Source organism: Candidatus Accumulibacter contiguus, from assembly GCF_036625285.1.
In the GTDB taxonomy this organism is placed as follows: Bacteria; Pseudomonadota; Gammaproteobacteria; order Burkholderiales; family Rhodocyclaceae; genus Accumulibacter; species Accumulibacter contiguus.
Window position 1 is genome coordinate 2,446,736 of sequence record NZ_JAZKUC010000001.1, and the last position, 57,671, is coordinate 2,504,406.

A 57,671-nucleotide genomic window follows, 5' to 3' on the forward strand; every position below is an offset into this window, starting at 1 on the left:
CCTGGACGCTGTAGGAAAGCAGTTCCGTGCCACCGGCAATGCCGACGCTGGTGTCGGTCGTGTGGTAGGAGCCATAACCGGTGCTGGCGTTCACCCGCACCGGCCCCTCGCCTCTGCGGGTGAAGATCTGGATCACGCCGCCGATGGCGTCGGCCCCGTAGAGCGAAGACGCCGGGCCGCGCAGGATCTCGATGCGCTCGATCTGGTCCAGCGGAATCCGCGACAATGCCGCGCTGCCGCTCGTCGCCGAGCCGATGCGCTGGCCGTCGATCAAAACGATCGATTGATTGGTATTGGCGCCACGGATGAACACGCCGCTATTGGACCCCGCACCGCCGTTGGCGACGTACTGAATTCCCGGTTGCCGTGCCAGGAGTTGCGCCAGTGTCGTCTCCCCGGCCTGATCGATTTCCTCGCGGGTGATGACCGACACATCACTCGTCAGTTCATTGGTTCGGGTAGCTTGTCGAGTCGCCGTGACGACAATCGGGTCGAGTTGCGTGTCTGCGGCATGCAAGGCCGTCGAGACCAGTGCGGCAACAGTTGCGGTGAAAGTGGCGGCACCGGCTGCCCGCCGTGTATTGGGATGCATGATGAAATTCCCCCTCTTGCCGACCAGCGTCCCCGCAAGTCGGCGGACCAATAATGCGGAAGGGCACGAGGGAAAGGCAGGCATGCGAGCCGAGCGTTGCGTGTCCGCTTCCCCGCGACACTTCCGTCCTGTGGTGTGCGAAGGCCGGTATCCGGGCTCGCGAGTCTTGACCTGCCGCCTTCCCAGGCTTTTGCCCAGTGGCATTTCGACAGGCCCACACTCGCTTACCGTTGCGGGGGCAGCACAGGCATTCTGTTGCGCATCGAGCGTTGCGCGAAATCCACCTGTTTCCCGTTTAACCGCTGCGGCGAATCCGCGTGGCGGCACCTTGCACGATCTCTTCCGCCGTTCGAGGTCAGCGAAAAAACGGATTATAGCCTGCCCGCAGGGCAGGCGATCGACGATTGCAGCGGAAAACAGCGGCCGCATCACAAACAAGGTGCAGAAGCGGCCCTTACGCCTTGACCGAGCATGCTTTTTGAATCTATAGTCTGCTCCATGCTGAATGAACTCAACGCGCTCGAAATCAAGATTGCTCAAGTGGTTGCACTGTGCCGCACATTGCGAACCGAGAATGACGTGCTGCGCGAGCAACTCGCGTCGGTAGAAACCGACAAGGAACGCCTCACCGAACGTATGGCGGCTGCCTGCGCGCGGCTTGAACAGCTTGCCCAGCAACTGCCCGAAGCCAAGACCTGAAAACTCTGATCTGATGCCCAACGAAGCCAATTATCTCGACATCGTCCTGCTTGGCAAGGAATACCGTGTCGCCTGCCCAAGCGATCAACACGCTGCGCTACTCCAGGCGGCAGACTATGTTGACGGGAAAATGCGCGATATCGCCGGAAAAACCAAGAGCAATCTTCCCGAGCGCATTGCCGTCATGACTGCGCTCAACATCGCTCACGAGCACCTCGGCCGAAATCAGGAATTTCCGGAGCAGCATCAGAAAATTGAATCTGAAATAGAGCTGGACATGAGCGCGCTTAGGGGTAGAATCTTCGCCATGGAGGCAGAGCTTGATCTGGTGCTGAAGTCGGATTAGGGTTGTTTGTCATTCCGGCCTCCAAGAGAGTTCCCTGCGGTGTTGTCAGGTCATAGATTCCTTGAACCAATGCTAAATGGCATTGGTCGCAGACCATAGAAACCGCTGTTGTGTGCGCCCCTTGTCGGACGTGCCTGATGCGGAAGGGAAGTGACCTATCTGAACCGAGGTTCAGGATGCCGGCCTGATGGCATCCGCAGGGACAAAAGCGCGGAACCTCTGGTTTCGCGCTTTTTTGTGTCCCGCTTGTGCCCGTTTCTGGCGAAACGTCGGTTCCTGAGGTACCGTCGAGTATGCAACGCGCCGCTATCACCCCTTCGCGGGAAGGCAGTCCGCTTCCGCCTGCGAGTGATTGGCATAGGTCGGCCAGTCGGGAACGTACTCGTCAGCCTGGCTGCCCCAGGTGCTCCAGCCCTCTCGCGAGCCGCGGGCAAACATCTCCAGGAAGGGACCGGGCGAGCAGGACTCGATCAACGCATAGGCTTCGTCCGGCTTGCGGGAATGTTCCCGCTTGCGGCTCTTGATGATGTTGACCTGGCGGCGGCCGGGGGCCAGCGTGCGCGCGTCCTTCCCCCGGACGCCGAACAGGATCAGCTCGGTCGTATTGCGAAAATAGAAACCGACGCCGCGCCCGTCCGGGCCGCCATCCGCGCGGATCTTGTGCCACACAAGGTTGCTCTTGTATGCGAAGCCCCAGGCGGCGAGGACGCGCAGGCCTTCCGGCAGCAGGGCGTTCGGCACCCACAGGTAGAGGTGTGCGGTGCTTTCGACGATCTCGGCCACGGGCAGCGCCAGAATGTCGTCCAGCGTCATCGTTGAGTAGCGGTTCAGGCGCTTGTGCTCCGGTGCCATCTTGCCGGTCCGGTTCTGAAACTGCCATGGCGGATCGGCGAGAACGGTGCGAAACTTCCGCTCCCCGACGCGCTGCAGCAGGTCGGCAGCCGCCGGAAAATGATTCGTCATCGGTTTCCTTCTTCAATGGGAAAGGGCTTGGGGACTTTGCACACCCAGGTCGGGCAGTCACACTGAAAGTACCCTGCAGGTCGTCGCAGTGCGTGATGATACCCGTACTGGAAACAGCAGGCGATGGCCATGAAACGGCATATCGGGATACCATCGGGGAATTTGCGAAGGGCAGCAGATGCTCAGGCGTGAGCTTGCATACTTCTTCGGCGCGCTGCGCTTTTTCACGCGCCTGCCGGTTCCGGCCTGGGTAGGGCACAGCAGCGAGGCACTCGACCGATCGACGCGGTATTTTCCGGCAGTGGGGCTGCTGATCGGCGCAATCGCCGCGCTGGTTTTCATCCTGACTTCTTTCGTCTGGCCGACGACGCTGGCGGTGCTGGCGGCAATGGCCAGTTCGCTCTATCTGACCGGGGCGTTTCACGAAGACGGCTGGAGCGACATGGTCGACGGTTTCGGCGGCGGCTGGGAGAAGGCACAGATCCTGACCATCATGAAGGACTCGCGAATCGGCAGCTTCGGCGCGATCGCGCTGGTGATGCTGCTGCTCGCGCGCTTCTGCGCCTTGATCGAGTTCGACTGGCTGACAATTCCCCTGGCCCTGCTGGCCGGCCACACCGTTTCCCGTTTCGCTGCGACGACGCTGTTGCGCGGCCTCGACTATGTGCGCGACGAGGGGAAAGCGAAGCCGCTGGCCACCCGCATCGGCTGGGGCGAACTCGGCTTTGCCGGGCTCACCGCCGTGCTGCCGCTGCTGTTTCTGCCACCGCTGGAGGCTCTGCTCGGCTGCGTATCTGCCGCCCTGGCAACGCTGTGGCTGGCGCGCATGTTCCGGCGGCAGATCGGTGGCTATACCGGCGACTGCCTCGGCGCTACCCAGCAATGCTCGGAACTTGCCTTTTACTGCGGGCTGTTGTGCAGCTTTTCCTGATCCGCCACCCACGACCACGGCTTGCCGTCGGTGTCTGCTACGGCCAACTCGATGTCGAAGCAGAGAACCCGCAGCCGATCGCCGAGCGTCTGCGTGCGCTGTTGCCCGCAGCGACGCCGGTCATTGCCAGCCCGTTGCGGCGTGCGCGCTGCCTGGCCGAGGCCTTGCATCCGCAACCGCTGTTCGATGAACGCCTGCTGGAGATCGACTTTGGCGAATGGGAAGGCGTCGCCTGGGAGCAGATCGATCGCCAGCTGCTCGACGCCTGGGCTGCTGATCTGCTGCACTTCGTCGCGCCGGGCGGCGAATCGGCGGCGATGCTGCAGGCGCGAGTGCTTGACTGCGTCGACAGTCTGCGTGGCAGCCGCGTCGCCCTCGTCACCCACGCCGGTGTCATCCGCGCCCTGCTCGGTCACTGGCTGCAGTTGCCGATTGCCGAGTGGAGCCGGCTGGATCTCGATTTCGGGAGCATCACGCTGCTCGAAATCGATACCAGCGGGAAGGATTTGCAGCGAGCAGAGCAAGTCCAGCCGTGTGCGCCCGGCATTCTGCATTACCGCAACCGTTGACTCGCTTTCGATACCGTACCCGAGGCAGGTCAAACACTCCATCAACTGGCAAGATGCAGGAAGTACAAAGCGCGCTGAACCGGAATGCTGGAACCCGAGCAGCCGGTGGCGCACGCCAAGGTCGTCGGAGCTACCGTTCGGCCTTGGGCCAGAGGATCATCTGCGTGCAACGGAACAGAGCCAGCTTGCGTCCGCTGGCCTCATCGGTGACCACCGCATCCCAGACCTGCGTGTTGCGTCCGAGGTGTTGGGCAGTCGCCGTACAGGCGACACTACCTTCCCTGACGGTGCCGAGATGGTTGCTCTTGAGCTCGATGGTCGTAAAGGACTGTGCTCCTTCCGGAAGGTGCGCGATGGTCGCATAACCGCAGCTCGTGTCGGCCAGCGCGACGACGCTGGCTGCGTGCAGGAAATCGTTGGGTGCGACGTGCAGTTTCCGGATCGGCATCCGGCTGCTGAGCGTATTCGGCTCCAGCTTCAGAATCACGATGCCAAGGTAGCCCGGCAGGTAGTCGCTGCCTTGCTGATTGAGGAGTTCGATGGTGATGTTGCTGCGCAGTAAGCTCATGGTCGGCGATCCGGAGTGGTGAAGAGGACGTTTTTCGGAGCACATCTCAGGCCGGCGCAAGAGCCCTGCTTACAGGTGCTTCGCGGATCGGCAGGTTGATGAGTGCAGCGGCGGCGGCCAGCGCCATGTCGGCGTACCACATCCAGCCGAAGTCGCCGAAGCGGACGATGACCAGTCCGCCCAGCCAGGCGCCGAGGAAGCCGCCGATCTGGTGCGAAAGCAGGGTCATACCGAACAGCGTGGCCAGGTAGCGAACTCCGAACAGCTTGCCGACGATGGCCGCCGTCGGAGGAACGGTTGCCAGCCAGGTGAAACCGAGACCGGCAGCGAAGACGTAGAAAGTCAGCGCCGTGCGCGGCGCCATCAGGTAAGCGGCGACGAGCACGGCGCGCGAGCCGTACATGATGGCCAGCACGTACTTGCTGCGATAGCGGGAGACGCAGGCACCCGCGTAGAGGCTGCCCAGGATGTTGGCCAGGCCAATGATCGCCAGCGACCAACTGGCGACCTCGGGAGGCAGCCCGCACAGATTGACCTCACCAGGCAGGTGGGTGACCAGAAAGGCGATGTGGAAGCCGCAGGTGAAAAAGCCGGCATGCAGCAGCAGGTAGCTGCGGTCGCCGAAGGCCTCGCGCAAGGCCGCCCACAAACCCTTGTCGGTGCGTTCGACAGTACGGGCTGGCGCGGCCGGCAGCGGGCCGGCGACCCGCCGCACCAGTGGCAGCGCCGCCAGGGTCAGCACTGCCAGGAGCCACATCGCACCCATCCAGCCGAGCGCCTGGATCGCCTTCTGGAGGATCGGAGCAAAGACGAACTGCCCAAAGGAACCGCCGGCATTGATCACTCCCGACGCCGTGCCGCGCACTTCCAGCGGCAGGCGCTGCGCAGCGGCGCCGATCAGCACGGAAAAGCTCCCGGCACCGGAACCCACCGCCGCCAGCAGGCCGAGCGACACCACCAGGCCAAACCCCGAAGTGGCGTATGGTGTGATCGCGCAACCCGCCGCCAGCGTGACGATCCCGCCCATGAGTACGGCGCGTGGACCGAAGCGATCAGCCAGGGCGCCGGCCACCGGCTGAATTGCGCCCCAGGTGAATTGGCCAATGGCGAGCGCCAGGCTGATGGTGGCAATTCCCAGTCCGCTCGTGTGGTTGATCGGCGAGATGAGCAGGCCGAAGGACTGTCGCGTTCCCATCGTCACCATCAGGATGCCGGCCGCGGCCAGGGTGATGGTCATGACGCCGGGACGGTTGAGTGAGCGCAGCATGGCAGTGGCCTCTGGTAAATTGGTCGGAGCACTATCGGCTCTGGGTCAAGCGAACTATATTTGGAAACTGCATCGGCAAGCAGAGCTTGCCGACCTCCGTGGGCATCTGAGCAGTGCCTGTGAAGTATCACTACTGGTGCATGCGCATCAGTATACTTTTTCCGAACAGGCTCTCTACCAGGTCCACCGCCAGTTCCGCAGTCATGTTTCGCCGATCAAGCGCCGGGTTGAGTTCGACGATATCGAGCGAGCACAACCGTCCGGTATCAGCGATCATTTCCATGCATAGCTGCGCCTCACGATACGTCGGACCACCTCGCACCGTGGTCCCCACCCCGGGCGCGATCTCTGGATCCAGAAAATCAAGGTCGAGGCTGACATGCAGGTGCGTCTCCGGACAGATCCCGGCCAGGGCCTGCTCCATGGTTGCGCGCATTCCGACTTCGTCGACGTAGCGCATGTCGAAGACTTCGATGCCGATCTCGGCCAGGAAGCGCTTTTCCCCTGCGTCGACACAGCGAATGCCGATCTGGCGAATCTGGTGTGGCAATATCGCCGGTACAGTGCCGCCAATCCGGGTCAATTCCGCAGGGCCATGACCGCACAGGCAAGCCACCGGCATGCCATGGATGTTGCCGCTGGGCGTCAGCGTGGCGGTATTGAAATCGGCGTGCGCGTCGAACCATAATATCTGGAGCTTCTTTCCCGTCTTCCGGCAATGACACGCGATGGCGCTGATCGAACCGATGGCAAGACAGTGGTCTCCGCCCAGGATGATCGGCAAGCGCCCTTCCTCCAGTTCCACATGCACCGCAGCGTGCAGGCTACGGTTCCACGCCACGACTTCAGGCATGTGGCGGAAACCGTTGATCGCGGGCAGTTCGGGATTGCTCGGGCCGCTCAGATTGCCACAGTCCCTGACCTCGGCACCAAACCGGGCGATCGCCTTGACAATGCCGGCGACCCGCAACGCCTCCGGCCCCATTCTGGCACCACACCTTCCAGCACCCACGTCGGTAGGAACGCCGATGATGCTCACTAACGGTGTGGTCATCGAAGTGGCTGAACTCTGTTCATATTGGATGGCCGGATTATACTGCCAGCGTCATCACCTCCGGCAGAGCGATGACCCGGTTCGAACCCGACGGCGCAGCCAGGACATCTGTGGCCGGCCGGGTCGCCGGTGATGCGCTGTGTAGCCACCTCACTGCAGTGGGCACCGAGCCAGGAGAGCGCGAGCAGCGCCGTCGCATTGCGGCCTTTCAGGAGCATTGGCCGGGGCGGTGAGATTGCCGAATCTTGATCCATATCATGTCTGCCGATGTGGCTCCTGCCGTAATCTCGACCTATTGATCTACAGCTAGGGACGGGTTTCATGAACAAGCAGAGTCAAGGGCTGGCGGTGCTGATCGTCAGCACGCTGGCATTTACCGTGTGTTTCATGGTGTGGATGATGTTTGGCGTGATCGGCATCCCGATCAAAACCACGCTCGGCCTCAACGCCACCGAGTTCGGCTTGCTGACGGCGACCCCGGTACTGACCGGCTCGCTGATTCGCGTTCCCCTGGGCATGTGGACCGACAAATTCGGTGGTCGCATCGTGCTGTTCGCCCTGATGATGCTGTGTGTCGTGCCGATCTTCCTGATCTCCTACGCGACAGAGTACTGGCACTTCCTGGTATTAGGCTTGTTCGTGGGCATGGCTGGCGGCTCCTTCTCGGTCGGGACGCCGTATGTGGCGCGCTGGTTCAGCAGGGAACGGCAGGGGTTTGCCATGGGCATCTACGGTGCCGGCAATTCGGGTGCCGCGGTCAACAAATTCGTCGCCCCGGCGCTGATCATTGCCTTTGGCTGGACAGCCGTTCCCCAGGTCTATGCGGGAATCATGCTCGGCACGGCTCTCCTCTTCTGGTCTCTGAGTCATTCCGATCCGGCGCATCTGGTCGATTCGAAGATCACCTGGCGTGAGCAATTGCTGGCGCTCAAGGATCCCAAGGTCTGGAAGCTCTGCCAGTACTATTCGATCGTTTTTGGCGGTTACGTCGCGATGAGCCTGTGGATGGTCCAGTACTACGTCGGCGAATTCGGCTTGAGCATCCAGACCGCGGCCTTGCTGGCGGCCTGTTTTTCGCTGCCCGGTGGCGTGCTGCGCGCCGTCGGCGGCTGGTTTTCTGATCGTCTCGGAGCACATGCCGTGACCTGGTGGGTATTGTGGCTGAGCTGGATCTGCCTGTTCCTGCTGAGTTACCCGCAAACAGACTTCACGATCATGACGGTCAACGGCCCCAGGTCGTTTCACATCGGGCTGAACGTCTACCTCTTTACCGCACTGGTGTTCGTTCTGGGCATCGCCTGGGCCTTCGGCAAAGCGTCGGTGTTCAAGTACATCTCCGATGAGTACCCCACCAACATCGGCGTCATTTCCGGCATCGTCGGACTGGCCGGTGGCCTCGGTGGCTTCGTGCTGCCGATCATGTTCGGCGCGCTGATGGACCTGACCGGCATTCGCTCCAGTGCATTCATGTTGATGTACGGCGTGGTCTGGGTTTCGCTGATCTGGATGTACTACACCGAGGTGCGCGGCACTCGCCTGATGGGCGCCAGCAGCATCCCAGCCCCGTAAGACTGCACACGCCACACCTCTTTACATCGGAGCCCTTATGCAAAGCACCAACCCTGCCGCGCCCGTGCGCACGAGTTCGGCTGACGTCATCGACTGGCGACCCGAGGACGATACCTTCTGGGAGAGCACCGGCAAGAAGATCGCCTACCGCAACCTCTGGATTTCGGTGCCGGCACTGCTCTGTGGCTTTGCGGTCTGGGGCATGTGGGGAATCATCACCGTGCAGATGCTCAACCTCGGGTTTCCGTTCACCCAGGCCGAGCTGTTCACGCTGACCGCGATTGCGGGCATTGCCGGTGCGACGATGCGCATCCCGGCGTCGTTCCTGATCCGCCTGGCCGGCGGACGCAACACCATCTTTCTGACCACGGCGATGCTGCTGTCGCCGGCGATCGGCACCGGCATTGCCCTGCAGCACAAGGACTGGCCACTGTGGGCATTTCAGCTGATGGCGCTGTGGTCGGGCGTCGGTGGTGGCAACTTCGCAAGCTCGATGTCCAACATCAGTACCTTTTTCCCGAAGCGGCTGCAGGGTACCGCGCTGGGCCTGAACGCCGGGCTCGGCAACTTCGGTGTGACGACGATGCAGATCGTCATTCCGTTGGTGATGACCGTTGGCCTGTTCGGCGCCTTCGCTGGCGAGCCGATGACGCTGATGAAAGACAGCGGCTGGATCTTCGGCAAGATCGTTGCCGGTACGCCGACCTGGATCCAGAACGCCGGCTTCGCCTGGGTACTCTCGCTGGTCCCCTTGTCGGCGCTGTGCTGGTTCGGCATGAACAACCTGAAGACGGTTTCGCCAGACACCGGCAGCCCGATCATCGCATTCGCCAAGATCATCTACCTGTATTCGCTGGCCTTCGTGCCGGCCATCGCCATCCTGTACCTGTATCTGCCCGCGCCGACCGGCCTGGGTCTGATCAATATGTGGGTCGCCGTTCCGCTCGACGTGATCAGCGCCCTGCTGGTGATGCGGCTCGCGGCCTTCGGCACGATGAAGGAGAACGTCGCCAAGCAGTTCAAGATCTTCGGTGACAAGCACACCTGGTCGATGACCTTGCTGTACATCGTGACCTTCGGCTCGTTCATCGGCTTCTCGATGGCGCTGCCGCTGTCGATCACGGTGATCTTCGGCATCAGCCACGTCCCTGATGCCAACGGCGTGTTGCAGCACACATTGAAGAATCCGAACGCACCCTCGGCCTTCACCTATGCCTGGATCGGCCCCTTCGTAGGCGCAGCGATCCGGCCGGTCGGCGGCTGGATTTCCGACAAGCTGGGCGGTTCGATCGTCACCCAGGTCATCTCCGCGGCCATGGTCGTCGCCTCGATCGCCGTGGGCTACGTGATGATGCAGGCCTACGCCTCGGCCACGCCGGAACAGTACTTCCCGGCATTTCTCGGCCTGTTCATCGTGCTCTTCGCTGCCAGCGGCATCGGCAACGGCTCGACTTTCCGCACCATCGGGGTGATCTTCGACCGTCAGCAGGCTGGCCCTGTCCTCGGCTGGACCTCGGCCATCGCCGCCTATGGCGCCTTCATCGCGCCGGTGGTGATCGGTCAGCAGATCAAGACCGGTACGCCAGAGATTGCCATGTACGGTTTTGCTGCCTTTTACGCCTTGTGTCTGGTGCTCAACTGGTGGTTCTACCTGCGTGCGAATGCGTACGTAAAGAATCCCTGACCGCCCAGAGACCCCCCGCCCAAGTTCCCGAGGAATTCGCATGAGCCACTTTCTAGATCGACTGAGCTACTTTTCCGCACCGAAAGAAGCCTTTTCCGATGACCATGGGATGGTCACCGGCGAGGACCGCACCTGGGAAGATGCCTACCGCAATCGCTGGGCGCACGACAAGGTCGTTCGCTCCACGCACGGAGTCAATTGCACGGGTTCGTGCTCGTGGAAAATCTACGTCAAGGGCGGCATCGTCACCTGGGAAACACAGCAGACCGACTATCCGCGCACACGCTGGGACATGCCCAACCACGAGCCGCGCGGCTGTGCGCGCGGCGCAAGCTATAGCTGGTACCTGTACAGCGCCAATCGCGTCAAACATCCGATGGTACGCGGGCGCCTGCTCAAGAGCTGGCGTGCAGCGCGCCTGGAACAGGATCCAGTGGCGGCCTGGGCGTCGATTGTCGAATCCGAGAGCAGGCGCCGCGACTACCAGAGCGTGCGTGGACTCGGCGGCTTCGTTCGTTCGAGCTGGGACGAGGTCAACGAAATCGTTGCCGCAGCCAACGTCTACACGATCAAGAAATACGGTCCCGACCGGGTGATCGGCTTCTCGCCGATTCCCGCCATGTCGATGGTCAGCTACGCGGCCGGCAGTCGCTATCTGAGCCTGATCGGCGGGGTGTGCATGAGCTTCTACGACTGGTACTGCGACCTGCCGCCGTCCAGCCCGCAGGTCTGGGGCGAGCAGACCGACGTTCCCGAATCCGCCGACTGGTACAACTCCACTTTCATCATCGCCTGGGGTTCGAATGTCCCTCAGACGCGTACGCCCGACGCCCACTTCTTCACCGAGGTGCGCTACAAGGGTGCCAAGACCGTCGCCGTCACACCCGACTATTCCGAAGTCGCCAAGCTCGCCGATCTGTGGATGCACCCCAAACAGGGCACCGATGCTGCGGTGGCGATGGCGATGGGGCATGTGATCCTGAAGGAATTCTATTTCGACAAACGCAGCGAGTACTTCGACGACTACGCGCGCCGCTATACCGACCTGCCGCTGCTGGTGATGCTCAAGGAGCATACCGGCGCCGGCGGTGGGCCACTGCTGGTCCCGGATCGGTACGTGCGCGCCTCCGACTTCGACGGCAAATTCAGCCAGGACAACAATCCCGAGTGGAAAACCGTGGCGATCGACGAAACCGGCAAGGTGGTGCTGCCAAATGGTTCGATCGGTTTTCGCTGGGGCGCTGAAGGGCGTGCCGACCAAGGCAAGTGGAACCTCGAAGCCCGCGAGGCCGTCGCCGGCGACCAGGTCAGGCTCAAGCTATCGCTGCTCGAAGGAGCCACCTCGGCGGCGCAGACGGCGCGGGTCGGTTTCCCGTATTTCGGCGGCATCGAGAGCGAGCATTTCCCGAACAATGCGCAAAGCGACGTGCTGGTACGCACGGTGCCGGTACAGCGCCTCACGCTGGCCGGCGATGCTGGCCCGCGCGAGGTACTGGTGGCGACGGTATTCGACCTGCAGGTCGCCAACTATGGCGTTGCGCGTGGCCTGCCCGGTGAACAGGCGGCGTCGAGCTTCGATGACAACACGCCCTACACACCAGCATGGCAGGAGCGCATCACCGGCGTGCCGCGCGAGCAGATCATCACCGTCGCCCGCCAGTTCGCGGACAACGCCGACAAGACGCACGGCAAGTCGATGGTGATCATCGGCGCGGCGATGAACCACTGGTACCACAGCGACATGAACTACCGCGGGGTCATCAACATGCTGATGATGTGTGGCTGTATCGGCCAGAGCGGTGGCGGCTGGGCGCACTACGTCGGTCAGGAGAAGCTGCGTCCGCAGACCGGCTGGACGGCACTGGCCTTCGCGCTCGACTGGATTCGTCCACCTCGCCAGATGAACTCCACCAGCTTCTTCTACGCGCATACCGATCAGTGGCGTTACGAAAAGCTCGGCATGGAAGAGGTGCTCTCGCCCTTGGCCGACAGGGCCCAATACGCCGGCAGCATGATCGACTACAACGTGCGCGCCGAACGCATGGGCTGGCTGCCTTCGGCGCCGCAACTGCAGACGCATCCGATGCAGGTGGCGCGCGACGCGCAGGCGGCCGGACTGGAGGCCAGGGACTACGTCGCCAGGTCGCTCAAGGATGGCTCGCTGAAAATGAGCTGCAGCGATCCCGATCACCCCAGCAACTGGCCACGCAACCTGTTCGTCTGGCGATCCAACTTGCTGGGTTCCTCGGGCAAGGGGCATGAGTACTTCCTCAAGCACCTGCTCGGGACCAGCAACGGCGTGCAGGGCAAGGATCTGGGCGCTGAAATCGACGACCCCCAGGCGCTGCGCGCCGCCCCCCAAGGGGGTCCGGCCGCCTTGGGGCAGCCCGGCGCCGGCCGGAACGCCAAGCCGAGCGAAGTCGTCTGGCACGAAAAAGGTCCGGAAGGCAAGCTCGACCTGCTGGTGACGCTCGATTTTCGCATGAGCACCACCTGCCTCTACTCGGACATCGTTCTGCCGACGGCCACCTGGTACGAGAAGAACGATCTCAACACCAGCGACATGCACCCCTTCATCCATCCGTTGTCGGCGGCAGTAGACCCGGCCTGGCAATCGCGCAGCGACTGGGAAATCTACAAGGGCTTCGCCAGAAAGTTCAGTGAAGTGTGTGTCGGCCACCTCGGAGTCGAAAGGGAAGTCGTGCTCACCCCGATGATGCACGATACGGCCGGAGAACTGGCGCAGCCGCTGGACGTGAAGGACTGGAAACGCGGCGAGACCGACCTGATTCCCGGCAAGACCGCGCCGCAGGTGCAGGTCGTCGAACGTGACTACCCGAACGTCTACAAGCGCTTTACCGCCCTCGGTCCACTGATGGGCAAGCTCGGCAATGGCGGCAAGGGAATCGGCTGGAACACACAGGACGAGGTGAAGCAACTCGGCGAACTCAGCGGCCTGGTTCAGTCCGAAGGCGCTTCCTGCGGCATGCCGAACATCGACACGGATATCGACGCCTGCGAAGTGATTCTGCAGCTCGCACCGGAAACCAACGGCCATGTGGCAGTCAAGGCCTGGAAAGCACTTGGCAAGCAGACCGGGCTCGATCATACGCATCTCGCGCTGTACCGCGAGGACGAGAAGATTCGCTATCGCGACATCCAGGCGCAACCGCGCAAGATCATCAGCTCTCCGACCTGGAGCGGCATCGAGAGCGAGACGGTTTCCTACAACGCCGGCTACACCAACGTGCATGAGCTGATCCCCTGGCGCACGCTGACCGGGCGCCAGCAGTTTTACCTGGACCACCCCTGGATGATCGCTTTCGGAGAAGGCTTCTCGAGCTATCGCCCACCGGTCGATCTGAAGACCACCGCCGGCATTCATGGCCGCAGGCGCAATGGCAACCCGGAGATCCTGCTCAACTTCATTACTCCGCACCAGAAATGGGGGATTCACTCGACCTATACCGACAATCTGATGATGCTGACCCTGAGCCGTGGCGGCCCGATCATCTGGTTGAGCGAAGACGACGCCAGGAGCGCCGGCATCGTCGATAACGACTGGGTCGAACTCTTCAACGTCAATGGCGCCATCGCCGCGCGGGCGGTGGTCAGTCAGCGGGTCAAGCCGGGCATGGTGATGATGTACCACGCACAGGAAAAGATCGTGAACACCCCCGGCGCCGAGATCACCGGCGTACGTGGCGGCATTCACAACTCGGTGACGCGCATCGTTCTCAAACCGACGCACATGATCGGTGGTTACGCTCAGTTCTCGTACGGCTTCAACTATTACGGGACCATCGGCACCAACCGTGACGAGTTCGTCGTGGTGCGCAAGATGAACAAGATCGACTGGCTCGACACACCGGTTGGCAGCGAACGTATCGCGCTCGTACAGGCACAAGGAGAAAACGCATGAAAGTCCGCGCACAAATCGGCATGGTGCTCAACCTCGACAAGTGCATCGGTTGTCACACCTGTTCTGTCACCTGCAAGAACGTCTGGACGAGTCGCCCGGGAATGGAATACGCCTGGTTCAACAACGTCGAAACCAAGCCCGGCATCGGTTACCCCAAGGAATGGGAGAACCAGGACAAGTGGAACGGCGGCTGGATGCGCAAGGCGAACGGCTCGATCGAGCCGCGCCAGGGCGGCAAGTGGAAGCTCTTGATGAAGATCTTCGCCAATCCCAACCTGCCGGAGATCGACGACTACTACGAGCCCTTCACTTTTGACTACGACCACCTGCAAAGTGCACCGGAGATGAAGGCCAGTCCGACGGCGCGGCCGCGCAGCCTGATCACCGGCATGCAGATGGACAAGATCGTCTGGGGACCGAACTGGGAAGAGATCCTCGGCGGCGAGTTCAGCAAGCGCAGCGTCGACAAGAACTTCGACGGCTTCGAGGCCGCGCAGAAAGCGATGGTGGGTGAATTCGAGAACACCTTCATGATGTATCTGCCGCGGCTTTGCGAGCACTGCCTGAACCCGGCGTGTGTGGCGAGTTGCCCGTCGGGTTCGATCTACAAGCGCGAGGAAGACGGCATCGTCCTGATCGACCAGGACAAGTGCCGCGGCTGGCGCATGTGCGTCAGCGGCTGCCCGTACAAGAAAATCTACTACAACTGGAAGAGCGGCAAGGCGGAGAAGTGCATTTTCTGCTATCCCCGTATCGAATCCGGGCAACCGACGGTCTGTTCGGAGACCTGCGTCGGCCGCATTCGCTATCTGGGCGTCCTGCTGTATGACGCCGACCGGATCGAGGAAGCCGCCGCAGTCGAACACGATCGCAACCTCTACCCGGCGCAACTGCAGGTCTTCCTCGACCCGAACGATCCCAAGATCATCGAACAGGCGCGCCGCGACGGCATTCCCGATGCCTGGATGGACGCTGCGCGCAAGAGTCCGGTCTATAAAATGGCCATCGACTGGAAGGTCGCCCTGCCGCTGCATCCCGAATACCGCACGCTGCCCATGGTCTGGTACGTGCCGCCGCTGTCGCCAATCACTGCTGCCGCCCATGCCGGTCAATTGGGAAGCAACGGCGAGATCCCCGACGTCAAGCAACTGCGTATCCCGGTCAAGTACCTGGCCAACCTGCTGACCGCCGGCGATACTACGCCAGTGGTGCGGGCGCTTGAGCGGATGCTGGCGATGCGTGCGTATCAGCGCGCAAAGCATGTCGAAGGCCGCACCGACCTGGACGTTCTCAAGCAGGTTCAGATGACCCAGGCGGAAGTCGAAGAGATGTATCAGGTGATGGCCATCGCCAACTACGAAGACCGCTTCGTGATCCCGACCAGCCACCGCGAGTATGCCGAGAACACTTTCAACGTGCGCGGCGGCTGTGGCTTCTCGTTCGGCAACGGCTGCTCCGAAGGAATCGGCGAGATGAGCCTGTTCGGCAGCGAGAAGAAGCGAACGATTCCCATCAAGGCGGAGGTCTGAGCGATGTTTTCGCCGAAAATCCCGACCATGGCGATGACCCTGCGCATTCTGGCGCGGCTGCTGAGCTATCCCGATGCCGACCTGCGCCAGCACCTGCGCGTCATGCGCGACGTGCTGCATGATGAACGGGCGCTCACTTCGACGCGCCTGGCCGAACTCGACGCCCTGATCGCCAGCATTGATCGCCAGACCGACATCGATGCCGAAGCCGATTACGTGCAGCTCTTCGACAGCGGGCGCCGCACCTCGCTGCATCTCTTTGAACATGTGCATGGCGATTCGCGCGAGCGCGGCCCGGCGATGATCGACCTGGCGCAGACCTTTGAGCAGGCCGGCCTGTACCTGACGGAAGGAACGCTGCCCGATTACCTGCCGGTGGTGCTGGAGTACGCCTCGACACAACCGCCACGCGAAGCGCGCGCCTTCCTCAACGAGATGGAGGAGATTCTGAACGTCATCTTCAATGCCCTGCTCAAGCGCAACAGCCGCTACGCCAGCGCCCTGGGCGCCCTGCTCGAACTGGCGGGCGGCAAGGCAAGACCGGTCCGCATTCCCGACGACGAGCCGATCGACGACACCTGGGCCGAGCCCGCCGCCTTCGACGGTTGCGTCGCACGCGGCCAGCAACGGACCCACACGACGCAGCCGATCCATATCGTCCGCCCCACCTCCACCCAAGGAGTGCGCACATGAACACCCTGCAAGCCTACGCCCACAACTTCTTCTTCAACGTCTATCCGTATCTGTGCCTGGCGGTCTTCCTGATGGGCAGCCTGGCGCGCTTCGACCGCGACCAGTACACCTGGAAGAGCGATTCATCGCAAATGCTGCGCGCCGGCACACTGCGCTGGGGCAGCAACCTCTTCCACATCGGCATCCTGTTCCTGCTGATGGGCCATACCGTCGGCCTGCTGACGCCGCATTGGCTCTACGAGCCGTTCATTTCGCCGGAGCGCAAGCAGGTGGTGGCGGTAGTGGCTGGCGGCATCGCCGGCGTGGTCTGCTTCATCGGGCTGACCCTGCTCTTGCATCGGCGCCTGTCCGACCCGCGCATCCGCCTCACCAGCCACCGCACCGACCTCGCGATCCTGATCATCCTGTGGGTGCAACTGACCATCGGACTGATCACCCTGCCCTACTCTTTCGGGCACGAGGACGCCAGCGTGATGCTCGCGCTGTCCGACTGGGCACAGCGCATCGTCACCTTCCGACCCGACGCCACCGGTCTCGTCGCACTGGCCTGGCCGTACAAGATCCACCTGGTGCTCGGGATGACGATTTTCCTGCTGTTGCCGTTCAGCCGGCTGGTGCATGTATGGAGCGGCTTTGCGTCACTTGCGTACGTCTTCCGCCCCTATCAATTGGTACGATCCCGCCGCCTGAATCTGCCAGGCGGTCACAACACGCCGCCAGCCCGCAATTAGAGGAGAGTGGAAATGGCCATTGCCACGACCCCTTTCGAGGTTTCCGACACGGTGGCCGCCAGCGCGCGCGTCAACGGTGTAGCGCTGCATGCGGACGGTGAGTTGCTCGATGCCGAAACCCTGCGCCAGCGCGCTTGCACCGAGCTGTTGCGACAGGCGGCGCAGGCAGCGGGACTGCTGGACCCTGGCGATCAGGCCACGCCCGACGGCGTGCTCAGCGAAGCCGCTGCGAACGCCATCGAAGCGCTGCTCGAAGGTACCCTGAAGGTGCCTGATCCGTCCGAAGACGAGTGTCGTCGCCACTACGCAGCGCACGAGAGCGCTTACCGGACCGGCGAACGGGTTCGCCTTCGCCACATCCTCTTTGCCGTGACGCCGGGCGTGCATGTCCCTGCCCTGCGCCAGCGCGCAGAAACGGCCCTGCTCGACGTCCGCAGCCACGATGATCAGGAAGTTGACCGTTTCACCGAAGCTGCCCGGACCCTCTCCAACTGTCCAAGTGCTGCCGAGGGGGGAGATCTCGGGTGGCTGACCGCGGCCGATTGCGCTCCCGAGGTCGCCCGCGAAGTATTTGGCCATGCCGAGGTGGGCGTCCTGCCTCGCCTGGTGCACAGCCGCTTCGGCCTGCACGTGATCGAGGTGGTCGAACGGATGCCTGGTGTCATACAGCCCTTTGCAACGGTACGCGCAACGGTGGCCCAGTCATTGCGTCAACGCAGCTACGTGACCGCGCTGCGCCAGTACCTGAACGGACTGGCCAGGGCAGCCGTGCTGGCGGGGGTTGACCTGGATTAGCGGCTTGATCTGCATCAAGGACAGCGCACACTAGAAATCTGAGACTATCGACTTCCGACAACTATCTAGAAGGGGAGGAAATGAGAACGATTGAATCGATTGCCGGGCTATTTGCCGCCACCGCCTTGACCTTGACCATGAGCAGCGCATTTGCCGAAGAAGGCAAGAAGAGCGTTACCCCGGCTGAAGTCAAATACCAGGCCGCCGGCTCGCCGCTGGCCAGCGAGCCGATGCATCAGAGCATCGATCCCAAGGCCCCAGCGATGACCAAAGCCGAGTTCGACAAGGCGCGGCAGATCTACTTCGAGCGTTGTGCCGGTTGCCATGGCGTTCTGCGCAAAGGCGCCACCGGCAAGGCATTGACGCCGGACAAGACGCTGGCCAGCGGCACCGACTACCTGAAGGTATTCATCAAATACGGTTCGCCGGCCGGCATGCCGAACTGGGGGACCTCGGGCGAACTCACCGACGACGAAGTCGACCTGATGGCCCGCTATATCCAGCAGGAGCCACCGACTCCACCCGAGTTCTCGATGGCCGACATGAAGAAGACCTGGAAGGTCCTCGTACCGCCCGAGAAGCGCCCAACCAGGAAGATGAACAACTACAACCTCGACAACATCTTCTCGACGACATTGCGTGATTCCGGAGAAGTGGCACTGATCGACGGCGACACCAAGAAGATCATCAACATTGTCAAGACCGGTTACGCCGTGCACATTTCGCGCATGTCAGCCTCCGGCCGCTACCTCTACGTCATTGGCCGTGATGCTCGCCTCAACCTCATCGACCTCTGGATGGAGAAACCGGACAACGTCGCCGAACTCAAGATCGGTCTCGAGGCCCGCTCGGTAGATACGTCCAAATTCAAGGGCTTCGAGGACAAGCTGGCGATTGCCGGTTCGTATTGGCCGCCGCAGTACGTGATCATGAAGGGGGACACCCTCGAACCGCTGAGAATCGCCGCCACGCGCGGGATGACTGTGGACACCCAGGAGTTCCACCCTGAGCCACGCGTCGCATCCATCGTCGCCTCGCACTACAAGCCCGAGTTCATCGTCAATGTCAAGGAAACCGGCAAGATCCTGCTGGTCGACTACAGCGACCTCAAGGCATTGAAGACGACCGAGATCGATGCTGCCCGCTTCCTGCACGACGGCGGCTGGGACATGTCGAAGCGCTACTTCATGGTCGCCGCCAACCAGTCGAACAAGATCGCGGCAGTCGATGCCAAGGAAGGCAAGCTCGCAGCGCTGATCGAGGTCGGCAAGATTCCGCACCCAGGTCGCGGCGCCACCTTCGTCGATCCAAAATTCGGTCCAGTCTGGGCGACCAGCCACCTCGGCGACGAGACCATCAGCCTGATCGGCACTGATCCGGTCAAACATCCGAAGGAAGCCTGGAAAGTCGTGCGCACGCTGAAGGGACAGGGCGGCGGTTCACTCTTCCTGAAGACGCATCCGAAGTCGACCAACCTCTATGTCGACACGCCGCTCAATCCGGATACAGCGGTCAGCCAGTCGGTGGCCGTCTTCGACATCAAGAACCTCGACAAACCCTACAAGGTTCTGCCGATCGCCGAATGGGCTGGCCTTGGTGAGGGGGCCAAGCGCGTCGTGCAACCGGAGTACAACAAGGCTGGCGACGAAGTCTGGTTCTCGGTGTGGAGTGCGAAGAACCAGGAGTCAGCGCTGGTCGTGGTCGACGACAAGACCTTGAAGCTCAAGGCGGTAATCAAGGACAAGCGGCTGATCACGCCAACGGGACACTTCAACGTGTACAACACGCAGCACGACGTCTACTGAGAATGGGATAGGCGACCGGGCACGCCTCTGCGCGCCGCCCGGTCTTCCAGAACGAGCGGGCTGTCCAGGCCCGCCTCATTGACCATCCGAGCGTTTCAAACTCTAAACGGAGTACAAGCATGAAAGCGATCCACCTGTGCCTGCTGGCTGCTGCCGGCGTGATGTCTGCTGGTGCTGTCCAGGCTGATGAAGCCTTGGCGAAAGCCAAGAATTGCCTCGCTTGCCACGCCGTGGACAAGAAGGTTGTCGGCCCGTCCTACAAGGATGTGGCGAAGAAGTACACGGCCAAGGACGAAGCCATGCTCGCCGAGAAGGTGATCAAGGGCGGCAAGGGCGTCTGGGGCCCGGTGCCGATGCCGCCGAATGCTGCCGTCACGCCCGACGAGGCGAACAAACTGGTCAAGTGGATCCTCAGCCTGAAGTGATCGCCGCATCCACGAGAAAACCGGTCGAGTACCGGTTTTCTGTTCTTTACGAGGTCGACGGCCGCAAACTCGTCGAGGTAAAGTATTCTTCCATACGATCAGGTCAGCGCCAACTGCATCACGAATTGCTCGGCGGTCACGATGGGACAGCCAAATGAATCACCAAGACTCAGCAGATCCTGATCCCCGGTGACCAGAGCATCCGCCCGACCTGCCACAGCCAGTTGCAGGAAGGGCAGATCGAAAATGTCGCGACAAGCGGGGACTTCGGGAGCAGGGTCAGGAATGCACACAGTGATGCAGTACGGCAAGACAAGATCGATGTCGATCACGACGCGCGGCGGGTGCACGCCGGGCTTCATGTGCTGGGCAAGGTCTGCTTATCAGCATCTTGCCGAACCCAGGCCACGGCGTCGGCGACATCTTGCTCGTCCAGGTTCAGCTCCGCGAGCTTGGCTCGCACCGCATCCGCACGCTGAATACGCATCGGCGTCAGCATGATCTGGCCATCGCGAGCCTCCACTTCGAAGTATTCCGCAGGGCCGACCGCCGCCGTGATGCTCTTCGGCAAAGTGAGCTGGTTCTTTGACGTAATTTTTGCAAGCATGACGACCCTCTCTCGCTATGGTAAGGAATTCTTACTGTACGCCACATGCCGAGGCCCGCTCAAGTCATCGTCTGGGCGTTGCAGCGAACCAGCGATCTGTCCGTAGTTGCGACGACTGCGCCGTAGAGTTGGTCATTGCTATTACGCCTTCACCTCCTGAAATGGATCGATCAATGTCCTCCGCTGGTCGATCGATTGCCCATGCTGCATGTCCTCCGTATAGAGGATCAAGCAGCCTGCCGAGATCGCGGTCGCGACGATCAGGCTGTCGTAGCAGGGCCTTGCACACCCCCAATGCTGCTTGATGGCGGTGGTGGGGCCTACCCCCCAGCGATCGCCTTCCTGGCCTGAACCATTCCCGCCTGCCGCTGACGTTTGAGCCGGTAGCTTTCCCCGGCGATCGGTACGATCTGCGCGTGGTGCAGCAACCGATCCAGCAAGGCCGCCGTCAGCGTGGCATCCTGGGCAAAGGTGGCATCCCATTGGCCGAACGACAGGTTGCTGGTGACGATCAGGCTGCCCTTCTCGTAGCGCGCGGCAATGACCTGGAAGAACAGGTTGGCCTGCTCGCGGCTCATCGGCAGATAGCCGATTTCGTCGATGATCAGCAGGCGGTAAGGTGATTTCCGCAAAACGCCATACCAAGAGTCATCGCGTTAGGCCGGGCTCAGGGCCAGAAAAACAAGCCAATGCGGTAGTTGTTCGGGATCTTGATTCCCGGAAATCGCCTAATGCCTTTAATTCTACTTTGCCACATTTCTAAAATGGTTGAAATACAGGCTATTGAGCTACATATCTAATGCTCTACCACATAAGGAGTATGACGATGAAATCGCCAAATTTATTTATTTGGGATCGGGCGTGCGGTGGCCAGCTGCTGCGAGAATCTGACCAGCCATTTTCAGTCGTTCCGGGAGTGTTTCCGCAGTAAAACGCGAAGCACGGCCGAGCAAGCTGAACAGTACTTGCGGGGCCTTTTTCAAAGCCCTCGTGCGAACCTGGAACAGATGAGCGAGACGGTGGCGGAGACCGAGTATTACAGCCTCCACCACCTGTTGAGCGATGCTGCATGGGACTTTGAGAATGTGCGTCGGGAGACGGCGCGACAAGCGGACGAGTGGATCGGTGGGCCAGAGACGGGACTGTTGCTCGATGAGTCTGGGGTCCAAAAGAAGGGCGACCATTCAGCGGGCGTCGCCAGGCAGTACAACGGTCGCCTGGGTAAGGTCGAGAACTCGCAGGTTGGAGTGTATGCCGCCTTGGCACGAGGGTCGCAGGCGGCGATCATCGACTTCGAATTGTTCCTTCCAGAGCGTTGGGTTGAAGACGCCAAGCGTTGCCAGGAAGCGGGGATTCCGGAATCGGCACGGGTCTTTCGGACTAAGCCGCAGATGGCTGCCGAGATGGTCAAGCGGGCACGAGCCGCCGGGGTGCGCTTTGGCTTCATCGGTGCCGACGGCCTCTATGGCCACGCGACTTGGCTGCTGTTTGATTGGGACGATGCAGGTGAGGTATTCGCCACCGAGGTGCACAGCGACCAGCAGTTTTACTTTACCGATCCGGGAAAGGCGTGGGTACCGGCCTGGGAAGCCCGCGAATGGGCCGCGCGCCTGAAACGAAAGGAGTGGCACCCGGTGATCCTGCGCGACGGGGAGAAGGGTGAAGTGCGCGCGATGTTTGCCCATACCCGCGTGTGGATCAGTCATCCGAACAGCGCACAGGCCCGCCAATGGCATCTCCTGGCACGCCGCGATGGCAAGGAGGTGAAGTTCATGCTCTCCAACGCGGCGCCCGACACGCCACTTCGCGAGCTGGCACGCATGCAGGCACAGCGCCACTTCATCGAGCGCGCCTTCGAGAATGCGAAAGGTTGCTGTGGGATGGCCGACTACCAGGTACGCAAGTGGCGGGCTTGGTACAACCACATGGCGCTCGTCTGCGTTGCACTACTCTTTCTCGTCAAGGAGCGGCGGCAACACTCACCCTACGCCGAGTTACTGTCCTGTGCCGATGTCGTCGACATGCTCGTGGCGCAGCTCCCGGTGAAGATTCACGGTCGCGAAGACCTCGTGCGAATCATCGCCGAGCGTCATGCACGGCGACAAAGCGCCCGCGACAGCGCCTACCGAAGGCAGCCGCCAGCACCCAAAAATGCCATTAGAATCTGTTAATGTAGAATTAATGCCTTTATGGCTCCGCCGGTAGCTTCTTCAGCCACCCGATTACCCACAACTCATCCGTCATTGAAATAGGCGGCACGGCCAGCCTCCAGGGCAATGGCAAATGCCCTGACCTTCTGCATCCCTTCCCAGATCGCCTTGGGGCCGGGATGCCCGTCGTGTTTTCGCCCGAGAAAGCCGCCAAAGCCGGCAATCAGCCGCACCATCTGACCCAGGGGCGGGGGAGCATCCGGCGGTGGTGAGCGATGGGCGACGATCCAGGCGGCTTGCCATTCCTCGATATCAAACACCACGTCACAGGGCAAATCGGGGCAGTCCCGGCCCCAGGTAACCAAGGACAGGATGCGCCAGGCGATAATCAGGTAAATGACCAAGGCGCGTTCCAGTCGCTCCATGCTGCCCAACTGCAGGGATTCTATCTTGCAGCCTGATTTCCAAATGCGGAAAAGAATTTCTATCAGCCAGCGGCGGCGATACCAATCAATGAGTTGTACGATGTCTTCGAGCGTTTCCGCCGTCCGATTGGTCAGCAATTTCCATTCAATGGGCTCCTCCCCAACCGGCGGGTTTTCTTCTCGCGCCAGGATCGCGGTCACGGTCACGACCGGCGCACCCTTGCGTACGGGCAAGGTGACCCGCTCCCGGTAAAGCGTTTGCCGCACCAGTCGGGCCGGGCGGTCTGGCGCTGCGGGCATGGTGAATTCCAGTTCTCCTTCCGCTTCGCCACCGCCCACACGGTCCCACAGCTTGTCGCCCATGCTCGTCTTGCGGTTATGCTTGGACCGGATCAGGTAGTCCGCCGGATAGTCCCGCTCGGCGGCCGTGTTCATCACCGCTCGAATGTCGCCTTCCCTATCCGTTATGTATACCAGCCGGCTACCAGGCACGGTCTCGGCCAGATCGGCCACGATGGTATAGCCTTCCACCCAGCGGATACTTTCCTTGATGTCGGGCTGACCTTTTGGCTTTCGCGCCCACATCCAGCAGTCGGTCGCGCCCAACACCAACCCGCTCGGCGTCATCGCCAGGGTCGGATGCGCAAACATCCCATGCTGGGCGTCGTAGCTCAACCGTCCCAGCCCGGCAATCCCCGGCTGCGAGGTAAAATCCGCTTCGGTGGTATCCTGAACACACAAGACAACCGGCTGGCCCTGCATCCGCTTTATCGTTTGCTGGGTATGAACCTCCAGGATTTCACGCCAGTCCGTCGCGGGATTGTCCAGCAGCCGGTAGGCCGCTTTGGTTTCCGCCCAACCCCCGCAAGCCACCGGGATGCTTCCGGTCGGTTGTGCCGACAGATCATCCACCAGCTTGATCAAGCGCCGCGTCCGCCGCGCATCCCCCAAATCCAGATCCTTGAACTCCTCCGCTGCCCAACCCATGCCATACCTCCGCAAGATTACGAAATATACGTTTTAACAACAGCTTGAAAACTGTTGCCGTTTGCATATATGGGGTGGGTAAGCGGAAATGCAACAGCGTTTGCTATCGCGTTGGAGTCAAGCCACGCCGCGCGCTCCTATGTCAAGTGAGTTGTGGGTAATCGGGTGCTTCTTCAGCCACTCGTCGTCCATTTGGAAAAGGTCATGCTTGCTCAGGCGCATCCTGGCAGGTCTGTCGTAACCGTTTAGCCCCCCTGCCCCGCAAGCGCAATCCTCGCAACTTAGCACATAGTCATGCGGGTTTGTACGCATGAGAGAGATGAGGTTTGGGTTGAGGGTGATGGGGATTCGTTCGCTCGGGGACGAGCTTCTGCAGGTCCCTGGCGATCTCTTTCATCAGGGATTTGAGTTGGCGGGTAGTAGCCGCGCCGGCCAGCAGCCAGCGGCCGACTTTTTCCTTGATCTTTTGGATCGCCTGGGTACGGTTGATTCTGTAGGGGGAGTCGGGGTCGAGGTGGGCATCCGTCGCGACATAGGCGGCCAGGGCATTGAGGTTGTCGAAGCTCAGCTTGGCCCCAAAGTCCTGATTGGCGGCGTGCCAGGACAGGCCGGAAGTGTGCTCGAGGCCGAGGCGATGCTTGATCCGTTTGAAAGCCTCCTCAATTCTCCAGCGAGAATGATCGAGCCCCGCGAAAGCGGCAGTGGGAAAAGCGATCGCATCCAATAGAGAGGTCATCACCACATGGATCCGCCCATTTGGGGTCACTACCCGCACCAGGCGAACCGTCGTGGACGTCCACGGGCAGTCGTAGTCTTCGGCATCCCGCCGGTTCGGTGCGCGCAGCGTGACCACCCGTTCGCTTTCGCCGGAGCGCAGGAATTCACGCACCACCTTGAATCCACGGGAAAGATCGCAACGGATACAGAAATGAATGGGGCGCGCGAGGAGGACTGCGGGCAGTCACCGGCAGGGAAAGCCCCGGTCAAGGAGCAGCAGATCCTGCGGGCACAGCTCATCAATCGATTCGAAGAGCATCTGTCGTTCGTTACCACTGCCCATCTGCAACTTGAAGCTGAGAAACCGTTCGATTCCCGGCAAGTAAAGGCCGAACGCCACGCCACTGACGATCGAACGTATCCCCTTCTTCCGCATCGTCAGCTGAACCGTCGTGCCATCGCCGGCAACCACCCGCAGCCCCTGCCATCGAGGAATCGATATCTCCTTCTCCACGTGGGCGATCAACTCCCGGCTCACCTCGTCGAAGACCCGCGAACTGATCTTGTAGCGCGCGGCGGAAAACGCTTGTGCGCTCACTTTCCGGATCGACTCCGCCCGATTCCGGAGGTCGGCAAAGAACGTATTCCACTACGACTGGACGGCGCCCTGTACACCCGAGAGCAGAAAGCTCAGGATCACGGGGAAGGTGAGCTTGCGGTCGCGGGTGAAATGCCGGGGATCGAGACGGGATTTCTCCATCAGGTCCTGGGAGGACAGATAGCGGGCGAGTGCATTAATTACATTTCAATACTTCAGGGTCAGTGATGGCATCATTTCTCTCTTCTTATCAGCTTGTTGGAGAGACGCTATGCTATATGAACTACGCGGACAAAGAGATCTTCGACGAATTATGCCTTCGTGCCAAGTTGGGAGGATTGAGATTGACCGCGGCAACTCTCGCCTCAAAGTTCGGTTCGCCGGCCTTCTCTCTCGCGACCTTGTCAAATCCGTCTTGCATGGCGCGTTGTGCAAATCTGGCAGGCGTCGCGGCATTGGCTTGCTCAGCATCCATTCTGGCCTTCTCGAATCGGGCGCCGATCTTTTCTTGCAATTCCCGGTCTGCTTCGTCGGCCCGTACTCGCTGGTCTGCGGCAGACAGTTCAGACCATCTCGGGATGTACGCCTCGGCAATTGAGCGCAGTTGTAGCGGTAGATCGTCTATCGAACGGTCAAACCACTTGGCGAGCTTTCGCGCTATCTCACCGTCGGTCGGGATGTTCGCTTTGAATGTGATTTGCATCGCGCATTCCTTCAAATGCTCCTGCATTTGGGTGCCGCGCCAGCCGGGTGAAGGAACCCGGTTTTCTCCCCGTCGGGATAGGCGCGGCAAAACTTGGTCAGGCGGCGAGCTTCTCCAACGGCTTGATGTTGGGTTTCGGCAGTTGCTCGGCTTGCCACAGATCCCACTGGCTCTGCATCCCTAGCCATAGATCGGCGGACGTGCCTAGGAACGTTCAAAAAACAAGTTGCGGAATTTGAGTATTTGTCAGCAATTCCCGGCATAAATCATTCAACCCATTGATTACAAATGACTCTCAAAATGCATGCACAGCTTTGGTGCGATAATTTATTATATAAATTAATAGGTTAAGTCAGGCCGGGAATTACTGAGTATTTGTTAAGATGGCAGATTCTCCCATGGCTAAGATTTCCTTCATTGCATGAAGCCTTACACTGAAGAAATAGAACGTCTGATGACGACAATGTTTTGCAGGTTGTCCGAAAAAGATCGGCGACGGTATGCGGCAGTCGAAGCCCAGAAATTAGGGTGGGGTGGAAAGGAATATATTTCGCAATTGTTGGGTATAGACTCCAGGACGATCTGCCAAGGCTTGGCGGATTTGAAAGAAATGCAAGAATTGGCGCCCGGTCGGATCCGCAGACCAGGGGGCGGCCGCAAATCCATCATCAACGCCATGCCTGAATTGGAAAGCATTTTTTTTTGAAGTCATCGCTGAACATACGGCAGGAAGTCCGCAACACGACATCGTCTGGACGAACCTCAAACCGCAAGCTATTGCCGATCGAATCACGACGAATGGCATTCCTGTAAGTCGCTATGTTGCCTGCAAGTTGTTGAAAAAGAATAAATTTGCAAGTCGCCAAGCCCAGAAAAAGAAGTCGTTCAAGCAACATCCAGAACGTAATCCCCAGTTTCAGAACATCACAGAAATCAAAGCGAAGTATCTTGCACGGAACCAGCCTGTGATCAGCATGGATACGAAGAAAAAGGAGATGATAGGCAACTTCTATCGCGCGGGAAAATTGTACGCACGAGAATCCATTGAAGTCTTGGACCATGATTTTGCCAGCTACGGCGAGGGAAAAATTGTGCCTCATGGACTATATGATGTAGGGTTAAACAAGGGGCACGTGAACCTAGGAACGAGCCACGATACGACGGAATTTGCGTGCGACAGCGTCGCGCACTGGTGGGAAAAGGTGGGCCAGTACGACTATGCTCACGCCACCCAACTCCTCCTGACGTGCGATGGCGGAGGCAGCAATCCCTCCAATTCCTCTTTGTTTCGACAGGATTTGCAGACCTTGGCCAACCGCATCGGACTGGAAATTCGTATTGCCCACTACCCGCCGTACTGCTCCAAACACAACCCGATCGAACACCGTCTTTTCCCTCATGTCACGCGTGCTTGCGAAGGCGTAGTCTTCAAGAACGTTCCATTGGTGAAGGAATTGATTGAACGCACACACACGAAAACTGGCCTGTGTGTCTCCGTCGACATCCTCAACAAAGTCTACGAAACTGGGCGCAAAGCTTCAGAGCAACTCAAGTCAACCCTGAAGATTATTGCCGATTCCATTCTCCCTAAATGGAATTACACCGTTTCTCCGCAGTCAAATATTGAATTTGCACAAGTTGTTTCTTGAACGTTCCCTAGCCACGCAGACAGACGCAGCGCCATGCCTGCCGTGACGCCGGCCTTGCCGTTCAGCACCTTGGAAAGCGTCACGCGGGAAACCTGCAATTCCTTCGCCGCTTGCGTCACCGTCATGTCTTCCGGCAGCCATTCCCGCAGCACTTCGCCGGGGTGCGCCGGGTTATGCATCCTGCTCATGCGCTTCTCCTAGTAGTAGTCCTGATAATCGACCAGAACCACGTCGCCATCATCGAAGGTGAAGGTCAAACGCCAATTGCCGCTGACCCCCACAGACCAATGCCCCGCTCAGATCATGACTGAGCGGATGCAGTCGCCACCCTGATGCGTTCATGTCGTCAGGACTTCGCGCCCAGTCCAGCGTAGTAAGCTGCACACGAAGCCTTCCAGCATGGTGAGGTTGAATGCCCGCCTTGCTGCCCGTGCGGAAGAAGGCTTCCAGTCCCTTGTGGCGAAAGGTCTTGATCACAGCAATCCAGTCGAGGACTTGCGAACACCCATTGATTGCGGCGGGGCAGCGCGGCCAGCAACGACGCGACGTAGGGTGTGAGCGGAATGACGCGCTCGCCTTCCACCTTGCCCCTGATGGTCATCGACTTCCATTGAAAGCCCAAATCTTCCCACGTCAGCCCGGCCAGTTCTTCCCGGCGCGCTCCGGTCAGCAGCAAGGCTTGCAGATACGCGGCAACTACGGGGTTGCCGATCTGGCGAACGTGCGCGAACCATAGCGGCAGTTGCTCCCGCTGTAAGCAGTCGTCCTTGACGCCTTGCTTCGGTAGTTCATCTTTTGCCCGGCTGGCGCACGCGTCGGTGTGTACCTGCGCCTTGTACTCGTCCCGAACCGAGCACCAGTTCAGGAAGCCACGCAGCAGGCGGAAAGCAAGACTTGCTTGAGTCGGGCGGCGGTCGGCTTCGTCCTTGAGCCATACACACACACGGTCGGCAGTTATCTTTTCCAGAGGAAGCTCCAGCAAAGGGCGCAGGATACCGGGCAATGTTGTCTCACCTTCTCCCGTGTGCCGGGCTCGCGCTTTTGGTTTGCCGCCAGCGTCAGATACGCTCTGATGGTCAAGCAGCGAGCGTGCGCCCCATTTCGGCGTGCGTGCTATGAGGTAGGCTTGCCATGCGTCGAGTGCCGGCGCTGCGACGCGCTTCGCCTCTTCGCGCTTCGCTTCATCTTCGGCACGTTTGGCTTCGGCTTCGGCGATCCGGTCGCGCTTCTCTTGGCGCGGGTCTATCCCCTGGTCGCCCATCGTTTGCAGCCGGCGCGCCTCGTCGCGGGCGGAGGAGAGCGTCCACGCTCGGGTGTCGCCGATGGTCACGCGAACGGTTTGCCGGTTCAGCTTGGCCTCGAAGACGAACGACTTCGCGCCAGCGGTCACGCGAACGGCCAGACGCGGAGCGTCAGTGTCCCACATGAAGGATTGCCCGGTTCCAGCGGGCAGGGTCAGCCGTCGGATTCGGTCAGGTGTCAGGCGTTCGCGGTTCATTTCGTCGGCTCCGGATTTGGCTACATGGGCGATTCCGTGTAGCCGCCATGTAGCCATTTCACCGCAATCCGCTTCTATGTCAAGCAACGCCTATATACGTAAGTGCTTTGTTTTTGCTGCTATTTACAGCCTGCCTTGCATCCCGATCAACGCCAAAAAATGCCGTAACTTACGGATTGCAAATCCGTGTAGGTAGGTTCGACTCCCGCTCGCGCCTCCAAATAATTCAAGACGTTAGCCACCAAACGCAAGCCGGCGGTTTTTCTGGGCTCGCACTGGGCTAGCATCGGGCCATCTTTTGGTAGGTTTTTTGCCCACTGTCGCCATTTCGCGGAAGCGCGCATGGCAATGACCAAAAAGTTTCCAGCCGATAGACGCCAGAGATATCAGCCCTGAGCCCATACCATCCCACTTCGCCACCGAAACGCGCCTGAGCGTCGCCGGTGATGGTTGCCACCAGCATTGTGCAGTGCGCTTTTCCCGCTCGATCGGCAGCCCGTCGAACCTACTCGATACGCTTCAATGCCGCATCATGCTCGCGTAGCAGACGGCCAAGCTCGCGCAGTTTGTCACGCCAGCCGCCCTTGAACCGAAGCCTTTGCTCGCACACTCATCGACGCCGAGCTTGCCGATCAGGGCTGGACGATCAGTGAGGACGTCAGGGTCCGCCAGAATAAAACCCTCCGTGCCGACTGCAGAGAGCATCGATCGCCCGGCACGCGACCCAAGATCGGCCAGCCAGCGGGGAATCGAATGCGAAGAACGGCTTCGCCGTGCATCGTGCCGTGGTTGCAGCCGGCTGCGCCCTCATAAGGCAGCATACGATTCGCGCGGCTGGGATTCCTTGCCAATCACGCGGTCGTTTGCGGTACTATGCGACGGCATTCCTGTAGCATCTTCGCCGCAGTCGCCATCGTGCAGGAAGTGCTCACATCCCGTGTAGAACCCAATTTGCAAAGGCTGGGGGGATTCAGGCCAGCGGGAGCTGCCTGCTTTATCCGGGAGTACAAGAACAACAAGTGAAAGACATCAATGCTTCCTTACGCTCCTGGCGCGCGTGTCGTCGTTCGCGATGAAGAGTGGCTGTCCGCCGCGTCGATCCATCCAGCGATGGCGGCTACCTGCTCGGCTGCGATGGCGTTTCCGAACTGGTGCGAGGCCGGTCTGCCCAGTTCCTGACGCAGCTGGAGGAGGAAATCCTCGTCCTCGACCCGGCCCGAACCGAGCTTGTGGCGGACACCAGTTCGCATTTCAACAGCACTTTCCTGTATCTCGAAGCGCAGCTTCGCCGCAGCACACCCAACGATGACCAGATCCATCTAGGCCATCGCGCGGTCATGAATCTCGTGCCCTATCAGCTCGATCCCGCGCTGCAGGCCCTCCGGCAGCCGCGCCAGCGGATCCTGATTGCCGATGCCGTCGGTCTGGGAAAGACGCTCGAGGCCGGCATTCTCACCTCCGAGCTGATTCAGCGCGGGCGCGGGCAGCGTATCCTGGTGATTACGCTGAAGAGCATGCTGACCCAGTTCCAGAAAGAATTCTGGAGCCGTTTTTCGATACCTCTGGTGCGCCTGGATTCGGTCGGGCTGCAGCGGGTGCGCAACAGCATCCCCAGCAATCACAACCCGTTCAACTACTACGACCGCACGATCATCTCGATCGATACGCTCAAGAACAATCTTGAGTACCGGAATTATCTGGAAAACGCCTGGTGGGACATCATCATCATCGATGAGTGTCACAACGTCGCGGCGCGCGGCAACGAGGATGGCCTGTCACGGCGTGCCCGACTGGCCCGCCTGCTCTCCGGTCGTTCGGACACCATGATGCTCCTGTCGGCCACGCCGCACGATGGTTCAGCGCGCAGCTTCGCTTCGCTGATGAGCCTGCTCGACCCCACCGCCATCAGCGACCCGGACGACTACACGCCGGAGGATTTTCGTGACAAGGGGCTGGTCGTCCGCCGCTTCAAGAAGGATATTCGCGATCAGGTCAGTGCCGATTTCCAGGAACGTATCACCGAGCAGTTGAAACAGGCTGCCAGTCCGCAGGAAGAAGCGGCCTACCGGGCTCTGCTGGCGATCCCGTTTACCCAGAAGGGCGAGCACCGCGCCGGGAAGCAGCAGGAGTTGCAGCGGGTCGGCATGCAGAAAGCCCTGTTCTCCAGCCCGTTCGCCGCGCTCGATTCCACCGGGCGGCGAATCGCTCTGCTGCAGGACAAGCCAGCCATCAGCGGCGATGAACAGGCCGAGGTCGCCGCTCTTGAGGAGTTTGCCGCTGCCCTGCGCGAGATCGATGCCGCGAGTTTCAGCAAGTTCCAGCGCCTGGTGCAGCGTCTCCACGATCCATCATTCAACTGGCAAGCGGCCGACCCCTCAGACCGTCTGGTCATCTTCTCGGAGCGGATCGAAACGCTGCGCTGGTTGCGGGAAAACCTGCCCGGGGCGGCTGGCCTGAAGCCGGCCACTTCGAGATCCTGCACGGCGGCATGACCGACACCGAGCAGCAGGAACTGGTCGATCGCTTCGGTCGCCAGGACGACTCCGTGCGGGTCCTGCTGTGCTCCGATGTCGCCTCGGAAGGTCTCAACCTGCATTACTTCTGCCATCGACTGGTGCATTTCGATCTGCCGTGGTCGCTGATGGTGTTCCAGCAGCGCAATGGCCGTGTCGATCGTTACGGCCAGACCAGGCAACCCCGCATCGTCTATCTGTTCACGGAAACCGGCGTCGACCGCATCAAGGGCGACCTGCGCATTCTCGAAATCCTGCAAACCAAGGATGAGCAGGCCAACCGAAACCTCGGCGACCCGGCCTCATTCCTGCACGTTTTCGATCCGACAAGGAAGCCGCCAAGGTCGCGGAGATCATGGCCGCCGGTACCAGTCCGCAGCAATTTGAAGCGACGATCGATGCGGCGCAGGCGTCAACCGAACAGGCAGGCACGGATGCGGATGCCGACGCCGGTGGCGACTGGCTGCTCAAACTGTTTGCCCAGACGGAGCAGCGGGGTGATGCGGCCACCGCACCACCGCCCAGCACCGATTTCATCCGTGAGGGCATTTCCCTGTTCGGCGATGGCGCACTCAGCAGCGACTACGCCTTTGCCAGGACCGCCCTGCAGCAACTCTGCATTCCGACACCGATTGCCTCATTCAGCCACGACGATGCCAGCCAGACGATCACGCTGAACGCCCCGCGTGACCTGCAGGAACGCCTGCGCGTCACCCTGCCGCTGGAAGTCCGCGACGAGCACCATCGCTATGCCCTGTGTGCCCACAAGAGCCGCATGGCCCAGGCCATCGAGCAGGCCCGTCAGGCGAAAGCGGATGAGGAGAGCTGGCCAGCGCTGCATTACCTCTGGCAACAGCATCCGATCATGGACTGGCTGTCGGACCGGGTGCTCACCGCCTTCGGCCGTCATCGCGCCCCGGTCATCCAGTGTCCGCAAGTGATCGATGGCGAACAGGCCTTCCTGCTCATGGGCCTGATCCCCAACCGCAAGGGCCAGCCCTTGCTGATCGAGTGGCAGGTCGCGGTATGCAACGCTGGCGCCTGGACCTTGCAGGCTTTCCCCGACTTCGTCGCCCGCACCCGGTTCAAGGCCGGTACTCTGGCCAACCGCAATCAGGGGATCGACACCGCCGCGCTGCAGGCCAACCTGCCCGGTGCGATCGCCGCGATGAAGCAGCACATGCTGGCCTTGCAGCGCCGCTTTGCCGCAGACATGACCGCCCGCCTGTCGGGAACCCTTGCCGATCTGCAACGCCTGCAAGGCAGGCAGATCGAGCAGCTTGAATTGCGCCTGGCCGCCAACCAGCAGGCCGAACAGTTCAAGAAGACGAGACGTGAGCAGCGCACGCAGCACATCCGCAAAGTCTTCGATGAATACCGGCAGTGGGTGCAGGACACCATGACCACCGAGCCTCAGCCCTTCATCCAGGTACTGGCTGCGGCCGTGCAATGAAGACCGGCCCTCTCCCCCAACCCCTTGTATGCTTCGTTTTGTGGTTTTTCGTTCGTTCAAGAGAGGAGATGAAGTCATGGCTGGAAGGGTGTCAAGAGGACCGTGGAATAAATGCGAGAGAGGTATTTTTCTCTTGCGTTTATGCCGCGAAAGCCTCTTGACATCCTGTAAGCCAAGTACACTTGAGGCAGGGGCTGGGGAGGGGTTGATCATCCCCGGCCGCTGCCTCACGGCGAGTGCGGGGTTTGGGGCAGAGCCCCAAGGTTTAGGTCGTAGAGTGCCACGGAGGTGTGGTGGAAACGAGTTCGGAAGGCGACGCACAGCCCGACGCCCCTCTGGGACATCAAGCCCGTGGGAGAGCACTTGGCGTGCATTGTCAGCCGTTTGTCTGAATACCGAACAGTTGCTGGTTGGCACGTGCCGGAAAGCCGTGACCACGTATTTGCAAGGATGGCTATAGATGAACGCTTCTGAATCAACGTTTGTGGGTATTGACGTTTCCAAAGACACGCTGGAGATCGCTTTAGACGACCAATCAAAAACCCAATGCATTGCCAATGCTGACGCTGATATAGCGGCGTTGGTCAAAGAGCTCGTTCCACGTTCTGAGGAGATTGGGGCGATCGTATTGGAGGCCACGGGAGGCTTCGAGCGCCAGGTGGCGGCGGCACTCTGTGCGGCCGGGCTGCCGGTGATGGTGGTCAATCCGAGGCAGGCGCGAGACTTTGCCAAATCCATGGGATACCTTTCCAAGACGGACGCCATTGATGCGCGAGTCCTGTCGCACTTTGCGCGGACACTGCACCAATCGGCGCAGCGGGAACGGCTGTTGATGAAACTGCCCGATGCCAACCAGGAGGCGTTGGAAGCCTTGCTTGTACGCCACAACCAGCTCATTGGCATGCGCGTGGCGGAAGGAAACCGATTGGCCCTGAGCCTTAAGTGCCATACGTTACAACCCCGTCATCAAGACCTTTTATGAACGTTTGCTTGCTAACGGAAAATGTTGCCTTGCATCAAGATGCTGCTGAACGCCATAGCCCGCGAGATTCAGAAGTTGCTCTCCCGCAAGCGGGCGAGGGGGATTCTGAAGCACTTTCCTGTCACCCCCATGTTGCCTTCACTGCTCGCGCGCGGATCCAGAATTCTGAGCCTTCTGACGACCCCCTTGTTCGCCGGCGTCATGCAGCGCTTTACCGACGACGAGGGCCGCTGGCTGAAAGGCCCCTATATCCAGATCGGCCTGCCGTTCCGGACCGGCACCCGGGGCAAGAGTTTTTCGGCGAGTTTCGAGACCGAGTATCCCGGCCACGTCCATCAGGAAGCGGCGTGGCAACGACTGGCGAGTCGGCTCGACGCCGCCGGGACGCTGGTCGCCACCGGCACCGGCAGCGGCAAGACCGAGTGTTTCCTGTACCCGCTGCTCGATCACTGCGCGCGTGCCAGCAGTGACGGCGCTGCGGGTATCAAGGCGCTGGTGATCTACCCGATGAACGCGCTGGCGACCGACCAGGCGCGGCGTTTTGCGCAGGTGATTGCCCGCACACCGGGTTTCAAGGGGCTGCGGGTGGGCCTGTTTGTCGGCGGACGCCGGGCAAGGATGGGCAGGGCCTGATGGCGATGACCGCGACCAGCGTGATCACCGACCGGGAAACGCTGCGCAAGGATCCGCCCGACATCCTGCTGACCAACTACAAGATGCTCGACTACCTGCTGATTCGGCCCAAGGATCGGCTGCTCTGGGCCAAGAACACGACCGAGACGCTGCGCTATGTGGTGGTCGATGAGCTGCACACCTTCGACGGCGCCCAGGGAACCGACCTGGCCTTGCTGCTGCGCCGCCTGCGCGCGCGCCTGCAAACCCCCGCGGGACATCTGATCTGCGCCGGGACTTCGGCGACGCTGGGCGGCAACTCGGATACCGCGCCCTTGCGGGAATACGCCCGGCAAATCTTCGCGGTGGATTTCCCGCCCGAGTCGGTGGTCACCGAGAATCGCCTCGACGAGATCGAGTTCCTCGGAAACAGCGTCATCGAGCATGTGCTCCATCCTCGCCCCGACTTTGCGGCGCTGCTCGATGCCGATCGCTATCGATCGCAGGCGGCGGCGGTCGACGCCTGGTTCCGCCTGTTCTTCCCCGGTGTGACGCCGCCGATCGACGTCAATGACCTCGCCTGGCGCAGCGCGCTCGGAGCAGCGCTCAAGAAACACCTGTTGTTCATCAACCTGCTGAAGTTGATCCGGGGCCGGATCGTCTCGCTGAGCGAGTTGCAGGAGCAGATGCAGGGTCCCCTGCCCGAGGCGGCGCGACCGCATATCGGCAGGGTGCTCGATGCCCTGCTGGTGCTCGTCGCCTGGGCCCGCGATCCAGACGGCCAGCCGCTGGTCACATTGCGCGTGCAGTTGTGGATGCGCGAGCTGCGGCGCATGGTCACGCAGCTTCGCAGTGACCCAAACACGATCGAGCTGCGCGCCGAAAGCGACATCAGACGCGAGCCCGGCAAGCTCCATCTGCCACTGCTGCAATGCGCGGATTGCCACACCACCGGCTGGTTGAGCCGTCTGCCGGGCGGCCAGTCCAGGCTGTCGACCGATCTCGACGAGATTTACAACACCTGGTTCTCCGGGCAGCCGGAGGCCTTGCGCCTGTATTCCTCGGCGGGCCTGAGCCGGCCGCTGTGCGACGGCATGGTGCAGCGCGTTTGTACGCAATGCGGCCATCTGCAGAGTGGCGCCGGGGAATGCGCCGCCTGCGGCCACGGCGACCTGGTCGATGTCTTCCGGGTGACGGCGAGCCGGACGACGACGACCAAAGCGGGTATTTCGCATACCTGGCACGATCCGGCATGCCCGGCGTGTGGCAGCAAGTTCCGGCAACTCCTGCTCGGTGCGCGCAACGCGACGCTCGGTGCGGTGACGATCGAGCAGACCTGGGCCAGCCCGTTCAATGACGACAAGAAACTGATTGCGTTTTCCGATTCGGTGCAGGATGCAGCGCATCGGGCCGGCTTCTTCACCGCGCGTACCTACCTCAATACGGTGCGCACCGGCCTGGCACAGGTGATCGACCAGCTTGCGACGCCGCAGTGTTCCTGGAATACCTTTCTCGAGAAGTCGGCCAGCCTGTGGCAGGAGAAGGACTCGCCGCTGGCGATGCCTGTGGAGACGATTCGTTGCCGAGTTCATCGGTCCGAACATGATGTGGCAGCGCGATTGGGCGGTGTCGATGCAGGCGCATGACCACTTGCCAAAAGACAGCCACCTGCCAGAGCGGGTCAGGAAGCGCCTGCGCTGGCAGGCCTTTGCCGAATTCACCTACCTCAGTCGGCGTGGACGCAATCTGGACGCGATTGGCAAGGCCACGCTGGCTCCCCGTCTGGACGATATCGAGCGGGCAGCCGCTGCGCTGTTGCCGGTTCTGCACGAAGCCTTCGGCATTCGCCATGCCGTCCGGCGGACCGTCGTGCAGTGGCTGTGGGGCTTTGTCTGTCACCTGCGACAGCGTGGCGCGGTGGCCATGCCGGAGTTGATGGCCTATGCCCGTGACGGCAATGTTTTCGCCTTCACGCGCACGCAGGGGCGCGGCGAGTGGCTGCCGGGCATGGGGGAGCGCACGCCGCGCCCGGTTTTCCTGTCGCTGGGGCGCGAGCGCGGATTTGACCACCTGGTGAATCCGCAGGCGCCGACCTTCTTTCAGACCTGGCTGTTGGCCACCCTGGGGGCGGACGGGTTGCTGCCCGGCAAAGCCGACGAGGCCATCTACGCGCGGGCGATCGAGGCTCTGGTTCAGGAAGGCGTCGTGTTGCGTATCGAGGCGCAACCCATCGACGTGATCGCCCTGAATCCGGCGGCACTGGTGATCGAAACCCGGCTCGAGCGACTGCTTTCCGCGCAGGGAAAGCGTGCGCTGACCGTTCCCGCCGATGCTGCGGCGGCCCTGCTGGGAATGCCCTGCCTCGATGCATCGCAGGAAACCTATGCCGAGCGCGTGGACGCTGGCGGCTGGCTGGCCAGACGCTTCAGCCGCGGTGACCTGCGGCGGGTGTTTTCTGCGGAACATACCGGTCTGCTGCAAAGGGATCAACGCGAGGCTCTGGAACTTCGTTTCAAGGCCAAGGAACCGCGCCCCTGGTACGAGAACCTGTTGTCGGCCACGCCCACGCTCGAGATGGGGGTCGATATCGGCGATCTGTCCTCCGTCTTGCTCTGCTCCGTCCCGCCGAACCAGGCCAGCTACCTGCAGCGCATCGGACGCGCCGGGCGACGCGATGGCAATGCCTTCACGGCCACACTGGCCGATGGCGCGAGCCCGCACGACCTGTATTTCTTTGCCGACACCGACGAGATGCTGCAGGGCGAAGTGGTTCCGCCGGGCATCTTCCTGAAGGCGGCCGAAGTGTTGCGCCGACAGATGTTCGCTTTTTGTCTCGATGACTGGGTCGGCTCCGGCATTCCCGATACGGCGCTGCCAGAGAAGACCCAGGATGCGCTCAATGCGCGCGACAGCCTGGATCAGACGCGTTTTCCGTACACCTTTCTGGAGTACATCCTCGCCCACGAAGAGCGCTTGCTGAGCGGCTTCATGGCGCTGTTGGGGGCAGACCTCGATGATCGGGTCGCCGGCCGCCTGCGCGGCTTCCTGCAGGGCAACGACGAAGACGATGCCCTCCGCCTGCGCCTGAGCAAACTGCTCGAGGAACTGGCCAGGGAACGTAAGACGCACCGTGATCGCGGGGTGGCGATCAGGAAGCAGATCAAGGGACTCAAGGCGCGTCCGCAGGATGAGGCCAGCCGCGATGAGATTGACCATCTCGAACGCGAGCGGCAGAAAGCACTGGAACTGGTCAAGGAGATCAATCAGCGTGAGCTGCTGAACACCCTCACCGATGCGGGGATGATCCCGAATTACGCCTTCCCCGAAGCCGGGGTCGAGTTGAAGTCGCTGCTTTGGCGAAAAAAGGGCAGCGACGATCCGCAAGGCTCGACGACGTACCTTTCATTACCTGCCGAACGTTATGAACGACCGGCACAGTCGGCACTCTCCGAATTTGCGCCGGAAAATGTGTTTTACGCCAACCAGCGCCGGGTCGAGATTGACCAGATCAACGTCGGTCTGTCGTCGCTCGAAACGTGGCGCATGTGCCCGACCTGCCAGCACATGGAAAATCTGGAGATCCATGCGGACAGCCACGCCTCGTGTCCGCGCTGCGGTGACCCGATGTGGGCCAATGTTTCCCAGCAACGCCAGTTGCTTCGTTTCAGGCAGGCGATTGCCAACAGCAACGATACGGAAGTGCGGATCGACGATAGCGCTGAAGATCGCGAGCCGAAATTCTATGTGCGCCAGATGCTGGCGGATTTCGAGATCAAGGACATCAGGGAGGCGTATCGCCTGGCGGCGCCGGACCTGCCTTTTGGTTTCGAATTCATCGAGCGGGTGGTCTTCCGGGACGTGAATTTTGGCGAACCCACCAAGCCCGGTGAGTCCTACGCCGTCGCCGGACAGCAGAGGCCACGTCCGGGATTCAAGCTCTGCAGGCATTGTGGGCAGATCCAGAGGGCGCCGCGCAATGTCCGCGAACGCGAGCTTGTCCAGTTCCACGCCTTTGACTGCGAGAAGCGGGGTAGCGATGATCCGGAAAACATCATCGACTGCCTCTACCTATACCGCGAGTTCTCGTCGGAAGCCTTGCGGATTCTCGTGCCCTACACCCGTTCGGGGGTCGATGAAGCGTCGGTTCAGTCCTTCATGGCCGCCATACGCATTGGTCTCAGGAAGCGATTCGGCGGCAAGGTCGACCACCTGCGGATGCTGACGCAGGAGGAGAAGGGTCAGGACGGCGCGGCGAATCGGCAGTACGTACTGCTTTACGACTCGGTGCCGGGCGGCACGGGCTACCTGCACGAATTGCTCGCCAATGAAGCGCAAACGCTGGTCGAGTTGCTGCGCCTGGCGCTGGCTCATCTGTGCGCCTGCTCCTGCAATGCCGATGCCGAGAAAGACGGCTGCTATCGATGCGTGTATCAGTACCGCCTGGGACGTGCGATGGCGCTGGTTTCGCGCGATCGCGCGCGATTGCTGTTGGAGCAGCTGGTCGAAAAACTCGGGCAACTGGAGCGTGTTGCCTCGGTTGCCGACATCTACATCAATCCCAACTTTGACTCGGAACTCGAGGCGCGCTTCATCGAGAGCCTGCGCCGCCTGAGCGGAGTGGGCGGGCTGCCGTTCGTGAAGCTGGTGCAGGATATTGTCCAGGGCAAGTCCGGCTATTTGCTCGAGGTCGGCGAGCAGCGCTATTGGGTCGAGCCGCAGGTCGATCTGGGTGCCAACGAGGGGATCAAGGCGGCGTGTCGGCCGGACTTCGTGCTCTGGCCGACGCAGAGCAAATCGCCGCGGCGGCCGATCGCCATTTTTTGCGACGGCTGGGCCCACCATCAGGCCTCGACCCGCGAGGATGCCCACAAGCGCAGCGCCCTGGTGGCGAGCGGCAGATTCTGGGTCTGGTCGCTGACCTGGGAGGATGTCCAGGCGGCGATGGACGGCACGCTCGAGACGAGCCTGGCGGACTGCCTGGAGCCAATGTGCTGCAACGAGATCGGTGCACTCCCGCCAGCGCTTGGTTCGCTGCTCGACGACCAGCTCTGGACGCGGCACGCCGTGGCCGTCCTGCTGCAGTGGCTGGGCAAACCACCCGGAGAGGGAGGGGATCAACAGGTCGGCAGATTGGCCCGGCATGCGGGCGCCACTGCCTTCCGCATGATCCCCCACCCGCAGAACGCTCTTCTCGAAGAAGCGCGAAAGCAGTTGCTGAGCTTCTGGAACGGGCTGGATCACCTGCCTTGTGAGCATCCCGCCCGGAGCGTTCCCTGTGGCAATGTGAATGATCCTTCCTTGAGGCTGCGCTATTGGTGGCCAGGTGAACTGGCGAATTTGTCGGTTGCCATTCCGGTGAGCCCGGGGTTCGTCCTCTTCGACGATGCGCCTCTGCACGATGAACCGGAGCGGCATCTGGTTTGGCGGCGCTGGTTATGGCTGTTCAACATCTTCCAGACGCTGCCGGGTTTTCTGCTCGCCACACAAGAGGGCTTGGAGGCCGGTGACCATTCCGTGTTCGGCGTTGCCAAGGGTGCTAAGGGTGTTTCTCCCGCGTCAAGCGCGCACGGGGCAGTGCACGCGGCTGTCTGGGCGGCGGTCATCGAACAGGCGATGAGTTCCCTGGCCGAGGGATTGCAGGTCTGGCTTCCCACTTAAAGCGGGACAGTCATGCTACCGATAGAGTCTGAGGATGAAGGGAGCTGAGGAGATGGGAACTGGTTGCCGCATCTCCTGTATCATCAGTTTTATGACAAAAAAACTCTACGACTCAAGCCATACGGACAACCAGCCGCGTCATTTTTGCCGCACTTACAGACCAGGGAAAACGAAGCCTGCGTGCAGTGGGGGAATTAATTCATCGCCCGAAAAGCAGTGTTCATCGCCACCTGCAAGCGCAAGCCCGTAGGAACCGACATCCTGAATCGGGGTTTTGGGAAACCGAAGAGGGGGAGGCATGGCTGAGATTGCTGGTATTTGCTGTGCTGTACACGTTCGGGCTGCAACATCATGTGGGGGCGGGTGCCTTGTCGGATTTCTTCCAATTGATCCGCCTTCATACCCATGTGGGGGTGTCTCCCAGCGCCTTGCAGACCCAACTCAGCCGGATGGAAGCGCTGTTGCCCCTGTTTCAGCAACAGTGTGAAGCCTCGGTACCGACGCGGACACGCCAAGCGGTGGTGGCCGCGGATGAGACGTTCTTTGGGGAGATTCTGATCTTGGTGCTGATGGATTTGTCCTCGGGCTACCTATTGCTGGAGTCGATTCAGAAGGACCGGGGTTTCGATACCTGGTTTGCCCAGGTGACCCCGCGCCTGGAAGCACTGGGTATCGAAGTCAACCACGCCATCAGTGACCGGGCGAAGGCCCTGATCAAATTAGCGGTCACAGGCTTTGAGTGTACCTCGGGCGCGGATACGTTCCACGAGCAATATGGCCTCAGTCGCTGGTTGTCACCGGCCTTGGGACGTCGAAAAGCCAAGGCGGATCAGTGCTGCGAACTGGCCCAGAAGGCCCTTGATCAGCCGTCGCGCGGAGCCAGTACCGAGGAAAAGGCGGCTTTGGCGGCACAACAGGCCTGTGCCTGGGAAGCCCGCGCGCAAGTGGAACAGGCGCAGCAAGAGTACCAGAAGCAGTTGCTGGGAATCGCCGAGGAAATCCATCCCTTCTCCCTGGAGGAGAATACTCGCACGACGGCGGAGAGCGTAGTGGCAGGACTGGAAACGCGAGCACAGGCCCTGGAAACTCTGGCGGCGCAACAAGGGATCCAGGATACCCGTTCCGCCCTGAAGAAGTTCCGTGCCCAGATCGGCGCCTTATCGAGTCACGTCAGCTTTTGGTGGCTTTGGGTAGAAGAAATCCTGCTGGGCTGGTCTCTGGATGAAGCGACTCGGCAATGGCTGACGAGCAAGCTGTTGCCCGTACTCTATTGGCACTACCAAATGCGGAAAACGCAAAACAGGGTTCACCGGAAACGGTATCAGGAGGCTTGGCAGCGAGCATTAGAGGCCTGGAAAGCAGACCCGTTCCATTCGGGATTCTCCGAGAGTGAGTTGCAGCGCTGGCTAGAATGGGGGGAATGGATGGTGCGACAGTTCCATCGCAGCTCCTCCGCCGTCGAAGGGCGCAATGGCCGCTTGTCCCAGTTGTATCATAACGGGCGAGGTCTGACGAAATGCCGCCTGGCTGCGCTAACGGTTATCCACAACTATGGGGTGAGACGTAGTGACGGCACTATCGCAGCCGAACGTCTGTTTAGCACCTCTTTCCCTGATCTTTTCGATTGGCTGCTCAACCAGATGGGGGAACTTCCCTTACCGAGGAAGTCCCGCCACCGGGTTGTGCATAACCCATTGAAGTTAGAGATTGTCCCGGCTTAAGTGGGAAGCCGCAGGTCTTGATGGATGCCGGTTTGTCACCCCCCGATGAGGTGGGTTACGAACTGGAGCAAGCCGGTGACGTGGTCGCCGAAGCCGAACTGGCCTGGGTTGCGCAGAAGCTGGTGCTGTTGATGCCAGCCCAGGCGGAGAGTGCAGCTGTCTGGCAGGGCAAGGGATGGCAGACATGGCTGGCCGATGGCCAGTGGCCGCAGCAGTTGGCTGCTGCACTCGGTGATCATGGCGCGCAGGAATACACACAGCAGGAGATCCCGAAATGACCTGCAAACCAAAAGTGGCGCTGGCGCAGGATTTCCTCGCCAATCTGGCGACCCTGACTGCCGCAGTGCAGGGGAAGGTGCTGAAATGGGCCTTGCGTTTTCAGAGTGACCCCACCGCCAGTGGCATCAATTACGAGCCGATCCATGGCGCCCGTGATGGGAATCTGAAGTCTGTCCGTATCGACCAGGACTGGCGTGGCATCGTCTTCAAACCCCCGGCCGGGGACGTTTATGTGCTGATGTACGTCGATCACCATGACGATGCGTACCGCTGGGCAGCGGGACGACGCGTCGCGGTGAACCCGACGACCGGTGCGCTGCAGGTGTTTGCCGTTGAAAGCCTCGTTGAGCCTGCCTTGGAGCAGGCGCGTCTGGCGGCGCCCAGGCCGGCTGTTGAGCCGCAGACGCAGCCGGTGGAACAAGCGCAGACGGCGATGTTTGCTGCGCTGTCAGATGCCGATCTGCTGAGCATCGGCACTCCTCAGGAGCTCCTGGAGCAAGTCAGATCGATGCACACCGAGTTCGAGCTGGATGCCGTGCAAGGCCTGCTGCCGGTTGAGGCCTACGAGGGTCTGTTTCTGATTGCCGCTGGCGATAGCGTATCCGATGTGCTGTTTTCACGGGAAACCCGTGTCGATCACCCAATCGATACGGAAGACTTCGCCACGGCCATCGAGACGGCGGAATCGCAATCGCGCTTCGTGGTGGTCGCGGATGAGGAGACGATGGCGGCCATGCTGAACTCGCCGCTCTCGCAATGGCGGGTTTTCCTGCATCCGACCCAACGCAAGCTGGCGCAAGGCGATCGTGGCGGTCCGCTGCGGGTACTGGGCGGCGCAGGGACCGGCAAGACAGTTCTGGCGATGCATCGGGCGAAATGGCTGGCCGAGAATCGGGCCACGACCGAGAAAAAGGTTTTCTTCACCACCTTCACGCGCAATCTGGCCGCAGACATCGAGGAAAATCTGAAAACCTTCTGCAGTCCGGGTGTCATGCAGAAGATCGAGGTGAAGAATCTCGATGCCTGGGTGCATGGCTTTCTTCGCCGCTACAAGTACGATCATCAAATCATCTACAACCGCAAGAAAGGGGAAGCGGCGGAAGCCTGGCAACGCGCGCTGGCGCTCCAGGACACCCGCCTTGCCCTGCCGCCGGACTTTTATGAGGATGAGCTCGAGCGCGTGGTTCTCGCGCAGGGAATCAACTCGCGTGATGACTATCGCCAGGCCAGGCGGACCGGACGGGGTGTGGTGCTGACGCGTGGCAAGCGCGATGCCATCTGGCCCGTCTTTGAAGAATACCGGGCGCAGCTGGCGAGTCGCAAGCTGAAGGAAGTCGATGACGCCTATCGCGACGCAGCGGCCCTGCTACGGGACAAACCACCAGCGTACTCTGCGGTCATTGTTGATGAAACGCAGGATTTCGGGCCGCAGGCGCTTCGGCTGCTGCGTGCAATGGTGCCGGCAGCGCCCAACGATCTCTTGTTTGTCGGCGATGGTCATCAGCGCATCTACCCCCGCAATCGCGCGGCAATGAGTTCCTCAGGCATCAATATTCGGGGGCGGTCGCGCAAGCTGTATCTCAACTATCGCACCACGGAGGAAATCCGTCGCCTGGCGGTGGCCACGCTGGAAGGTTGCGAGGTCGATGATCTTGATGAAGGTTCCGATGAGGTCAAGCACTACAAGTCGCTATCACACGGCCCGATTCCCAGGATGCTTGCTTTCCCACATCTGGAGGACGCTCTCTACAGCTTGCTCCCGATGGTTCAGACAGGCCTAGCCGAAGCGCGTTCTGTTTGTGTGATTGTGCCCACCCGGCAGGATGCACTTGCGGTCCAGGCAGCTTTGAAGTCTGGAAAGTTACCGACCACGGTCCTTGGTCCGGACGAGCGTGACAACCCCGATTCCAGGTCGGTGCGCATCTCGACGATGCATCGCGCCAAAGGTCTTGAATTCGACGAGGTGGTTCTGCTGATCCCTCAGGACTGTCGTGGCCTGAAAGCGAGCGGGGATGACCTTCAGCGTCTTCAGTACGTGGCCATGACCCGAGCCAGGAAAGTGGTGACGATTGTCCGATATTAGGCCGAGTGGGAATCAAGCCTTCGTTCAGCAGTTCCCGGCATAAATTTCCCCCACTAAAAACAACAAGTTACGAGGCGTTTTCAGCCTCGGTGAAGGGGCTAACTTTGCATTTTAGTAGTATACTTTGACATCTATCTGATTAAGTTTAGCTGCAAGATGAAAAAAACCATTTCTTGGAAAATCACATCAAATTCGGAAGATCTATCGGCTTCGAATTTACTCAAGCAGGCTCGTTCGTCATTTGATGGAATAGTCGATCAGCGCACGAATCGCAAATCAATTCCTTTATCAGATGCTTTGATGTCTGGGCTTGCTATGTTTTCAATGAAGTGCCCGTCGCTACTTCAGTTCGATGAAAAAAGAAAAAACGAGGTCATACGGCACAATCTGATGACGATGTATGGTATTCAGACGACCCCATCGGATACGCAGATGCGAAGCATCTTGGACGAAATTGACTTTCGACAGCTGAGTTCGAGCTTTTGTGCGCTCCATCAAAGTGCAGTGCAGGCCGGAGTGATGGAGCAATACCATTTTATGAATGGTCACGTATTAGTATCCATTGATGGTACCGGGCATTTTAGTTCCGGTGCTACAAGTTGTCCGCAGTGTTGTGTGAAGAAGCACCGGGATGGGAGAGAAGAATATTATCATCAGCTGTTGTGTGCAACGGTGGTTCACCCGGACTACCCAGTGGTTATTCCCCTGATGCCGGAGCCAATCATGAAAGAGGACGGCGATAACAAAAATGACTGTGAGCGTAATGCATCGAAAAGGTTGCTGAAGCACCTGAGCGAGCAATACAAGCACCTGAAGCCGATTATCATAGAGGACAGTTTGTCGGCGAACGGACCACACCTTAAGTTGTTGAAATCATTAGGAATGAGCTACATTATTGGCGTCAAAGAAGGAGATCATTCCCATTTGTTTGATTTGATCCAGAAAAAAATGTGTCAAGGGGAAGCCATTGAATTTGAAAAGATTGACGACGCAGGAATTATTCACGGATTTCGGTTTATTAACGGAGTTCGCCTGAATAAAAGCCATCCGGATTTGCTGGTTAACTTTTTGGAATATTGGCAAATTAAAAAAGGCAAGGAGGTTATTTTTTCGTGGATCACTGATATCGAACTAACGAAAGAGACGGTTTTCAAAGTCATGCAAGGAGGTCGAGCGCGCTGGAAAATAGAAAACGAAACGTTTAACACACTGAAGAATCAAGGTTACAATTTAGAGCACAATTACGGACATGGCGAAAAAAATTTGAGTTCAGTTTTTGGTTGTTTGACGTTCATGGCTTTTTTAATTGATCAGCTCCAAGCGTGGGGATGTGAGCTATTTAAAAGTGCACGCCAGTCACGGCGTACTCTAATCTCTTTGTGGCATCGGATGATCGAGCTGTTTACAAGTTATCTCATCCCTTCTTGGGAGGTGTTGTGGAAGGCAATTGCAAAGGGTTACTCGGCCGGTACGCTAGAGATAGACACGTCGTAGATCTTTGCTCGTTCGTATGGTGTTTTTTTGTACCCGGTTTATTACTTAGTGTGATTGTTAATATAAATTTTATTTCCGTGAAAAAAGTCGGAAGCATTACTTCTGCAAAAACGTAATCTGCAAATGCAAATTTGCATTTTATTTTAGGAGTTATCCGAAGTGATTTATTATGCCGGGAACTGCTGGCCTTCGTTCGTTCACTTTCGTGTTCGTTCGGCAGAACTCAAAAATACCAGGGTGGCAAAACCAGCCGCTGGCTCGTCTAAGCTGTTGATAGATAGACAAAGCAAGTCGGAGGCGGATCATGAGAGACGTGCTCACCGTCCTGGCCCCATTCACTGCGGAGCAACTCGCCCCGGCGGACCTCGAAGCATGGCGCAAGCAAAGGCGTACCTTGCGAGCCTCCCAACCCCGCGCGCGGGTCAGGCGCTCTCAAAGAAACACGGAGTAGGCCCGCCGGCCCTTGCGCCTACGTGCTACTTGTTTCACATGGTTAGTGGCAGTGCCGATATGACCGACCTTCCATTGGTGTGAGCTCACACGAGCCCGATTGCGAGCATGGTCCGGGAATCGTCGGCGACAGTGGTGAGCGCAGCGATGCGCATCCCGTTTAGGAGATCGATTCGAATTTCGACGTTTCCCATGGCGCTGCCATTCTCAACCATCGTGGAGCACGATCATGACCATGCGCAGAGATGAAGTACGTTCCTGGGCGCAAGAGCGACGTGCAGGACTGCCGTTCGAGGCATGCCTCTCACCTGCAAAAGCGGATGAGCCTGGGGTTCCTGCGCGCGGCCTGGCGCCCGAAAGGCGATGGGTGCGTCGTGCGCACGGTAGCCCGTCAGCGTGAGGTTCTGCTCACCGAACAGGCCAGTTGGTTCAGCGCATGCAGAAATCGCTGGTACAGATGAACATCCAGCTCACCGAGGTGCTCACCGACGTCCTGGGCGCGACTGGCCAGGCGATCATCCGTGCCATCGTGGCGGGCGAACGCGATCCCAAGGTACTGGCAAAGCACCGCGACCGCCGCGTCCAGGCCAGTGCCGAGGAGATCACCCAGGCGCTGACCGGCAACTGGCGCGACGAGCCCCTGTTCGTACTGCGCCAGTCGCTGGCGATGTACGACGATATCGCCCGCCACCTGACCGAGTGCGACGCGAAGCTGCAAGCCCTGCTGCGCGCTGCCTGTGCAGCCGCATGGACAAATCCAGTGCCAACACCGCCACGGCGCACAAGCTCGCACGCATGGTGTACTTCATGCTGACCCGCGGAGAAGACTTCGTCGACCAGGGGCAGCAGCGCCAGCAGATTCTCGCCGCCCTGTCAGAGATCGAAGCGGATCGTCGAGCCGATGATCGCTCCATCCTCAATCCTCCTGGCCATTTTCGAGAATTTCCGTATCCGTATGCGAGTAGGCTGGCGAGCAACAGCAGAGCAACACCAGCGCACCGCTCGTCGATGCTTCAATGCAGTGTGCCGTTCCCGGCGCGATACCGATGGTGTCGCCAACCCCGACCTTGAACGGCGCCGCTCCCAGAGTCATCTGTCCTTCGCCGGCTGTGATGTGGTAGATTTCTTCCGTCACGAGATGCCTGTGCAGCATCGTTCTGGTTCCGGCGGGAAGCGTGGCTTCGGCCAGGCTCTGGTTGCGGTTACCCTGAACCGCTGGGTGCATCAGCTCGCGGATTTCAGAGCCATCCTTGGTGATATAGGGAGAGACCGCAGCGTAGTTCTGGTACAGTCGCTCGACGGGGAACCACATTTCAATTTCCTGGATGCTCTTGCGGCCGACGTTTCGCATCTGGAACAGCGCTTTGCTTCTGTACCATCCAACCACTGCGTTGACCGTCGTCAGGCCTTCTTTGAGGAGCAGCGTTCGCAAGCGAGGGCTGATCTTGTCGAACGGATCACTGCTGGCCTCCCGCTGTTTGGCTCGGAAATGCCGCTCTATCCGGTCCTTGACATTTTCCCTGGAGAGTTGAAACGCCAGTGCAATGTCGGCATGGGACTGCCCAGCTTCCCAGGCAGCGACCATGTTCAGATCGCGTTTCCGTTGCATTGAGCGTTCTCGGGCAATTGGATCAAGGGCGGTCATGGGCTTGCTCTCCTGGATGGCGAACGGAAATCCGCGATGCTGATCTTACCAAGCGCAGAGTCCGCCGAAAATCAGAATGTGCACCAGGGGCATTCCAGTACACTCATCAGAGGCGCGCCGGCTACCCGTGTCGTGCCTCGCCTCTTGTAGCGGGGAAAGGGTCTCCATGACAAGCCGAGTTTCACCTGTTGCGCCATCACTGGAGGATACTGGCGTGCACCAGGAGCGCCCGACCGCCAAGGTGGTGGTGGCGTTCCGCTTCTACGAGGAATTGAACGACTTCATCGCCCCTGAGCGGCGCCGGCGGGAATTCGACTTTGCGTGCGCCACGGACGCGACCATCAAGCATGTGATTGAAGCCCTCGGTGTGCCGCACACAGAGGTCGAGCTGATTCTCGTCAATGGGGTCTCGGTTGACTTCGCCCAGCGCCTACGACAAGGCGACCGCATCTCTGTCTATCCGAAGTTCGAGGCTTTCGACATCAGCCCCCTGCTGCGCGTGCGCCCCGACCCCTTACGTATCACACGCTTTGTCGCCGACGTCCATCTGGGTGGCCTGGCCCGCCTGTTACGAATGGCCGGGTTCGATACCTTGTACGACAATTCTCTCGACGATGCCGAGATTGAGCGCATCGCCGGACGGGACGGCCGCATCGTACTGACCCGCGACCGCGACCTGCTCAAGCGGCGGGGTATCACGCGCGGTTGCTACGTGTATGCGCTGAAGCCCGATTCGCAGTTGTCAGAAATACTCGCCCGGCTTGACCTTTTTGGCAGCATGCAGCCGCTCTCCCGCTGCCTCAAATGCAACGCCCCGCTCCTGGCGGTGGAAAAGGCGCTAATCCTCGACGCCCTGCCACCCCGTGTGCGAGAACACCAGCAGGACTTCAGCACCTGCGCAGTATGCCGGCGTGTCTTCTGGGAAGGCAGCCACTGGCGCCACATGCTCGACCGGCTGGCGAAGGCCGGCAAGGCGGCTGGCGACCAATAGGCGTCGACGCATGTAGAGTCGAGATGTGGCGCGGTAACCGTAGGTCCGGCTTGTCTGTATCCGCCCCTTTCGTCTGGCGGTGCCCAAGTAGCCTGGCCGTAGCCCCGTTTCCACATCCCGCTCATCGAACCGGACAGGCGCTTTTCGCGCATCCGGCTCTCGGACAAGACATCACGCTTTCGCCCACGGAAGGTCATGGGTCCGCGTAGGCAAATGGATCAGCCCCAACGCCTCGTGGAGATACCGATCGAGGTAGCGCGTCCCCCCATTGCCGCGAACCTTGTGTTTCTTGCACAACCACTGGCGGAGCCGTTGCGTGACATGGGTGTTGATCGCTCGATAAGCCGGACTGACTGGACCGAGGGAGAAGTAATTCGCCCAGCCGGTCAGTTTCCGGTTCAGCCGTCCCACGACAAACTCGGCATCCAGGAGGGTTCGGCGACGGTCAGTTTCCTAATTGACAATTTGCGCCGACCAGCGGCGGGCATACCCCAATGTCTTCCATCCGAGGATGAATCGCCGCATGTACAGATTCGACAGCAGCGGTGAAATCGGAGCCCCTTGCGGGGTACCGCGTCCGGTGTCCCGGTTGGACGTCGTCCGCTTCCGGTGACCGTGTCCGTCGTCCTCTTCCACCGGGGCATCCAGCCATTGCTTGATGAGGTATAGAACGTGCCGATCAACGATCCGACGGGCGACGCTCTTCATAAGCTCAGGGTGCGGAATGCTATCGAAATAGCCTGATAAATCCGCATCGATCACTTGCTGGTGTCCGGTGTTCAATAGACGATGAACCGCTTGTACCGCATCCTGCGCTCCCCGCTCTGCCCGGTACGCGTATTGCTCCGGTTGCAGATCGGCTTCAAAGATGGGTTCCAGCACGAGCATGGCCGCCGTTTGTACCACTCGGTCGGTGATCGTCGGTATGCCCAAGGGGCGCAGCTTGCCGTTCGGCTTGGGAATCCAGACCCGCTTGACCGCTTCCGGTCGGTAGTCTTTCTTCTTCAGCCGTTCCGCCAGTTCCCCAAGCCAGCGTTCTTCTCCATACGCTTCGATGTCTTCAAAACGTACGCCATCCACCCCGGCTGCTCCCTGGTTGGCTTTGCAGCTTCGGTAGGCGTGGTCGAGCACGTCCCGTCGATGAATCTTGTCGTACAGGAGGTAGAACCGGTACTCGGGTTCTTCCTTCGCTTTGGCATGTAACGCGGTCCGCAGTTTCTGAACGCTGATCGGAGTTTGCAGGTTGTCCAATCTCGTGTCCCTTCCCGCTTCTTGCGTTGGTCTTGAACTGAGGCCCCTTTCCTCCATCGGCATTACCCGACTTCATCGGTACTACGGGCCTCTCCGCCACCCCATCTCGCCCAGCCTGTCCCTCGCGGGCGTCCGGTTGGTCTTGCGCTTGACCACGGGATGGGGCTTCCCGTGTTGCGTCTGCCTTCCTCTTTCATGCATGCCATCGCCAATACCCCGGCGGAACCACAGGTTGCTTTTCGTTCACTTCACCTGTGACAGCGGCCTTCCCCGTATTAACGCCGGGTCGGCTTCCGCATCACCGTTTTCGAGGCCTGCTCAGCGTTCACTCACGTTACGGCCTGCATGCTCGCCAAGTTCCTTACAGAACCCTCTACACCAGAGGCTTCAGCCGCTTCGTTACCTCCACGTCTGCTCCAGTTGCTACCGGTTGGAACGAAAGTTACCGGGCGGGATTCGCACCCGCGGAAAGACAGCGCCTTGCCACGGCGCACGTTAAACCCCGGCTAGCAATAAACCATGACTCGCTGGACTGTACCAAAGGCCTCGTTAGCCGGAATCGGCGTGTTTGTAGTTGGGCAGGTGTTGTATGTCATATTCAGCTATCACGAACTATTACGGCTGGTGCTACTTGGTGCTCCTGGGTTTGCTGCATTTGTAGCCGCCTATTTGGCGCCACGCAGGAAAATGGCTGTTGGAATGTCCATGGCTATACGGGGCGATGCTTGGCGAACTGATGGCTCGTGTTTATCAGCACTTCGGCGGGTAAGCGGTCTTGGGTAAGTTCTCCGACATTCCGAGACGGCATTTCCTCATGGATTAGCTGTTGAAATGTCGGAAGACTTCTTCACAACCGCTTACGTGGATCAGATTGGCGGAGTGCTGGCGACTTTTATAATTCTTATCACCTACAATGCCGCTTTAAGCATTGTGGGTAGCATGGGTGGAGTCTTCCTCTCTCGAAAATTTACAGGAGATTTGTAGTGATAAAGGGCCAGGGTCGGATCGAAGTCCGCTGACCGCGGCGTCAACCACGACGTCCTGCCCAACCCCGCGGCCGGCACCAACCTCGTCCGTTGGTCAACGGAAAGCGGCGAATGCGGCGACTAATCGCCGCATTAAATGCGGCGATTGTCTTGACTTTGACGAGACTGGCCCACACAATTACCGCATGAATGACGGAAACAAGCGCTTCATCTGGCAGCAGGACGATTGGCCACACTGGCGTTTCGACCGCCAGAGGCTGGCGCAACCGCTCGCTGAGGTGCACCAGTCGCAGGGACGCTTGCTCGGGCGCCTGCATGATCTCGGCGTCGGGCTGCGCGAGCAAGCGACACTCCAGGTACTAACCGAAGACGTGCTCAAGACCAGCGAGATCGAGGGCGAAAAACTCAACCCCGATTCGGTTCGCTCGTCACTCGCCCGCCGGCTGGGCGTGGACATCGGCGGCCTCGCTCCGGCTGACCGGAACGTCGAAGGTGTGGTCGACATGATCCTCGATGCCACTCGGCAGCACGACTGCGAACTGACACCGCAGCGACTGTTCGGCTGGCATGCCGCACTGTTCCCTACCGGCTACAGCGGACTGGTGAGGATTCGTGTCGGCGCCTGGCGTGACGACGCGCTGGGACCGATGCAAGTCGTCTCAGGACCACTGGGCCGACAGAGGGTGCACTATGAAGCACCGCCGGCCCATTCGCTGGCTGTCGAAATGTCGGACTTCTTGCTGTGGTTCAACAGCGATCAGCCCGCCGATCCGGTGATCAAGGCGGGACTGGCTCACCTGTGGTTGGTGACCCTCCATCCTTTCGACGATGGCAACGGGCGCATCGCCAGAGCCGTCGGTGACATGGCACTGGCACGGGCCGAGCGGTCGACGCAGCGCTTCTACAGCGTGTCGGCCCAGATGCAACGCGAGCGTCGGGACTACTACGACCGGCTTGAGCGCACTCAGAAGGGGACGCTCGAGGTTACCGACTGGCTGGAGTGGTTCGTCGGCTGCCTGCTGCGGGCCATCGACGCTGCCGAAGAGACGCTGGCCGCTGTGCTCACCAAGGCGAGCTTCTGGCAGCGTTGGGCGGTTACGCCGATGAATGAGCGGCAAATCAAACTGCTCAACCGGCTGCTGGATGGCTTTGAAGGCAAGCTGACCAGCAGCAAGTGGGCGGCGATCGCCAAGTGCTCGTCAGATACGGCGCTGCGGGATATCCACGTGTTGCTGGAACGAGGCGTCCTGGTCAGATCGGATGCCGGTGGACGCAGCACGAGTTACGCGTTGGCGCCGCCGGCGTCTGGCCGCGAGGTGCCGTATTGAGTGCCGTGTTGAGCGCAACGCACCGTCGCTGGCAGGCAAGACGAAAGATGCGCTGCGTTCATCACCGCTTCCTGCGGCCTTTGACACGCTATCGGACGCGCTCTGCAACAACAGCCTGACAACAACGCTCGTCGCTCGTCTGAGTGGACGGTGCCCCAAACGATTGTCCCGCCGATTGGCCAACCAGGAGACGAACCATGCCGAAGCATCGATTTCCGGCCCTGCTGCTTGCCGCTTTTCTGCTGCAACCGGCCGCTCTATGGGCCGAAGAGCCGCAGCCGCCGGCCGCCGGATCGTCCGCCACGGTGTCGGTCGAGCAGTTGCGAGATCTGGCGGGACAGGTGGCCAGCGCCAAGAATTGGAAGGCAGTCGTCGAGTACGCGAGTCGCCTGCTGGCGCAGCAGCTCGATGGCCTGCCGTCTCTCCTCATTCGCGGACAAACGCTTGGCGAACTTGGCCAGGACGAAAGCACTCTGGCCGACTCCCAACGGGCTGTGGCACTCGACTCGAATTCCGCGCTCGCGTGGGGCAATCTGTGCTGACACCGCATTCTGACCAACGCCGTTGCGGATGCCCGCACCGCGTGCGAAAAAGCGCGGGCGATCGACCCTGGTAGCATGGCGGTGACGGTGAACCTCGGCCACACCTATCTGCTGCAGGGCGACCGGCGCAGTGCCTGGCTATGGTACGAAAAGACCGTGCCGCTGATCGAGGACGAGTCAGCGCTGCAGGACGGCCCGCTGGCCGACTTTGCGCGGTTCATCCAGCGGGCCTGGCAGCCCGAACTGGCGCGCGAGGCGCAGGACTGGTTCACCGAGAACGGACAGGAGTGGCTCGCGAAAAACACGTCCGCCGAAAAAAGGTTTGCCCAGGGCAACCACGCCGAAGCATTGACCCTCTACCAGCAAAATCCTGGCGGCGCAGCTAGCGGCCAGCGGTACCGATACACCTGCGGTAGCGGTGAGCTTTAACGATGTCGCCCTTATCCTCCAGCAAATGGGCCGTACCGCCGACGCCGAGCCGCTCCACCGCCGTGCGCTGGCGATCCGCGAGAAAGCGCTCGGCCCCGAGCACCCGAACGTGGCCGCGAGCCTCAACAACTTGGCGGAGCTACACCAGACGCAGGGCCGGTACGCGGAGGCGGAGCCGCTATTCCGCCGATCACTGGTGATCCGGGAAAAAGCGCTCGGCGCCGAGCACCTGGACTTGGCGACGAGCCTCAACAACCTGGCGTTGCTGTACCGGGCGCAAGGCCGGTATGCGGAGGCCGAGCCGCTCTACCGCCGCGCTTACCGTATCCTCCTCAACGCCGGAGAGCCCCGGCTCGCCTGGACCATCCAGGGCAACCTCTGCACGTTTTACGCAAAGAGCTTGCCGGATCTTGCCATCTTCTACGGCAAGCAAGCAGTCAACACGCTGCAAAGCGTGCGCAACCACCTCAAAACCACCGACGTCACGACGCAGAAAGCCTTCGTGGCACCGTCTAGACGACCTACCATCATCTCATCGGCCTGCTGATCGACGCCGGGCGACTGGCCGAGGCACAGCAGGTGCTGGCGATGCTCAAGGAAGACGAGTACCACGACTTCATCCGCCGCGACGCCGGCGACGATCCGCGCGCCACGCGCGCGAGCTTCACCGGCCGCGAAATCAATCGCTGCCGACGCGAAACTGCAGACCGCCGGCCACCCGCTGACCCAACTCGGTGCGGAGGCAGCCAAGCTGCTCCTCTACGACCACCTGATTGCGCCGGTCGCCGAGACAACCTCGAAGCGATCGGCGCGCGCAAGCTGATGGTCGCGCTCGACGGCACGCTGCGCTACGTGCCGTTCGCCGCACTGTACGACGGCGAACGTTACCTCGCGCAGCCCTACGCCGTGGCGCTCTATACCGACGCCGCGCGGACGGCTGAAAGACAAGCCGCGCGCTGGCTGGAAGGTGGCCGGCCACGGCGTCACGCAGGCCTGGGGTACACAAGACGCCCTGCGCGCGGGCCCAGCGAAATGGCCGCCATCGTCAAGCAACCCGGCAGCGCCGGCGTGCTGCCCGGCATCGTCAAGCTCGACCAGAGCTTTACCGCGCAAAGCTTCAAGGACAGCCTGCGCGAACGCTTCCCGGTGGTGCATATCGCCAGCACAATGTGATGAATCGATAAGTGTAGTCGATGAAATATAGAAAAGACAGAGATGCATGCTAGAATAAAATATGTAGCCGTCAAGGCGGCAGAAAGAACAATATTAAAAGGACTATAATATATGAGCACATGCTTAAAACTCGCAATAACAAAAATCGGTGACTTATTGTCGCACAATAAAATCACAAAGGATGTCGACGGCAACCCCATTCCTGATATTAACTTAGTGATTCCACCTTATCAGCGCCCCTATAAATGGACAGCCAAAAATGCAATTCAACTGCTGGACGATATTATTGGTGCAAAAAAAGAGAATAAAGAAACCTACCGTGTAGGGACACTCATTCTACACCAAGAAGGAAGATCAACATATAACATCGTTGACGGGCAACAGAGAACTATCACCTTTTCGTTGTTACTGAAGGCTCTTGGTGTTACCTCAATACGCTTTTTAGAGCAACCCCTCGCCAATAATCCACATAATACTCGCAACATACCCAATAACTTTCGCACACTGGAAAGACGTACAGTTAATATTGATGTACGAGAAAGAGGAGAACTACTGGATTACATCGAAAACAACTGCGAACTCATTGTTGTCGTTACAGAGAACATATCCGAAGCCTTCCAGTTTTTTGATTCGCAAAATGCTCGTGGTAAAAAGCTTTACCCCCATGATTTGCTGAAGGCCTATCATCTTCGTGAAATGAACGATTTGGATGTAGCGGAGACCGAGAAGGTTGTAAAAAGTTGGGAGGATTTAGACCAAAAAGAACTCTCCGGACTATTTAGTGATTATCTCTATCGCGTAAAAGAATGGACAAAAGGCAACAAAGCATGGGAACTCACAGAACATAATATTCATAAATTCAAGGGCATTACCAGGCAGGATAACTTCCCTTATGCTCAATTCTACAAAGGGGCATTTGCCTATGCCGATACGGTTAATCATTCCTCAACTCCTTTTGTCTCAGGCATACGCAATCTTAAACCGTTTCAGTTGGATACGCCAATTGTGGCGGGTAAACCTTTTTTTGACTATGCAAAACACTACTTTGAAATTCTTAAAGATATTCAGAACAACGACAAATACGAGGGCTATTTCATCAATGATAACGATATCATAAAAACACTTGACCTGAGTACATACAAAAACGGTGTTGGCAACCGAATTACACGCCTGTTGTTAGACACCGCTATTTTGCTCTATGTTGATAGGTTCTGCCCAGAACGACCTGCAAAAATTGACTTGGAAATGTTAGATCAATTTGTGGTGTTTGCTTTTGTCTGGGCCTATTCGCTAAGGGCACAATACTACAATCTCGGCTGGCTGTCTGCCCAGAATTACATTATGGGTAACGATCTTATAAACTCCTTTAATATATACAAAATCATCACCGACTCAGATTCACCGGTTTCGCTTTTAAGTTCACTTTCCGACAAGGTGAACCTGTTGCCAATTAACAAGATAGCAGCAAAAAAAGATAATGTGGATGATCGAGACGAAAACGACATTTATCAAAACTATCTTCACTATTTCAAATCAAACAAATTCATGGAGGACAGAAAATGAAAACCAAAACGCTCCCCCTCAAAGAACTTTCTATAGCTGAAATTTATAATGGTGACAAAGCAACCTATGAAGTGCCAATATACCAGAGAAACTATGCATGGGAAAAAGATGAGATTTCCGCATTGATTCAGGATGTTTATGATTCGTTCACTTCAAGAAAACCGACCTATTTTATCGGGACATTGGTGTCCTTCCATAAAGGAGATCAGGTATATGAAGTGATTGATGGCCAACAGAGGCTAACCACAATTAACCTCGTCCTGGGTGCATTGGGAATTCTCATCCAAAACAAACTTACGTATAGGGCACGCAAAAAATCGAACGACACCATTAAAAGCATCCCTGAATTCAAGGTTGACGAAAAAGACGCTGGAATTGTAAATGGCTTTAAATATGCGAAGAACGCCATTAATGAAATAGTTCCGGCCAACGATTTATCCAAGTACAAAGAATATATTCAGCACAGCGTTCACCTGATTCACTATCATGTGCCCAAAGATATAGATCTAAACCACTACTTTGAGGTTATGAATTCCAGAGGTGAGCAACTGGAAAAGCACGAAATTATTAAAGCACGTCTTATCGAAAAACTAAACAACGCCGACAAAGCAAAGTTCAATCGCCTTTGGGAAAATTGCAGCGAAATGAAGGTCTACATACAGCAAAAGTATCGTGATACCGCAATATTTGGAAATAATCTCAGTGATTTCAAGGTATTAAACTTTAACGATATACCTCAAGCTGACGATAACACCAATACACTGACTTTCGGTGATCTTATCAATTACAAAGGTATAGACAAACTGCAGCAAGAAGAGGACAAACTCGATACGTTCCAGCCGATAATGGATTTTGCAAACTTCTTGCTTATTGTGTTGAAACTTACCCGTATGGAAGAAAGCGACTTTGATCCTACAAGCTTTAATCTGGACGATAAAGATTTGATTCATGAGTTTGACAAGGTGCAGGTTAATGAAAAGTTTGTAAAGATGTTCGGCTTCAACCTGCTGATGGCAAAATATCTTCTTGACAACTATCTCGT

Annotated in this window: 48 protein-coding genes, 6 pseudogenes and 1 riboswitch (2 of these 55 running past the window's edge); of the genes and pseudogenes, 36 read left to right on the plus strand and 18 right to left on the minus strand. The window is 59.5% G+C overall.

Annotated elements, in window-relative coordinates:
- Positions 1 to 592, minus strand: the 5' end (the start) of a protein-coding gene (locus V5B59_RS12020) for a TonB-dependent receptor domain-containing protein (protein WP_169072179.1). Its footprint begins 1,280 nt before the window's first position; 592 of the gene's 1,872 nt are visible here — the first part of the coding sequence; the start codon lies at positions 590 to 592; its stop codon lies off the left edge, out of view.
- Positions 593 to 717: 125 nt separating this feature from the next.
- Positions 718 to 938, minus strand: a riboswitch (cobalamin riboswitch).
- Between the two features lie 152 nt (positions 939 to 1,090).
- Here V5B59_RS12020 and V5B59_RS12025 point away from each other — a divergent pair.
- Positions 1,091 to 1,291 carry a hypothetical protein gene (locus V5B59_RS12025; protein WP_034909251.1) on the plus strand — a complete coding sequence of 67 codons (201 nt, stop codon included), beginning with the start codon at positions 1,091 to 1,093 and terminating at the stop codon, positions 1,289 to 1,291.
- Positions 1,292 to 1,304: 13 nt separating this feature from the next.
- Positions 1,305 to 1,637: a cell division protein ZapA gene (locus V5B59_RS12030; RefSeq protein ID WP_169071155.1), complete on the plus strand. Its 333-nt coding sequence runs from the start codon at positions 1,305 to 1,307 to the stop codon at positions 1,635 to 1,637.
- A 309-nt stretch (positions 1,638 to 1,946) separates the two neighbouring features.
- Here V5B59_RS12030 and V5B59_RS12035 read toward each other — a convergent pair whose 3' ends face one another.
- Complete coding sequence (locus V5B59_RS12035) at positions 1,947 to 2,600, minus strand: MT-A70 family methyltransferase (RefSeq protein WP_034913037.1); 654 nt, start codon at positions 2,598 to 2,600, stop codon at positions 1,947 to 1,949.
- Between the two features lie 178 nt (positions 2,601 to 2,778).
- Here V5B59_RS12035 and V5B59_RS12040 point away from each other — a divergent pair, with 178 nt between their 5' ends.
- A complete protein-coding gene (locus V5B59_RS12040) occupies positions 2,779 to 3,531 on the plus strand; it encodes an adenosylcobinamide-GDP ribazoletransferase (RefSeq protein ID WP_169071154.1) in 753 nt (250 codons plus the stop codon).
- Entirely contained in the window at positions 3,516 to 4,100 is a 585-nt protein-coding gene (gene cobC, locus V5B59_RS12045; protein WP_169071153.1) for an alpha-ribazole phosphatase family protein, read from the plus strand. Before V5B59_RS12040 ends, cobC begins: the two co-directional genes overlap by 16 nt.
- A gap of 130 nt (positions 4,101 to 4,230) precedes the next feature.
- Here the strand turns inward: cobC and V5B59_RS12050 are convergent, their stop codons facing one another.
- The 3 genes from V5B59_RS12050 to rocF all read right to left on the minus strand — a co-directional run bounded on the left by V5B59_RS12050 (position 4,231) and on the right by rocF (position 6,989).
- A complete protein-coding gene (locus V5B59_RS12050; RefSeq protein ID WP_169071152.1) occupies positions 4,231 to 4,668 on the minus strand; it encodes a PaaI family thioesterase in 438 nt (145 codons plus the stop codon).
- Between the two features lie 46 nt (positions 4,669 to 4,714).
- The gene (locus tag V5B59_RS12055; RefSeq protein WP_169071151.1) at positions 4,715 to 5,935 is read right to left on the minus strand and encodes an MFS transporter; all 1,221 of its coding nucleotides are present in this window, start codon (positions 5,933 to 5,935) and stop codon (positions 4,715 to 4,717) included.
- A 130-nt stretch (positions 5,936 to 6,065) separates the two neighbouring features.
- Positions 6,066 to 6,989, minus strand: coding sequence for an arginase (gene rocF / locus V5B59_RS12060; protein WP_034910502.1), 924 nt, complete (start codon positions 6,987 to 6,989; stop codon positions 6,066 to 6,068).
- A gap of 321 nt (positions 6,990 to 7,310) precedes the next feature.
- Between rocF and V5B59_RS12065 the strand changes: the two genes are divergently transcribed.
- The 9 genes from V5B59_RS12065 (at position 7,311) to V5B59_RS12105 (ending at position 20,142) form a co-directional block, all read left to right on the plus strand.
- Positions 7,311 to 8,558 (plus strand): MFS transporter, encoded by a 1,248-nt coding sequence (locus V5B59_RS12065; protein WP_034910503.1) that lies wholly within the window; start codon positions 7,311 to 7,313, stop codon positions 8,556 to 8,558.
- Between the two features lie 37 nt (positions 8,559 to 8,595).
- Complete coding sequence (locus V5B59_RS12070; RefSeq protein ID WP_332351906.1) at positions 8,596 to 10,242, plus strand: antiporter; 1,647 nt, start codon at positions 8,596 to 8,598, stop codon at positions 10,240 to 10,242.
- A 40-nt stretch (positions 10,243 to 10,282) separates the two neighbouring features.
- On the plus strand, positions 10,283 to 14,164 hold the full coding sequence (locus V5B59_RS12075; protein WP_169071099.1) for a nitrate reductase subunit alpha: 3,882 nt from the start codon (positions 10,283 to 10,285) through the stop codon (positions 14,162 to 14,164).
- Positions 14,161 to 15,693 carry a nitrate reductase subunit beta gene (gene narH, locus V5B59_RS12080; protein ID WP_169071098.1) on the plus strand — a complete coding sequence of 511 codons (1,533 nt, stop codon included), beginning with the start codon at positions 14,161 to 14,163 and terminating at the stop codon, positions 15,691 to 15,693. Before V5B59_RS12075 ends, narH begins: the two co-directional genes overlap by 4 nt.
- Positions 15,694 to 15,696: 3 nt before the next feature.
- Positions 15,697 to 16,386, plus strand: a complete 690-nt coding sequence (gene narJ / locus V5B59_RS12085; RefSeq protein WP_034918846.1) for a nitrate reductase molybdenum cofactor assembly chaperone — start codon at positions 15,697 to 15,699, stop codon at positions 16,384 to 16,386.
- Positions 16,383 to 17,117, plus strand: a complete 735-nt coding sequence (gene narI / locus V5B59_RS12090; protein ID WP_211203455.1) for a respiratory nitrate reductase subunit gamma — start codon at positions 16,383 to 16,385, stop codon at positions 17,115 to 17,117. Before narJ ends, narI begins: the two co-directional genes overlap by 4 nt.
- 12 nt (positions 17,118 to 17,129) lie before the next feature.
- On the plus strand, positions 17,130 to 17,912 hold the full coding sequence (locus V5B59_RS12095; RefSeq protein ID WP_034920030.1) for a peptidylprolyl isomerase: 783 nt from the start codon (positions 17,130 to 17,132) through the stop codon (positions 17,910 to 17,912).
- Positions 17,913 to 17,992: 80 nt separating this feature from the next.
- A complete protein-coding gene (locus V5B59_RS12100) occupies positions 17,993 to 19,717 on the plus strand; it encodes a nitrite reductase (RefSeq protein WP_169071097.1) in 1,725 nt (574 codons plus the stop codon).
- Between the two features lie 119 nt (positions 19,718 to 19,836).
- Positions 19,837 to 20,142: a c-type cytochrome gene (locus tag V5B59_RS12105; protein WP_034920023.1), complete on the plus strand. Its 306-nt coding sequence runs from the start codon at positions 19,837 to 19,839 to the stop codon at positions 20,140 to 20,142.
- A 98-nt stretch (positions 20,143 to 20,240) separates the two neighbouring features.
- Here the strand turns inward: V5B59_RS12105 and V5B59_RS12110 are convergent, their stop codons facing one another.
- The 3 genes and pseudogenes from V5B59_RS12110 to V5B59_RS12120 all read right to left on the minus strand — a co-directional run.
- Positions 20,241 to 20,474: a putative toxin-antitoxin system toxin component, PIN family gene (locus V5B59_RS12110; protein WP_308240153.1), complete on the minus strand. Its 234-nt coding sequence runs from the start codon at positions 20,472 to 20,474 to the stop codon at positions 20,241 to 20,243.
- Between the two features lie 26 nt (positions 20,475 to 20,500).
- Positions 20,501 to 20,749, minus strand: coding sequence for an AbrB/MazE/SpoVT family DNA-binding domain-containing protein (locus tag V5B59_RS12115; RefSeq protein WP_169071095.1), 249 nt, complete (start codon positions 20,747 to 20,749; stop codon positions 20,501 to 20,503).
- Between the two features lie 320 nt (positions 20,750 to 21,069).
- Positions 21,070 to 21,363, minus strand: a pseudogene (locus tag V5B59_RS12120) (ATP-binding protein); the annotation flags it as partial.
- 252 nt (positions 21,364 to 21,615) lie between these two features.
- Between V5B59_RS12120 and V5B59_RS12125 the strand changes: the two are divergent.
- Entirely contained in the window at positions 21,616 to 22,920 is a 1,305-nt protein-coding gene (locus V5B59_RS12125) for an IS701 family transposase (protein ID WP_246149239.1), read from the plus strand.
- A 62-nt stretch (positions 22,921 to 22,982) separates the two neighbouring features.
- On the opposite strand, the gene V5B59_RS12130 is transcribed toward V5B59_RS12125, so the two are convergent.
- From V5B59_RS12130 to V5B59_RS12145, 4 genes are all read right to left on the minus strand, one after another.
- On the minus strand, positions 22,983 to 24,311 hold the full coding sequence (locus tag V5B59_RS12130; RefSeq protein ID WP_169072214.1) for an IS4 family transposase: 1,329 nt from the start codon (positions 24,309 to 24,311) through the stop codon (positions 22,983 to 22,985).
- Between the two features lie 292 nt (positions 24,312 to 24,603).
- Positions 24,604 to 25,272, minus strand: a complete 669-nt coding sequence (locus V5B59_RS12135; protein ID WP_332352191.1) for a transposase — start codon at positions 25,270 to 25,272, stop codon at positions 24,604 to 24,606.
- A complete protein-coding gene (locus V5B59_RS12140; protein WP_332351907.1) occupies positions 25,273 to 25,626 on the minus strand; it encodes a hypothetical protein in 354 nt (117 codons plus the stop codon).
- 283 nt (positions 25,627 to 25,909) lie between these two features.
- A complete protein-coding gene (locus tag V5B59_RS12145; protein WP_169070770.1) occupies positions 25,910 to 26,329 on the minus strand; it encodes a hypothetical protein in 420 nt (139 codons plus the stop codon).
- A 421-nt stretch (positions 26,330 to 26,750) separates the two neighbouring features.
- On the opposite strand from V5B59_RS12145, the gene V5B59_RS12150 reads away from it, so the two are divergent.
- Positions 26,751 to 27,035, plus strand: coding sequence for a hypothetical protein (locus V5B59_RS12150; RefSeq protein WP_332351908.1), 285 nt, complete (start codon positions 26,751 to 26,753; stop codon positions 27,033 to 27,035).
- 40 nt (positions 27,036 to 27,075) lie between these two features.
- Positions 27,076 to 27,978 (plus strand): ISAzo13 family transposase, encoded by a 903-nt coding sequence (locus V5B59_RS12155; protein WP_332352192.1) that lies wholly within the window; start codon positions 27,076 to 27,078, stop codon positions 27,976 to 27,978.
- On the opposite strand, the gene V5B59_RS12160 is transcribed toward V5B59_RS12155, so the two are convergent.
- The 3 genes and pseudogenes from V5B59_RS12160 to V5B59_RS12170 form a co-directional block, all read right to left on the minus strand.
- Complete coding sequence (locus V5B59_RS12160; RefSeq protein WP_332351909.1) at positions 27,927 to 28,166, minus strand: HigA family addiction module antitoxin; 240 nt, start codon at positions 28,164 to 28,166, stop codon at positions 27,927 to 27,929. The two genes, V5B59_RS12155 and V5B59_RS12160, sit on opposite strands and share 52 nt — an antisense overlap.
- Before the next feature lie 9 nt (positions 28,167 to 28,175).
- A pseudogene (locus V5B59_RS12165) lies at positions 28,176 to 28,428 on the minus strand (type II toxin-antitoxin system RelE/ParE family toxin).
- Positions 28,325 to 29,533 carry an integrase family protein gene (locus V5B59_RS12170; protein WP_332351910.1) on the minus strand — a complete coding sequence of 403 codons (1,209 nt, stop codon included), beginning with the start codon at positions 29,531 to 29,533 and terminating at the stop codon, positions 28,325 to 28,327. Before V5B59_RS12170 ends, V5B59_RS12165 begins: the two are co-directional and overlap by 104 nt.
- Before the next feature lie 1,022 nt (positions 29,534 to 30,555).
- Between V5B59_RS12170 and V5B59_RS12175 the strand changes: the two genes are divergently transcribed.
- The 12 genes and pseudogenes from V5B59_RS12175 to V5B59_RS12230 all read left to right on the plus strand — a co-directional run.
- Positions 30,556 to 31,968, plus strand: a complete 1,413-nt coding sequence (locus V5B59_RS12175) for a DEAD/DEAH box helicase (protein ID WP_332351911.1) — start codon at positions 30,556 to 30,558, stop codon at positions 31,966 to 31,968.
- Positions 31,965 to 32,099 (plus strand): annotated as a pseudogene (locus V5B59_RS12180) (helicase-related protein); the annotation flags it as partial. The gene V5B59_RS12175 and the pseudogene V5B59_RS12180, both read left to right, overlap by 4 nt.
- 245 nt (positions 32,100 to 32,344) lie before the next feature.
- Positions 32,345 to 33,442 carry a hypothetical protein gene (locus V5B59_RS12185; protein WP_332351912.1) on the plus strand — a complete coding sequence of 366 codons (1,098 nt, stop codon included), beginning with the start codon at positions 32,345 to 32,347 and terminating at the stop codon, positions 33,440 to 33,442.
- Between the two features lie 460 nt (positions 33,443 to 33,902).
- Positions 33,903 to 34,379, plus strand: a pseudogene (locus V5B59_RS12190) (IS110 family transposase); the annotation flags it as partial.
- Positions 34,380 to 34,445: 66 nt separating this feature from the next.
- Positions 34,446 to 35,057 (plus strand): DEAD/DEAH box helicase, encoded by a 612-nt coding sequence (locus tag V5B59_RS12195; RefSeq protein ID WP_332351914.1) that lies wholly within the window; start codon positions 34,446 to 34,448, stop codon positions 35,055 to 35,057.
- Positions 35,057 to 36,682 carry a DEAD/DEAH box helicase gene (locus V5B59_RS12200; RefSeq protein WP_332351915.1) on the plus strand — a complete coding sequence of 542 codons (1,626 nt, stop codon included), beginning with the start codon at positions 35,057 to 35,059 and terminating at the stop codon, positions 36,680 to 36,682. The genes V5B59_RS12195 and V5B59_RS12200 overlap by 1 nt, the downstream gene beginning before the upstream one ends.
- Complete coding sequence (locus tag V5B59_RS12205) at positions 36,639 to 40,694, plus strand: DUF1998 domain-containing protein (protein ID WP_332351916.1); 4,056 nt, start codon at positions 36,639 to 36,641, stop codon at positions 40,692 to 40,694. Before V5B59_RS12200 ends, V5B59_RS12205 begins: the two co-directional genes overlap by 44 nt.
- 185 nt (positions 40,695 to 40,879) lie before the next feature.
- The gene (locus tag V5B59_RS12210; protein WP_332351228.1) at positions 40,880 to 42,415 is read left to right on the plus strand and encodes a DUF6399 domain-containing protein; all 1,536 of its coding nucleotides are present in this window, start codon (positions 40,880 to 40,882) and stop codon (positions 42,413 to 42,415) included.
- A gap of 20 nt (positions 42,416 to 42,435) precedes the next feature.
- Positions 42,436 to 42,693: a hypothetical protein gene (locus V5B59_RS12215; RefSeq protein WP_332351917.1), complete on the plus strand. Its 258-nt coding sequence runs from the start codon at positions 42,436 to 42,438 to the stop codon at positions 42,691 to 42,693.
- Positions 42,690 to 44,777 (plus strand): UvrD-helicase domain-containing protein, encoded by a 2,088-nt coding sequence (locus tag V5B59_RS12220; protein WP_332351918.1) that lies wholly within the window; start codon positions 42,690 to 42,692, stop codon positions 44,775 to 44,777. The genes V5B59_RS12215 and V5B59_RS12220 overlap by 4 nt, the downstream gene beginning before the upstream one ends.
- Before the next feature lie 156 nt (positions 44,778 to 44,933).
- Positions 44,934 to 46,271: a transposase gene (locus tag V5B59_RS12225; RefSeq protein WP_332351919.1), complete on the plus strand. Its 1,338-nt coding sequence runs from the start codon at positions 44,934 to 44,936 to the stop codon at positions 46,269 to 46,271.
- Between the two features lie 692 nt (positions 46,272 to 46,963).
- Positions 46,964 to 47,579, plus strand: a pseudogene (locus tag V5B59_RS12230) (IS110 family transposase); the annotation flags it as partial.
- Between the two features lie 58 nt (positions 47,580 to 47,637).
- Here V5B59_RS12230 and V5B59_RS12235 read toward each other — a convergent pair.
- On the minus strand, positions 47,638 to 48,033 hold the full coding sequence (locus tag V5B59_RS12235) for a cupin domain-containing protein (RefSeq protein ID WP_169069319.1): 396 nt from the start codon (positions 48,031 to 48,033) through the stop codon (positions 47,638 to 47,640).
- Positions 48,034 to 48,580: 547 nt separating this feature from the next.
- On the opposite strand from V5B59_RS12235, the gene V5B59_RS12240 reads away from it, so the two are divergent.
- Positions 48,581 to 49,357, plus strand: a complete 777-nt coding sequence (locus V5B59_RS12240) for a Mut7-C RNAse domain-containing protein (RefSeq protein ID WP_288130643.1) — start codon at positions 48,581 to 48,583, stop codon at positions 49,355 to 49,357.
- A 171-nt stretch (positions 49,358 to 49,528) separates the two neighbouring features.
- Here V5B59_RS12240 and V5B59_RS26210 read toward each other — a convergent pair.
- Together V5B59_RS26210 and V5B59_RS12245 are read right to left on the minus strand one after the other, a co-directional pair.
- Positions 49,529 to 49,789 (minus strand): annotated as a pseudogene (locus V5B59_RS26210) (group II intron maturase-specific domain-containing protein); the annotation flags it as partial.
- A gap of 21 nt (positions 49,790 to 49,810) precedes the next feature.
- Positions 49,811 to 50,608, minus strand: coding sequence for a reverse transcriptase domain-containing protein (locus V5B59_RS12245; protein ID WP_372703495.1), 798 nt, complete (start codon positions 50,606 to 50,608; stop codon positions 49,811 to 49,813).
- A 1,171-nt stretch (positions 50,609 to 51,779) separates the two neighbouring features.
- Between V5B59_RS12245 and V5B59_RS12250 the strand changes: the two genes are divergently transcribed.
- From V5B59_RS12250 to V5B59_RS12280, 7 genes are all read left to right on the plus strand, one after another.
- Positions 51,780 to 52,922, plus strand: coding sequence for a Fic family protein (locus V5B59_RS12250; protein WP_034908277.1), 1,143 nt, complete (start codon positions 51,780 to 51,782; stop codon positions 52,920 to 52,922).
- A 197-nt stretch (positions 52,923 to 53,119) separates the two neighbouring features.
- Complete coding sequence (locus V5B59_RS12255) at positions 53,120 to 53,464, plus strand: hypothetical protein (protein ID WP_169069208.1); 345 nt, start codon at positions 53,120 to 53,122, stop codon at positions 53,462 to 53,464.
- A 75-nt stretch (positions 53,465 to 53,539) separates the two neighbouring features.
- Positions 53,540 to 53,893 carry a hypothetical protein gene (locus tag V5B59_RS12260; RefSeq protein WP_332351920.1) on the plus strand — a complete coding sequence of 118 codons (354 nt, stop codon included), beginning with the start codon at positions 53,540 to 53,542 and terminating at the stop codon, positions 53,891 to 53,893.
- Positions 53,883 to 54,440, plus strand: coding sequence for a tetratricopeptide repeat protein (locus V5B59_RS12265; RefSeq protein WP_308240037.1), 558 nt, complete (start codon positions 53,883 to 53,885; stop codon positions 54,438 to 54,440). The genes V5B59_RS12260 and V5B59_RS12265 overlap by 11 nt, the downstream gene beginning before the upstream one ends.
- Before the next feature lie 41 nt (positions 54,441 to 54,481).
- A complete protein-coding gene (locus V5B59_RS12270; protein WP_169069210.1) occupies positions 54,482 to 55,066 on the plus strand; it encodes a CHAT domain-containing protein in 585 nt (194 codons plus the stop codon).
- A gap of 111 nt (positions 55,067 to 55,177) precedes the next feature.
- Positions 55,178 to 56,629, plus strand: coding sequence for a DUF262 domain-containing protein (locus V5B59_RS12275; RefSeq protein WP_288129587.1), 1,452 nt, complete (start codon positions 55,178 to 55,180; stop codon positions 56,627 to 56,629).
- Positions 56,626 to 57,671 carry the 5' portion of a DUF262 domain-containing protein gene (locus V5B59_RS12280; RefSeq protein WP_288129585.1) on the plus strand. 943 nt of this gene lie beyond the right edge of the window, so only the first 1,046 of its 1,989 coding nucleotides appear in the window; its start codon is at positions 56,626 to 56,628; its stop codon lies off the right edge, out of view. The genes V5B59_RS12275 and V5B59_RS12280 overlap by 4 nt, the downstream gene beginning before the upstream one ends.

What these genes read in the sequence shown, in the direction of transcription:
- V5B59_RS12075 (WP_169071099.1), top strand. Translation starts at nt 10,283, where the DNA reads ATGAGCCACTTTCTAGATCGACTGAGCTACTTTTCCGCACCGAAAGAA.
- V5B59_RS12035 (WP_034913037.1), bottom strand. Translation starts at nt 2,600, where the DNA reads ATGACGAATCATTTTCCGGCGGCTGCCGACCTGCTGCAGCGCGTCGGG.
- V5B59_RS12040 (WP_169071154.1), top strand. Translation starts at nt 2,779, where the DNA reads ATGCTCAGGCGTGAGCTTGCATACTTCTTCGGCGCGCTGCGCTTTTTC.
- V5B59_RS12065 (WP_034910503.1), top strand. Translation starts at nt 7,311, where the DNA reads ATGAACAAGCAGAGTCAAGGGCTGGCGGTGCTGATCGTCAGCACGCTG.
- V5B59_RS12215 (WP_332351917.1), top strand. Translation starts at nt 42,436, where the DNA reads ATGGATGCCGGTTTGTCACCCCCCGATGAGGTGGGTTACGAACTGGAG.
- V5B59_RS12250 (WP_034908277.1), top strand. Translation starts at nt 51,780, where the DNA reads ATGAATGACGGAAACAAGCGCTTCATCTGGCAGCAGGACGATTGGCCA.
- V5B59_RS12275 (WP_288129587.1), top strand. Translation starts at nt 55,178, where the DNA reads ATGAGCACATGCTTAAAACTCGCAATAACAAAAATCGGTGACTTATTG.
- V5B59_RS12115 (WP_169071095.1), bottom strand. Translation starts at nt 20,749, where the DNA reads ATGCTTGCAAAAATTACGTCAAAGAACCAGCTCACTTTGCCGAAGAGC.
- V5B59_RS12200 (WP_332351915.1), top strand. Translation starts at nt 35,057, where the DNA reads ATGGCGATGACCGCGACCAGCGTGATCACCGACCGGGAAACGCTGCGC.
- V5B59_RS12260 (WP_332351920.1), top strand. Translation starts at nt 53,540, where the DNA reads ATGGCGGTGACGGTGAACCTCGGCCACACCTATCTGCTGCAGGGCGAC.
- V5B59_RS12105 (WP_034920023.1), top strand. Translation starts at nt 19,837, where the DNA reads ATGAAAGCGATCCACCTGTGCCTGCTGGCTGCTGCCGGCGTGATGTCT.
- V5B59_RS12030 (WP_169071155.1), top strand. Translation starts at nt 1,305, where the DNA reads ATGCCCAACGAAGCCAATTATCTCGACATCGTCCTGCTTGGCAAGGAA.
- V5B59_RS12195 (WP_332351914.1), top strand. Translation starts at nt 34,446, where the DNA reads ATGTTGCCTTGCATCAAGATGCTGCTGAACGCCATAGCCCGCGAGATT.
- V5B59_RS12025 (WP_034909251.1), top strand. Translation starts at nt 1,091, where the DNA reads ATGCTGAATGAACTCAACGCGCTCGAAATCAAGATTGCTCAAGTGGTT.
- narH (WP_169071098.1), top strand. Translation starts at nt 14,161, where the DNA reads ATGAAAGTCCGCGCACAAATCGGCATGGTGCTCAACCTCGACAAGTGC.
- rocF (WP_034910502.1), bottom strand. Translation starts at nt 6,989, where the DNA reads ATGACCACACCGTTAGTGAGCATCATCGGCGTTCCTACCGACGTGGGT.
- V5B59_RS12270 (WP_169069210.1), top strand. Translation starts at nt 54,482, where the DNA reads ATGCTCAAGGAAGACGAGTACCACGACTTCATCCGCCGCGACGCCGGC.
- V5B59_RS12130 (WP_169072214.1), bottom strand. Translation starts at nt 24,311, where the DNA reads ATGGGTTGGGCAGCGGAGGAGTTCAAGGATCTGGATTTGGGGGATGCG.
- V5B59_RS12205 (WP_332351916.1), top strand. Translation starts at nt 36,639, where the DNA reads ATGATGTGGCAGCGCGATTGGGCGGTGTCGATGCAGGCGCATGACCAC.
- V5B59_RS12225 (WP_332351919.1), top strand. Translation starts at nt 44,934, where the DNA reads ATGAAAAAAACCATTTCTTGGAAAATCACATCAAATTCGGAAGATCTA.
- V5B59_RS12235 (WP_169069319.1), bottom strand. Translation starts at nt 48,033, where the DNA reads ATGTGGTTCCCCGTCGAGCGACTGTACCAGAACTACGCTGCGGTCTCT.
- V5B59_RS12070 (WP_332351906.1), top strand. Translation starts at nt 8,596, where the DNA reads ATGCAAAGCACCAACCCTGCCGCGCCCGTGCGCACGAGTTCGGCTGAC.
- V5B59_RS12220 (WP_332351918.1), top strand. Translation starts at nt 42,690, where the DNA reads ATGACCTGCAAACCAAAAGTGGCGCTGGCGCAGGATTTCCTCGCCAAT.
- V5B59_RS12255 (WP_169069208.1), top strand. Translation starts at nt 53,120, where the DNA reads ATGCCGAAGCATCGATTTCCGGCCCTGCTGCTTGCCGCTTTTCTGCTG.
- V5B59_RS12095 (WP_034920030.1), top strand. Translation starts at nt 17,130, where the DNA reads ATGGCCATTGCCACGACCCCTTTCGAGGTTTCCGACACGGTGGCCGCC.
- V5B59_RS12185 (WP_332351912.1), top strand. Translation starts at nt 32,345, where the DNA reads ATGGCCGCCGGTACCAGTCCGCAGCAATTTGAAGCGACGATCGATGCG.
- V5B59_RS12150 (WP_332351908.1), top strand. Translation starts at nt 26,751, where the DNA reads ATGAAGCCTTACACTGAAGAAATAGAACGTCTGATGACGACAATGTTT.
- narI (WP_211203455.1), top strand. Translation starts at nt 16,383, where the DNA reads ATGAACACCCTGCAAGCCTACGCCCACAACTTCTTCTTCAACGTCTAT.
- V5B59_RS12055 (WP_169071151.1), bottom strand. Translation starts at nt 5,935, where the DNA reads ATGCTGCGCTCACTCAACCGTCCCGGCGTCATGACCATCACCCTGGCC.
- narJ (WP_034918846.1), top strand. Translation starts at nt 15,697, where the DNA reads ATGTTTTCGCCGAAAATCCCGACCATGGCGATGACCCTGCGCATTCTG.
- V5B59_RS12170 (WP_332351910.1), bottom strand. Translation starts at nt 29,533, where the DNA reads ATGGCTACATGGCGGCTACACGGAATCGCCCATGTAGCCAAATCCGGA.
- V5B59_RS12050 (WP_169071152.1), bottom strand. Translation starts at nt 4,668, where the DNA reads ATGAGCTTACTGCGCAGCAACATCACCATCGAACTCCTCAATCAGCAA.
- V5B59_RS12100 (WP_169071097.1), top strand. Translation starts at nt 17,993, where the DNA reads ATGAGAACGATTGAATCGATTGCCGGGCTATTTGCCGCCACCGCCTTG.
- V5B59_RS12160 (WP_332351909.1), bottom strand. Translation starts at nt 28,166, where the DNA reads ATGAGCAGGATGCATAACCCGGCGCACCCCGGCGAAGTGCTGCGGGAA.
- V5B59_RS12145 (WP_169070770.1), bottom strand. Translation starts at nt 26,329, where the DNA reads ATGCAAATCACATTCAAAGCGAACATCCCGACCGACGGTGAGATAGCG.